Source organism: Acinetobacter sp. 226, assembly GCF_048147925.1.
In the GTDB taxonomy this organism is placed as follows: Bacteria; Pseudomonadota; Gammaproteobacteria; order Pseudomonadales; family Moraxellaceae; genus Acinetobacter; species Acinetobacter pecorum.
On the sequence record NZ_JAYWYX010000023.1, the window covers coordinates 1 to 57671 of the forward strand.

Genomic DNA, 57671 nt, shown 5'->3' on the forward strand with positions numbered 1-57671 from the left:
TATGACAATTTTATATACTCCATAAACCCTTTAAATTAATTAGGTGGTTTATGTCGCACTTCAAGTTTTACTCTGCCAAGTTTTAAGTAAAGATTTGAGTGTGGTGAGAACTTCTCTATTGAGGGACTATAAAGAAGAAGAAATTAGAAATAAGCTTCATAGAATGGCAAATGGGGGAGTTGAATTAACACCATATAATTTTAGTTTTAATTATTCTTTGAACAAAGAAAAATCTAAAAAATTAGATTTCAAAGTAGTGCCTAACTCACTGCCACCTACAAATATTCATGTTGTTATCGGTGGAAATGGAGTAGGAAAGACAACTTTTTTAAATACTATCTTAAGAGAATACTTCGAAGGAAATAGTGAGTATTCAATAACATACCGTTCTAATTTAGACGTATTATTGAATTTAGTAGTAGTTTCATATAGTCCCTTTGATAGATTGTTTAAAGATATTGATCAGCATAAGATTCATTCAAAGTATTATTCTTATATAGGTTTAAGAGAAGATCCAACGGTCCATAAAACAGAAAATTATAAGAATATTACTAGTACTAACAAGGATTTTATTATTGCGCTATTAAAGTGTAAATTTTCAGAGATTCTGAGGAAAAAGTGGTTGAATTTGATAGAGATTCTTGAAATTGATGGTTATTTTGCTAATAGAAACTTATCAAAACTTATGGATGATGTTGATACATCTATTCTGAAGAAAGAGAATTTTAATATTAATAATTTAACTGCTTCTGAAGTAGAGGACATCTTAGAAAAAAACCAGAAATTGATAAAAAAATTTAATGATTTTAGTAGTGGTCATAAAATTATTTTGTTGAGTTTAACAAAGCTAGTTGTTGAAGTAATCGAGAAATCATTAGTAATTTATGATGAGCCAGAGACATATTTACATCCTCCTCTAATTTCTGCCTATATTCGTGCTTTGTCATGGTTAATGATAGATAGAAATGCAGTAGCGGTTATTGCAACACATTCTCCTGTGATTTTACAAGAAGTTCCAAAAAAATCAGTCTGGATTATTTCAAGAGAGGGTGATGAGTTTGGAGCTGATCGTCCTCCCATTGAAACATTTGGTGAAAGTGTTAGCACTTTGACTAAAGAGGTTTTTAATCTCAGAAGCAAGAAAAGTGGTTTCTATACATTACTTGAAGATATTACAAAAAAAGTCTTTGATGAACATTCAAATTTAAACTTAAGTCAGCTCTATGATTTGGTAGTTGAGAAATTTAATGGTGAAGTAGGAGATGAGGCACAAAGCATAATAATTTCACTTATTAATAAAATTAAAAAAGAGAAAGTTTAATGTTCAAGAAGCCATTACCTGATTTTACTATTCAAGACACTTATCCTGTATGTATCAACTATATTGACGATGCAGGTATTAAGCAATATATGGCTGATATGCAAGACCATGTTTATTCTCAAAGTGAAAAATATTTAGACTTAATTCATCAATCTAAATTAGAAGAATTAGATATACTAACTATATTTAATATACCTAGAGATGCTAATGGTAAAAGAAATAAAACTCATGAAAATAATTGGTTTGTAAAATTATATAAATATTATTTCAGTAAAAATGAACAAAAATATGTAGATGCTAATCAATTTTATAACCGCATAAAACTTGATGGGGTTGTTAATAATAATAGTAAAAGGTGTTGCTATTGTAATAATAACAAAATTGAGGTTGTGGATCATTTTCTACCGGAAAGTAAATATATCTTCTTAGCAGTAAATCCAATCAATTTAGTTCCTGCATGTGAAGAGTGCAATGACAATAAACTTGCTTATAGTCCTAGCAGGACAGAACCGGTTTTAGTGCACCCATATTTTGATGTTATAGATAATATTAGTTGGTTAGATGTAAAAATTGCTGAAAGAGTGGAACTTAAGGATGAAAAAAAATATATCTATGTGTTCGAATATTTCGTCAAAGACTTAGCTGAATGTCCTATAGATATTCAGCGAATTAAAAAAACTTTTGAAAAACTTAAGATTAACGACAATATCACTTTTGATGCACAAAATTTTTTTAATACAGAGTTAATTTACGATTTAAATGATCCTGAGGAGCTTGGTGAGTTAACTGATCAAGCTTTAGCTTTGCATTTTAGTAAAAGATCTCAAAAGTTGATTGTACAGGGCTATGGTGTAAATCATTGGAAAGTAGCTTTATATAAAATGTTATCTAATTTTTCAAATTTTTCATATTTTAAAGAAAACCCGCTTTAAAGCGGGTTTTTTTTCAAAACTGATTAAATTAGCCAATCAATTTCTTCATCAATTCATTTACTTGAGCAGGGTTCGCTTTACCCTTAGACGCTTTCATCACTTGACCAACTAGACCGTTGAAAGCTTTCTCTTTACCAGATTTATACTCTTCAACCATTTTCTCATTCGCAGCAAGCACGTCTTTAATAATCGCTTCAATTGCACCTGTATCAGTTTCCTGTTTCAAGCCTTTTTCAGCAATAATCTCGTCTGCAGTTTTGCCTTCTTCCCACATAAAGCCGAACACTTGTTTTGCAATCTTGCCGCTAATGGTGTTGTCGACAATACGCGCGATCATGCCGCCAAGTTTTTCACTCGACACAGGAGAGTCAGCAAGGTCTAAGCCGGCTTTATTTAAAGCACCAGAGAATTCGCCCATTACCCAGTTTGCCGCAATCTTACCTTGTGCAGCACCGCCAGCAGCTTTAACAACATCTTCATAAAACTCTGACATTTCACGAGTCAATGTAAGAACGTGAGCATCGTACTCAGTCACACCAAAGTCCGCCACGAAACGTGCACGGCGTGCAGCAGGAAGCTCAGGCATGGTTGCTTTAATGGCTTCGATTTGCTCATCAGCAATCACCACAGGCAACAAGTCTGGGTCAGGGAAGTAGCGGTAATCGTTCGCTTCTTCTTTAGAACGCATTGAACGCGTTTCCATCTTTACAGGGTCGAACAGACGCGTTTCCTGATCAATGGTGCCATCCCAGTCCAGAATTTCCATCTGACGCTCAATTTCAACATTGATCGCCTGTTCAATGAAACGGAATGAGTTCAGGTTTTTCAATTCACAACGTGTACCGAAGGGTTGACCCGGACGACGTAAAGACACGTTACAGTCACAACGGAACGAACCTTCCGCCATGTTACCGTCGGAAATACCTAACCAGCGCACAAATGTGTGAATCGCCTTGATATAAGCAACCGCTTCTTCAACCGAACGCATATCTGGTTCAGAAACAATTTCAAGTAGTGGCGTACCGGCACGGTTTAAATCGATACCAGACATGCCTTCAAACTGGTCATGAATCGATTTACCCGCATCTTCTTCGAGATGCGCACGGGTTACGCCAATGCGTTTAACCGTGCCATCTTCAAGCTGGATGTCGATATGACCCAAGCCCACAATCGGGTTGTCCATCTGGCTAATCTGGTAGCCTTTTGGAGAGTCCGGATAGAAGTAGTTTTTACGTGCAAACACAGACGCCTGGTCGATGTAAGCATCGATACCCAGACCAAAGCGAATCGCAAGATCAACCACTTCTTTGTTCAATACCGGCAATACGCCCGGCATGGCTAAATCAACCAGGCTGGCTTGGGTGTTTGGATCATTACCGAATACAGTCGATGAGCCCGAGAAAATTTTGGTATTGGTGGCAAGCTGAGTGTGAATCTCGATACCAATAACGACTTCCCAACCATCAATCAGGTTGGATTTTGGTTTAGCCGATTTTTGAGCTTGAGCCATTATGCGTTCTCCTCAGCAATTGCAGCGCGTTTTGTATGCCAATCGGTGGCCTGTTGATACTGGTGTACCACAGACAACAATTGCGATTCTGACCAGTAATTCCCAATCAGCTGTAAACCAACTGGCAAGTTGTTCTGGTCAAAACCGACAGGCGCGTTAATCGCAGGAAGACCTGCCAGGTTTACCGCAAGCGTATAAATATCGCCCAGGTACATTTCAACTGGCGTTAAATCCGCACCAATTTTATAGGCAGTCGTTGGCGCAGAAGGTGCTGCGATGACATCGACAGATTCAAATGCTTTGAGGAAATCTTGCTGGATCAGGCGGCGTACTTTCTGTGCTTTTACATAGTAAGCATCGTAATAACCTGCAGACAGGGCATACGTACCAATCAGGATACGGCGTTGCACTTCTGCACCAAATCCTTCTGAACGTGAACGCTTGTACAGGTCCATCAGGTCCACCGGGTTTTCTGCACGGTAGCCATAACGCACGCCGTCATAACGTGACAGATTCGAAGAGGCTTCAGCAGGCGCGATCAGATAGTAAGTCGGCACATAGCTTTCTGTCATATCGAGATCAATCTCAACCAGAATTGCGCCCATGTCTTCCAGTTTTTTTAAGGATTCTTCAACCCGTGCTTTTACGTCTGCATCCAGACCTTCCACATTGAAGTATTGCTTTGGAATACCGATGCGCAAACCTTTTACAGATGTAGCATTCAGATTTGCCACATAGTCATCAACGTCTTTGTCCATTGAGGTTGAATCTTTGGCATCATGACCTGCCATTACGTTCATCAGGTAAGCACAGTCTTCTGCCGAACGCGCCATCGGACCGCCTTGATCCAGTGATGATGCATAAGCAATCATACCGAAACGCGATACACGGCCATAGGTCGGTTTAAGGCCGGTGAGGCCACAGAATGACGCAGGTTGGCGAATAGAACCACCAGTATCAGTACCAGTTGCAAATGGTGCTAAATCCGCTGCCACAGCTGCTGCAGAGCCACCAGAAGAACCGCCAGGGACATGACCCAAGTTCCAAGGGTTAGCCGTTGCGCCGTAATATGAGTTCTCAGAGGTCGAACCCATCGCGAATTCGTCCATGTTCACTTTACCTAAAGTGACCAGGCCCGCAGCTTTGCCTTTCGCTACTACGGTTGCATCGTAAGGAGAGATAAAATTGTCCAGCATTTTAGAACCGGCAGTGGTCTTGATGCCCTGGGTACAGAAAATGTCTTTGTGGGCAACTGGCACACCAGTCAGGGCAGAGGCATTGCCAGCTTTGATTGCAGCATCGGCAGCATCAGCTTCAGCCAACGCCTGTTCAGCAGTTACTGTCACATAAGCCTTGACCTGTGCATCAATTTTTGCAATGCGCTTTAAGTAGTGTTCAGTCAATTCGCGAGATGAAAACTGGGCATTTGCCAGACCTTCACTAAGTTCACGAATGGATAAGCGGTGTAAATCTGTCATGAGAAATAATTCTTTACGTTTAATTTAATAAAAAGAATGAACTGGGTAGTAATTACTCAATCACGCGCGGTACGAGGTACAAGCCATCCTGAACAGCTGGTGCAACTGCTTGGTATTGTTCACGATGATTGGTTTCGGTAACCACATCATCACGTAGCGGCTGAGGGTGGTCGAAAGGGCTTTTCAGGGGTTCAACACCATCGGTATTGATGCCTTTCAGGGTTTCCATCATGCCTAAAATTTTATTTAAACTTTGAGCATATTCAGCAGATTGCGTATCATTGAGAGATAACCGTGCAAGGTTGGCAATAGCTGAAACTGTTTCTGCACTTAAATCTGCAGAATGCTGTGCATCCGATGTAGACATAATATTACCTAATCAGTATTAAAAAAATTCAAATTATCATGCGTTATGATAAGCGATTGACTTGTCCAAATCATCACATTTAGTTAAAGTGGCCACCTTGCGTCCATATAAAGTTTAACTGAGAACGTCCCCGTGATTCTAAAACGACTAATAGGCTTGTTTTCGCCCGATCTTGCCATTGATTTAGGTACAGCAAATACACTTATTTATGCGCCAGGACGAGGCATTATATTAAATGAACCGACGGTTGTAGCCATCCGTCATAGTGGTTCACATAAAATTGTTGCGGCAGTCGGTCTTGAAGCGAAGCAAATGCTAGGTCGTACCCCAGCCAATATCTCGGCGATCCGTCCGATGAAAGACGGTGTGATTGCGGATTTTGAAGTCACTGAGACCATGCTGAATCAGTTCATTCGCAAAGTACATGAAAACCGTTTATTTACTCCGGCACCGCGTGTCGTGGTCTGTGTGCCATGTAAATCGACCCTGGTTGAGCGCCGTGCCATTCGTGAAGCCGTGTTTAATGCGGGCGCACGTGATGTGCGTTTAATCGAAGAGCCAATGGCAGCAGCGATTGGTGCAGGGATGCCAGTCGAGCAGGCTTGTGGTTCGATGGTGGTTGATGTGGGCGGTGGTACCACTGAAATTGCAATTATCTCGCTGCAGGGTTGTGTTTATGCCGATTCTTTACGTATTGGCGGTGATGTATTTGATGAGCAGATCATTAACTATGTGCGTAAAGCGCATGGCTGTGTGATCGGCGAAACCACGGCTGAAGTGATCAAAAAAGAAGTGGGTATGGCGTTGCCAGATGAAGGCGCTAAACCGCTTGAAATTGAAGTTCGTGGCCGTAACCTCGCAGAAGGTGTGCCTCGCGCAATCGTGGTTAATTCTGACGAAGTTACCCAAGCCATTTCTGATCCATTGCAAAATATCGTTGCTGCGGTGAAATCGGCACTAGAACACACGCCTCCTGAGCTTTCTTCGGACATTGCCGAACGCGGTATCGTGTTAACCGGTGGTGGTGCATTGCTGCGTAACCTGGACAAGCTGCTGGCTAAAGAAACCGGTTTGCCTGTTGTGGTTGCAGAAGATCCACTGTCTTGTGTGACACGCGGTGGCGGCAAGGTCCTCGAATTTTTCGACAACCCAAATCATGACATGTTATTCGTAGGCTAAGAAAAGGATCCGGCGGGTGCAAGCACATCTGTTTTCTCGACAACCGCCATCTTTTCGCTCTTTTATCATTGCATTGGTGACATGCCTGGTGGTGCTTTTCTTTGATTGGCGCATGCCACATGTTGTTCAACCTGCAAGGGATGTCTTGTACGCTGCTTATAATCCTATTTATGCGGTGGCCAGTTATCCGGTATTGTCGCGAGAGTGGTTAAATCAACAAACCAAGTCTGAAGCTCAGTTGCGCCGGGAAAATACCGCGATGCAGGCCGAGCTGTTACAGGCACAGGTACGCTTACAAAAAATCTCTGAACTTTCTGCCGAAAATACCCGTTTGCGCGGTCTATTGGACACACCGCTAATCATTGATGGACGTATCGAAATTGCGGAAGTGATTGGCACCGATGCCGATCCATTGCGGCATATTATCGTGATCAACCGGGGTGCTAAAAGCCAGCTAAAAGTCGGGCAAACGGTACTGGACGACAAGGGTATCATGGGACAGATTATCAATGTCTATCCTCATAGTAGCCGGGTCATGCTGCTGTCTGATAAAGAGCATTCACTGTCAGTGCGTCTGGAACGTACGGGCATGCGTGCCATTGTCTCGGGCACAGGTGATCTGGGACGTTTGAAAATGGAATATGTGCCGACCAGTGCCAATATCAAGGTCGGTGAAAAAGTCTATAGTTCGGGCTTGGGACAACATTTTCCGGCAGGTTATCTGGTGGGGCAGGTGTCTAAAGTACAACGGCATAATTCCGGAGAGTTTGCCCAGATTGATGTCACACCTGCCGCCCAGCTGGCCGGTGGACATCACGTGGTGGTGTTATTTTCCGATTCATTAGCGATGGAGCAACCGCATGTCAATCGCTAGGATGAAGTCTAGAAAGCATCGTGATCCTTTAATGGCTATTGTCATTTCGGTGATTGTAGCTTCCATTTTAATGGTCTATCCACTTTCCTATAATCTCTCGGGCTGGCGTCCGCTGTTCATGCTGATGATCATGCTATTCTGGGTGCTGTGCCAGCCAACCTGGTGCGGAATCTGGTTTGCCTTCGGCACCGGTATTTTTATGGATTTGCTGCTAGATGCCCCCTTGGGTCTGAATGCACTCAGCTTTATCATTATCGCCTTTTTAGCCCGTTTTCTGACCCGCGAACGCCGTATCCTGACCTTCAATAATCTCTGGGTGATTATGGGGCTGGCGATTGTGGCGTATTTGCTGATAATCTTTTTTGCCCAGATTATGGCCGGGATGCAATTTTCTTTTGCACGGCACTGGATTCCGATGCTCACCAGTATTCTGGTCTGGCCAGTAATTTATTATATGCTGAAAAAATGGCGCATATAGTTCTAGCTTCCAGCTCACCACGACGTCGCGAGTTGTTACAGCAACTCGGGCTACAATTTGATATTTATAGTCCAGAAATTGACGAATCGGTACAAGAGGGCGAGACAGTCGCTGCTTATGTCGAGCGTCTGGCACGAGCCAAAGCGGATGCCGTGGCCGAACGCTATCCGGATGCCATCATTATTGCTGCGGATACCAGTTTAGGGGTCGATCAGGAGATTCTGGGCAAACCTGAATCTAAAGAACATGCGATTGAAATATGGACAAAAATCTCTGGTCGATGGCATGATGTGTATAGTGGCGTCTGTGTTCGTACAAAGTGTGAAAAATACAGTATAGTGGTGCGTACACAGGTCGAATTTCAAATCCTGAGCGCTGCAGATATGGAAAGTTACTGGGCGACAGGTGAGCCTTTGGGTAAAGCCGGGGCTTATGCAATTCAAGGAATTGCTGCACGTTATATTCCAAAAATACAGGGCAGTTATTCCAATGTGGTGGGCTTGCCCTTATATGAAACAGTACAGTTATTACAGACGGTTAAGGCACTAAATTAACTGCTGAAAAAGAATTCTTATAATGTTTTGAGTGTATTTATGTCTGACGAGTTGTTGATTAACGTCACACCGATGGAATGTCGGGTCGCGTTAATTGAAAACGGCACGGTCAATGAACTGTTTGTCGAGCGTACCGCCAAGCGTGGTCTGGTAGGAAATGTCTATAAAGGAAAAGTGGTGCGGGTTTTACCCGGGATGCAGGCCGCTTTCGTAGATATCGGACTCTCGCGTACTGCATTTTTGCATATCAATGATATGGTCTGGCCACGCAATCAGCCAACCCCGAATGTTTTTGAGCTACTGCAACCGGGACAGACCCTCACTGTTCAGGTCATGAAGGATATGCTCGGTACCAAAGGCGCACGCCTGTCTACTGACCTGTCTATTCCTTCACGCTATTTGGTCTTGATGCCATATGGCAATCATATTGGGGTATCGCAACGGATTGAATCCGAAGAAGAGCGTAATCGTTTGCGTTCTATCATTGAGCGGATTCAGGTGGAGCACAAGCTGCCGGGCTCAGTGATTGTGCGTACTGCGGCAGAAGGGATTGAAGAAGAAGCCATCGCGCAGGATATGGCTTATCTGGCCAAACTCTGGGAATACATCCAGCGCAAGCAAAAGATTATTGCGGTACCTTCTTTGATTTTTGAAGAATTGCCTTTACCGCAACGCGTCATTCGGGATCTGGCTAATGAAGAAACGGCCAAAATTTATGTAGATTCACGAGAGATTCATGCCAAGTTGCAGGAATTTGTCGAAGAATTCGTTCCGAACATGAAAGACCGTTTGCTGCATTATCCGGGGGAGCGGCCTATTTTTGACTTGTATAATGTCGAAGAAGATCTGCAGAAGGCATTGCAAACTCGTGTCGCATTGAAGTCTGGCGGTTATCTGATGATTGACCAGACTGAAGCCATGGCTACGATTGATGTCAATACCGGCTCTTATGTTGGTGGCCGTTCGCTGGAAGACACTGTCTTTAAAACCAATATGGAAGCAACGCAGGTTATCGCACGTCAGTTACGTTTGCGTAATCTCGGTGGCATTATCATCATTGATTTTATTGACATGCAGGAAGCGCAGCATCGTGAAGAAGTGATGAAACAGTTTGAACGTATGCTGGAACGTGACCATGCCAAAACCAAGATTACTCAGGTGTCAGAACTGGGCCTGGTGGAAATGACCCGGAAACGGACCCGTGAATCGCTGGAGCATCTGCTGTGTGAGTCTTGTCCGACTTGTCAGGGGAGGGGGTATGTCAAAACAGCCGAGTCAGTATGTTACGAAATATTCAGGGAAATTCTACGCTATGCCCGTGCTTATGAGTCACAGAGTGGCTTTACTGTTGTCGCGCATCCAGCTGTTATTGATCGCTTGTTAACAGTGGAAGCGCCGGCTGTTGCTGATCTGGAGCATTTTATTAATCGCGTGATTAAGTTCCAGGTGGAAAATCTCTATACGCAAGAGCAATACGATATCATTCTCAGCTGAAATTGTAACAGAATATCGTTAAACACTTGTTACATCTGAAATTTTACAATGGGGCCTTTATTTACAATACTAGATGCATGAATTAGCCAAAGCCGTTTCTCCCAGTTTCAGGCTTAGCAAAAGGAGTGTGTGATGAATATGAGTAAAGCAGTAATCAATAAAGGCCTAAAACACGTATTAGAACCAAAGACTGTACATGCAGGCTATATCGTAGATGAACGCGGTAATGAAGTTCAGATTACCGCGAGTATGATTCGTAATGCCTGTCATCAATTACTGCAACAGTGCCGTACCATTAAAAGCTGATGACCTTGGTTTCGGGTTTCTAAGCGGGCAAAAATCATTTGAAGAGATTTTCTTCTACCTAGGAAAATCCTCCAAAAATTCTAAAAAAATCAAAAAGATTTAAAAAATAAAGAAAAGGGACCAATCTGGTCCCTTTATTCTTTGGCAAGGACTGGCAAAAATTATCATTCCCTTTGTCAGCCTGGCTATTTTATTTATTCATCTGCGGTTAGCTCACCGCCTGTAACTTTGGGGCGGGTTCGCCCTGTATAATGAATTCAAATCGTTGAATTTCTTCTTCAAGATGCGTCAGCAAATTCTGCATTTTCGGCAAGGCATTCCGACATGCGGTCAAGCCAACTTCCAGTTTGTCTAAATAGCTGGTCATGGTGATATTGAGAGCTTGGCCATCGAGCACAATGGAGGCAGGATACAGCGCTTCAAGGCGTGCACCATTCCAGTAAAGTGGTTCTTGCGGTCCTGGCACATTGGAAATAATCACGTTAAAAGCCTGACGTGTCGGCATTAAACCGGATGCAATATTTAGACCTGCTGCACCATAAACAAAGGCACTATAGTTTAGAATCTGATTGGCATTCATACGTTTAAAGCGTTCTTTGGCACTGAGTACACTGCGACGTACGATCTTGAGCCGTTCCAGCGGGTCTTCTTCATGGGTACCAAGATTGGCCAGAATCATGGTAATACGGTTGGATATATCGGAATCATCACTGCGCAGCGAAGCCGGAACCATAGCAATTAAAGGTTTTTTCGGCAGGGCATCTTGTGATAATAAATATTCACGTAATGCCCCAGAGCAAATGGCGAGGACAATGTCATTAATGGTCACGCCTAATGTCTTGGAAATATGGCGTAAACGTGAAAACTCAAAAGACTGGGCGGCAAAACGACGAGAAGCACTGACGCGTTGATTCAGAATACAGCTTGGCGCCTGAAAGCTGGACACATAATCTGGATTACGCCCCATATCTTTCATGACGGTTTGCGACAGCTCATAAGCGACTCGCGGCACGCATTCCAATTGTCCTTTAATGGCTTGCAAGACATTTTTAAAGCCATTCACTTTGGGTGCTTTCAGGCGTTTGGCACGTGGCCCTTCTACACACCACGGCGGTACAATACTCTTGGCATGGGGGTCAAATGAAAGTGATTTTTCTACCAGACGCATGCCGGCAATTCCATCCACCATGGCATGATGGATCTTGAAATACATGGCAAAACGGTTACCTTCAATACCTTCAATGATATGGCAGGTCCATAAAGGTTTGGCGCGATCAATCAGGGCACTATGTTCTTGTGAAATATAGGTGAGCAGTTCACGGATACGGCCCGGTTTTGGCAGCGCAATATGACGAAAATGATGATCTAAATCAAACTCTTGGTCTTCATCCCAAAATAATCCGTTTAAATAGTTGTTAAAAGGTGGAATAGGGGTAGATTTTGAATTTTGAATATCCCTCACCAGATTCTGAATAAAAGAAGTGGGTGCATTATCGGGAATCTGGAATAAAAATAGCCCACCTACATGCATAGGCTGCTGTCGTTTTTCTAAAGTCAAGAAAATAAGATCAATCGGGTGTAATGGACGCATAGCGTAAATTGCCTCACTGCAGTTTCTTCAGCTGCTCTGATCCGAACAACCTTGTTAGAATTATTAATATAGACATTACAAAGTATAGCGGTTTTGTCGTGGAAAGGTACTGATTTTTCTGTAGATGTTTCGTTTACAAAAAAACCACCGATGAGTCGGTGGTTATGCTAGATCACTTTTTCAAGTTGCCGGCATGCAGCCCGCATTCTTTGTGGGTGGCCTCTTCCCACCACCAGCGACCTTCACGTTCATGCTGATTTGGCAGGACAGGGCGGGTACAGGGTTCACAGCCAATTGAAACGAAACCTTTTTCATGCAGGGCATTATAAGGCACTTCCATCATGCGGATATAACTCCAGACATCAGCACTGGACCAGTTTGCCAGAGGATTGTATTTGATTAGCTGCTTTCCGGGACCGGAAAAACCTGGATCTGCCTGAACTACAGGAATTTCATTGCGTGTGCCCGGGCTTTGGTCTTTACGCTGACCGGTAATCCATCCGTCCAACGTGGCCAGCTTTTTACGTAGTGGCTGAACTTTGCGGATTCCACAACATTCCTGGTGACCATCCCGGTAAAAACTGAACAGGCCTTTTTCAGTAGTCAGTTGCTGGATAGCCTCAGTTTCCGGGAAACAGATCTCAATATCAATATTATAATGCTGACGAACCTTTTCAATAAACTGATAGGTTTCTGCATGTAAACGGCCAGTATCCAGACTGAATACCCGGAACGGTTTACCCAGATGAGAGGCCATATCAATCAATACCACATCTTCGGCACCAGAAAATGAAATCGCGATTTCACCTTGCTGGCTCAGGGCAAGTGCCAAAATTTCATTAGGTGATTTGTCTGCATATTCGGAAGCAAGTGCATCGATACGATCAATAGTAGGAATAATGGTCATGAGAGTCCTGGCGATATAGGCTTGGAAAAGACATGGCCTATATAAATTAATTTCACCTCTATTTTAGTAGAATTGATTAACCAGACTTATCACTAAAAAATAAATAGTTATGAAAAAAATAGATTTAAAAAAGTACGGTGCAAAATCTGTTTCTTCAGCTATCATAATGCAAATTTTTTCAATACAACTCAGAGGGGATGTTCATGGAAGTCGTATGTCTAGATTTAGAAGGCGTGTTGGTTCCAGAAATCTGGATTAACTTTGCAAAAAAAACCGGTATTAAAGAGCTTGAAGCGACGACTCGTGACATTCCTGACTATGATGTACTGATGACTCAACGTCTGAATATTTTAAAACAGCACGGTTTAGGCTTGAACGATATTCAGGAAGTGATTGCAGAAATGGGTCCTTTTCCAGGAGCAAAAGAATTTGTGAAATGGGTGAGCACACATTTTCAATTGATTATTCTTTCAGATACCTTCTATGAATTTGCACATCCACTGATGAAACAACTGGATTGGCCAACTATTTTCTGCCATAAACTGGAAACAGATGAAGCAGGAATGATCTCTGCTTATAAACTTCGTCAGCCGGACCAAAAACGTCAAGCCGTAAAAGCATTACATGGCTTGAACTTCCGTGTGATTGCAGCAGGAGATTCTTATAACGATACCACGATGCTAGGTGAAGCAGATCATGGTTTCTTATTTGACGCACCTGAAAACGTTATTGCCGAATTTCCGCAATTCCCGCCAATTCGTGGTTATGATGCCTTGAAAGAAGCGATTCGTAATGCATCTGTCCGTGATATTCCAGCTTAAGACTTAAGATTTTAAGTTAACCGAAATAAAGAAAAAGCGCTTATAGCGCTCTTTCTTTATCGAATCCAGTAATTAAAAGCGATAGCCGATCTTCATGCCATAACCTAGAGCATGGTTATCTTCAAATTCACCTACTACATTGCCTCCAGTTTGTGCGTGTGCATCACCAAGCCAGAAATACTTCACACCGGCTTGAATGAAATAGTTTTCAGCAGGGCTATACTGACCACCCACGCCTACACTCCAGTAACCTTCAGTTGGTCCAAGTGTAGTGACCGGGTTGCCGGCACCAGAATCATAGCCAACAGCAGCAGTACCTGACCATTTATTGTTGAATTTATGACCTAAACCAACAGTTGCTGACCACTGGTCATCTGAGTAGTCAATTAGATTCTGACGCGTGCCATTAGGGTTCTTGATAATTGAGATATCCCCTAATAGTGTTGGTTTAACTGCAAATTCACTCCAATGTACCCAGCGCATATTAACAAAGGCTAAAGTATTTTGAGCTATCCCTGTCTGTAAGTCGATATTTACAGATTGAGGAGTAGTTGCATTTACTGCATCTGTACGATGAGATTCAATACCATTTGGGAGATGCGGTAACATTCCGCTTGGCACTGTGATTTTTGATGATTGTATAGCAGTTGCATTGTGGCTAATTTCAGAGCGATAAGCCACAGAAGCTTTTAATGCGATTTCAGGAATTTGATAGGCAAAACCAGCGAGCCAACCCCATGCTTCTTTTTGTTCGACTTTGATGTTGTAGCCTGTATTGCCATATGCAGCACCACGTAAATGGATATCTGCTTCTACGGTTTGCCAGACTGGACCAGCAAAAAAGTTCCAGTTTTTATTAGGTTGGTAGCCGATCAATGCTGTTAAGTTATTTGTATCTACCTCTACAGAAGTACCTTCAACTCCATCTGTGAAAACGCTTGCAGCTGTTGAGTAGATGGCATCTGCACCATAAGGCTGATCATATAGGAGACCGACAGATATTTGATCTGTTGCTTGGACTTTGATTGCTGCAGATGGAAAATAATAATCTTCACCCATGTCATCGACATTATTTTTTAATACATCCTTACCTTTTACCGTTGGATCTAAAACAGAAATACCTGCTTCTGCATAATTACCAGGTTGTAAAAAAGCATGAATTGACTGACCAGAACGATCTAGGCCAGCTGCTTGAACTGCTGAGAGGGAGAAAGTGCTAAGTAAAATAGCTGAAGAAATTTTAGTGAGCTTCATGGTACGGTCCCTGATGCCATCTGTAACAAAAATGTGCAGGAAAAGTAACATAAATTTAAAAAGAGTAAATACTCAGGTTCGCATGAGAAATGAACTAGAGCGGTTAAATATAGGGATTGCTTAGAGTATTTATACTAGAATTTTAAGATTAAATAGATGAAAAATAACAAAATAAAAAAGATAAAAATTTCTATAGAAATGAAAGTGAGTAAAATATTGATTGGCGGTAAAATAAACAAATGCTATGCAAATGTATAAAATTAGGATTCAAACATAAAAAACCACCCGAAAGTGGTTTTTTATTTTATGAGAACTTAGAACCGGTAACCCATTTTCAAGCCATAAGCAATTGCGTCATTGTCTTTAAAGCTACCTACATTTGGATTTGCTACAGTCAGAGCATCAGCATCGCCCAGCCAGAAATATTTCATTCCGCCTGCAATGAAATAGTTTGGAGCAGGAGAGAACTGAACCCCTACACCCACATTCCAGTAACCTTCTGTTGGACCAAGTGTTGTAACAGGATTACCTGCACCAGAGTCCCAGCCTACAGAGACATTACCTGCCCATTTTGCATTGAATTTACGGCCTACGCCCGCTGTAGCAGACCATTGATCTTCATTATATTCAACAAGATTCCCACCCTCTAACGAGGTCAAGAGAGCTTTAGTTGGAGCTAATGCTGGTAAAGCAGGAAGAGCATTTCCCGCAGCAGCAAGTTGATCTAAAGCTTGGCCGAATTGAGTTGGTCGAATTGCGAATCCATCCCAATTTACCCATCGAACATTTAAGAAGGCAACCGTGTCAGCCATGATCCCTGATTGTAGGTCTAGGTTAACAGATTGAGGAGTAGTAACATCAGTTTTGCCAGGAGCATAAGCAAATAATTGAGTAGGTAATACTCCAGGAATGCCGAAGCCTGGTACTACTGTATTAACATTCTCTCTTGAAGCAAGTTGGTGTTCGATTTCTGAACGGTAAGTCAAAGATGCTTTCAAGGCAATTTCAGGAATTTGGTAAGCCAGACCTGCTAACCAGCCTGTACCACCATCTTTTTTCATGGTGGCATCATATCCAGTTAATAATCCATAAGCGGTACCACGTAAAGATACATTACCTTTAGCTTCTTGATAAACTGGGCCTGCATAAATATTCCAGTTTTCAGTTGGCTGGAAACCAAACACGAAACTTAAATTTTCTGTCGTCACTTCAGCCCGGGTGCCATCATTACCTGTAGGATTAAAGGCAACAGAGCGGTCTTTATAGTCTGCTTCAGCACCAAATGGCTGATCAAAAATAAGACCAAAAGAAAAGTTGTCTGTTAACTGGAGCTTCAACGCAGCTGATACAGAATGATAATCACCCGCCATATCACCTGTTGCCTTATTGGTACCTACACCTAGTGTAGGTGAGTTTAGGGATGGTGCGTTAGAAGTGGTACCAGATACAGAAGGATCTAATACAGTAATACCCGCTTCAAAGTAATTACCTGGCTGTAAAAACGCTGCGATAGATTGCCCCGAACGATCCATTGCAGCAGCAAATGCACCTGTCATAGGTACAGTCGCGAGAATCATTGCAGTAGTTAATGTCTTTAATTTCATTTACGTCTTTCCTTGAGGTACAAATTTATATCTAGCGTTGTTGTTTGCACTTAAATTTAATTCTTTGGAGAGTTTGGTTACTAAACCGCAATCATTTGTTACTCCATGTGCCAAAAATACCACAAATAAAATAAGAGTAAATGCTCTAGTTTGAATAGACAGTTCAAAAAAACATCAAAATAGAGTAAAAGTACTAATTAGTGGCTTTAATTTAAAATTTAAGTGATTGAAATTATTATTTTTAATTACAGATAAATTGATTCTTAAAAAAATTAAATTTAATGAAAGATTGCACAACTAATTTGTTAATTAATTCGCATATTTCTACCCTTGTGTTCCGCTCAGTTTGAGCGAGAACGACAAAATTCTGTTACATGAGCGTTACATATACGCACCTCCAAAATGTATGAAGAAGAGTGTTTAAGATAGATAAAGTAGCTCATTAGGGTGAAATTTATATAATATATTTATTAGAATCAAAGGAATACTTGGACTAATTAATTGATTTTTTCAGGGGTAACAGTGCGATAGGGTACCTTAAATCTTCTACCATGAAAGCCAGTTTCAATTTGTTACTACATTAGATGCGTGAATACAGAGAGGGATATGTGCAGCTTAGACTGAACCGTGTATTGTGTAGAAATACACGATTGCACTAGGCAAACACACGTTGCAGATTGCAGAAAGTCTTGCCCATATAATGATGGTTAGAAGTTAGATATTTAATCCTTGAAATAAGGAGACGAAATGGCCTGATTCAGAAGTCAGGTTTTAAGCCTGTAACAGGTTAAAAGAATAATATAAAAACTAAATAAAATAAATACTTAGTGCATAATATCGGATAAGTCCTGATATCAGGTCATGATGCTGACTAGAAATTCAAAAGAATTAAAAGCAATGTGACCGGGTAGGCGAACGATATCGCCACCTTTTTCTGATGACTTAAGCAGATATTTATCTCAGACAGTCATGCATATTTTTAGAAAAGGCTCAGCTGACAGGAGGGTCAATTGTTGAAACTGAATATTTTTTGCAGATTTTATCTACATAGCAGTCTGGCGATACTTCCCATTTTAGCTCTATTGACAGGCTGTCAGAATACAGCCCCTTTGATCAAACCAGAGCCTGTCTTGCCAGCACACTATCCATTTCAGCAGGGCGGTACATATCATGCTTTGCCGTGGTCTGATTATGTCGGTGATCCTACTTTAGTGAGAATTGCCCGTCTTGCCCTGACCTATAATTATGACCTGAAAATTGCAGCACTCCGGATTCGTGAAGCCCAGGCTGCCTACGGTATTCAGCGTTCAGAATTGTGGCCGAGTATATTGGGAAGCAGTAGTTATGAACGCAGCAGGGTACCAGCAGATTTATCTCCTGTGGGCCGTGCTGTAACCACAGAACAGTATACGGTAGGTGTGGGAATAAGCCAGTGGGAACTGGATTTGTGGGGACGTATACGCAGCCTGAATGAAGCAGCATTACAGCAGTTTTTTGCTTCTGAATATAATCAGTTGGCGGTACGAAACAGTATTATTCAGCAGTCGATTCAGACCTATCTGACCCTGGCTGAACTAGAAAAACGGATTTATTATGCCGAAGGTTCTGTGCAAAATTATGAAAAATCTGTACGTATCTTTAAACGGCGTTACGAGGTTGGGGCAGGTTCAAAAGTAGAATATATGCAGGCACAAACCTTGCTCAGTAATGGCCGGGCGTTGCTAACCCAGCTGCAAAATGTCCAGGATATGACAGCCAATTATTTGATCCAGTTGATAGGCCAGCCTGTAGAAGTCCCAAGATTAGGCCTGGATCAGCTGAATTTTAAGCCAACTATATTACAGACTGGACTTCCGTCGGAGTTACTGCTGAACCGGCCAGATATTCGGGCTGCTGAAGCTTTACTGTATTCCCAGCATGCCAATATCCAGGCTGCCCGTGCTGCGTTTTTTCCGCGTATTGCGCTCACGGGTAGTTTTGGAACAGCCAGTACAGAACTGGAGGGTCTGTTCAAATCCGGTAGTTCAGTATGGTCGATTGCTCCCAGTATCACTTTGCCCATATTTACCGCAGGTCAGTTAAAAAATAATGTCATCTTGGCGGAGGTGAGACAGGATATTGCTGTGGCTGACTATGAAAAAACTGTACAGAATGCCTTCCGGGAAGTGGCTGATGCTTTGGTTGATCAGCGCTATTTAAGCCAGCAACTGCAAATACAGGATCAGGGACTGGCTGCTTTTCGGGAAACAGCACGACTGGCACAGTTACGCTATGATAATGGTGCTGTGGGTTATCTCGATGTGCTAGATGCACAGCGAAGTTTGCTGACGGCAGAACAGCAGTGGATTGAAACCCAAAGTGCCTTAATGCAGTCTTATATTTCCCTGTATTTTGCACTGGGCGGTGATAGCAGACTGGTACAGCCAGGTTAAATTTATTTGTTGAATACACTTATTATAAATTGAACAAAATAAAAGAATTAATGTTTTGATTTTACTAAAAATTATAAAAAGGGTGAGTGATAGCCCGATTGAATATGTTGAGTAATCAGATCCATGAATATAAAAAAAATATCTATTGTGGGAGCAGTCGTTGTCGCCATCTTGGTGGGCTACCTGATCTGGAAAAACATGAATCAGCCTGATACCGATGGGTTGGTCAGTGGGAATGGACGGATTGAGGCGACTGAAGTCAATATTTCCAGTAAGTTCGCTGGCCAGTTAGAAGAAATTCTGGTGCGGGAAGGAGATTTTGTCGAGCCGGGGCAGATTCTGGCGCGAATAAAAGTTTCTACCCTTGAAGCTCAACTGCGCGAAATTCAAGCCCAACAGCGTCAGGCTGAAGATGGTATTGCGACCGCTGAAGCGCAACTGGCAATGCGTAAAAGTGAAAAATCAGCCGCCGAAGCGATGGTGCTGCAACGTGAAACAGAACTTATTGCAGCAAAAAACCGTCTGGCACGGACGGAAATTCTAGCCAAGGAAGGCGCATCTTCCAGGCAGCAGCTGGATGATGAGAGGGCAGATGCCAAGCGTGTAGCAGCAGTACTCAGCGCAGCCCAGGCGCAAGTGGACAGCGCTGAAGGAGCTATCGTGGCCGCACGCAGCCAGGTTTCGAGTGCACAATCTCAGGTCGATGCTATCAAAGCAACCATTGAACGGATCAATTTCGATATTGAGGATGCCCAGCTTAAGGCACCCTTGAAGGCGCGGGTGCAGTTCCTGGTCGCACAACCAGGCGAAATGATTGCTGCGGGAGGACGGGTCATGAACCTGATTGATCTGTCCGATGTCTATATGACGTTTTTCCTGCCGGAAACCGTGGCTGGCCGTATCGCAATCGGTACTGAAGTCCGGATTGTGCTGGATGTGGCCAAAAATCTGGTAATTCCTGCTCGGGTGTCTTTTGTTGCCGACACGGCCCAGTTCACTCCAAAAACCGTAGAGACTGAAAGTGAACGCCAGAAATTAATGTTCCGTGTCAAGGCGAAAATTGATCCTGAATTGCTGAGAAAACATATCCAGCAAGTCAAAACCGGTCTTCCGGGCGTGGCCTATATCAAACTTGATTCCAATCTGCCCTGGCCGGCGTTCTTAAGAAATCAGGTTAAATCATGATGCCGCAATTTGTTGCCGGAGCGGCAGTTGCCGAAATCCAGCAGGTCAGCCTGAAATATGGCAAGACCCAGGCTTTACAGGACATTTCCCTGTCGCTTCCTGCGGGCTGCATGATTGGACTGATCGGACCGGATGGCGTGGGGAAATCCAGTTTGCTGGCTTTACTGGCCGGTGCCAAGGTCGTTCAGGCGGGCCGCCTGATCGTGCTTGGTGGAGATATTGCTGACCCGAAACATCGCAGAAAAGTTTGTCCGCATATTGCCTACATGCCTCAAGGTCTGGGCAGCAACCTGTCCAAAAACCTATCTGTTGAGGAAAACCTGCAGTTTGTTGCCCGATTGTTTGGGCATAGTCGTACAGAAAGTCGTAAACGCATTGATGATCTGACTAAAAGTACAGGACTATTTGAATTTCTCGATCGGCCGGCAGGAAAATTGTCCGGAGGCATGAAACAGAAACTCGGATTGTGCTGCTCCCTGATTCATGATCCGGATTTTCTGATTCTGGATGAGCCCACCACGGGAGTCGATCCCTTGGCACGGGCACAGTTCTGGGAGCTGATTAACCGTATCCGCCAGGTTCGTCCCCAGATGAGTGTGATTGTCGCTACTGCCTACATGGATGAAGCCCAAGGTTTCGACTGGCTGGCGATGATGGATGAAGGCAAAATCCTGAAAACCGGAACTCCGCAAGAACTGTTGACGCAGACGGAGAGTAACAGTCTGGAAGATGCTTATATCAAGCTATTACCGGAAGAAAAGAAACAGGGCTATACCCCTGTAGTGATTCCACCTTTACCAGATTACGATTCGGATGGCTATGCGCTGGAAGCGAAGGATCTGACAGTCAGGTTTGGTGATTTTACCGCTGTAGATCACGTCAATTTCCAGATTCGGCAGGGTGAAATCTTCGGTTTTCTGGGATCGAATGGCTGTGGTAAAACCACCACCATGAAAGTACTGACCGGATTGCTCGAAGCTTCGGAAGGGCAAGCCTGGCTATTTGGCCAGCCAGTGGAAGGCAGTAATATTGAGACCCGCCGCCGTGTTGGTTATATGTCACAGTCATTCTCTCTTTATAGTGAACTTACTATTACCCAAAATCTGGTACTTCACGCAAAATTGTTTCATGTGCCGGCTGAACAGATTGACACACGGGTACAGCAGATGTTGCAGCGTTTTGACTTGGCTGAAGTGAAAAACAAGCTGCCTGATGACTTGCCGCTGGGTATTCGTCAGCGTCTGTCTCTTGCTGTGGCACTGGTACATAACCCGGAAATCCTGATTCTGGATGAACCGACTTCGGGGGTAGACCCGATTGCTCGTGACAATTTCTGGCGTTTTTTAATCTCCTTGTCTCGTAAGGACGGGGTTACCATCTTTATTTCAACGCATTTTATGAATGAAGCACAGCGCTGTGACCGAATTTCCCTGATGCATGCCGGCCGGGTTCTGGACAGTGCTGCACCCGCACAGTTGATCAAAAATAGGCAGGCTGCCACTCTGGAAGAAGCATTTATTGGCTACCTAATGGATGCTGGAGCAGCCAGCCAGACGCCACCTGAACAGGAGCTAGAAGGCAGTATTTCCAATGACCAGACAGTGAAAGAAGAAACCAGGATATCCAGCCGATTTAGCCTGCAACGGATGCTTAGCTATGCTTGGCGTGAATCGTTGGAGCTGGCACGTGATCCGATACGTGCCACCATGGCGCTGGTCGGGTCGATTATCCTGCTGTTTGTGATGGGGTATGGAATCACCATGGACGTAGATAATCTGACCTTTGCAGTACTGGATCGTGACCAGAGTGGTCTTAGCCAGAATTACAGCATGAGCATTGCGGGTTCACGTTATTTTGTTGAAAAGCCACCGCTGCAAAATTATGAGGATCTGGATCAACGCATGCGAAGTGGCGATATCTCTTTGGCCATCGAGATTCCACCTGATTTTGCCCGGGATGTTAATCGCGGAGAAGAGGTTAAGATTGGCGCCTGGATTGATGGTGCCATGCCACAGCGTGCTGAAACAGTGAAGGGCTATGTACAGGGAATTCATACTCACTGGTTGATGCAGCAGGAACTAGAGCGAAGTGGATATAAAACCTCGAGTACCGTAAATATAGAAACCCGATTCCGCTACAATCCCGACATCAAGAGCCTGCCTGCAATCGCGCCGGCTGTATTTCCCATATTAATTTTATTGATCCCTGCCATGCTGACAGCACTGTCTGTGGTGCGGGAAAAAGAGCTCGGTTCAATTGTGAATCTGTATGTGACTCCGGTGACCCGCAGTGAATTTTTGATTGGCAAGCAAATTCCTTATGTAGTTCTGGCCATGCTGAACTATTTCCTGATGTGCCTGATCATTGTGGCGATATTCGATGTGCCGATCAAGGGCAGTTTCATGACGCTGACCCTGGCATCCTTCCTGTTTATTATTTTTTCTACCGGCTTGGGACTGCTGGCATCTTCATTGACCAAAAGCCAGATTGCCTCGATGTTTCTGGTGTTGATCGGTACGCTTATACCTGCGGTACAGTTCGCCGGTATTATCAATCCTGTTTCCTCTCTGGAAGGTTTTGGTCGCTGGTTTGGTGAAATCTATCCTACTACGCATATGGTGAATATCAGCCGCGGGGTATTTAACAAGGCATTGAGCTTTAATGCACTGCATCAGGATTTTTGGGTGATTCTGCTGTCAGTCCCTGTGATTATGGGTGCAGCAATTCTTGCCCTGAAGAAACAGGAGTCCTAGCATGGTCAGCCAGAAAATAAAGAATATCTATCTGCTCGGTTGCAAGGAACTGTGGAGTCTATGGCGTGATCCGGTCATGCTGATTCTGATTGTCTATACTTTTACCGTCGCCGTCTATACGGCTGCAACCGCTATGCCTGACAGTCTGAATATGGCACCCATCGCAATTGTGGATGAAGATCATTCAACCTTGTCGGAGCGGATAAGCTCGGCTTTTTATCCTCCCTACTTTCTGCCCCAGACGACTGAACTGAATCATATGGATGCCGGAATGGATGCCGGAGAATTTACCTTCGCCCTGAATATTCCGGTCAATTTTCAGGAAGATATACTGGCAGGGAGAGAGGCAACGATTCAGGTCAATGTTGATGCCACTCGGATGACTCAGGCCATGGTCGGGGCGGGTTATATTCAGCAGATTATACTGTCCGAAGTCAATGAATACGTTTTGCGTCACCGTGAAATAAGCACCCTGCCAGTAGAACTGGAAATGCGGGCACGTTTTAACCCTGTGCTTGACCAGAAATGGTTTGGGAGTGTGATGCAAATCATCAATAACGTGGCAATGCTGTCCATTATTCTAACTGGTGCAGCTTTAATCCGTGAACGTGAACACGGTACGATAGAACATCTGATGGTCATGCCGGTCACCGTATTTGAAATTATGATGTCCAAAGTCTGGTCGATGAGCCTGGTGGTTTTGCTTGCAGCATTTTTAGGTTTGAAACTGGTGGTACAGATCATCTTGAAGGTACCGATAGAGGGGAATCTGTGGCTGTTCTTTTTCGGAGCATTATTGACCTTATTCGCGACTACTTCGATGGGCATTTATTTGGCGACCATGTCCAAGTCAATGCCGCAATTTGGCCTTTTGATGATGTTGACTCTGATCCCGATGCAAATGCTGTCTGGTGGAATGACGCCACGTGAAAGTATGCCTGAAGTACTGCAAAATGTGATGCTGATTGCTCCGACCACACACTTTGTCGAACTTGCTCAGGCCATTTTGTATAGAAATGCCGGGCTGAGTGTGGTCTGGCCGGCATTTCTCTGGCTCATTGGCATTGGCACGGTATTTTTCTATGTAGCATGGAAACGCTTTAAGGACACTATTCATACCATGGCTTAGCCATACATCGAATATATCATATCTTGAAAAAGTATCTGGGGGCTATGGGCAAGCGGATATTGTATAGGGAGGGCAGACCAGTGGACTTGTCTTGCTTAATTGTACTCTAAACCAATAGCACTGACTCTGGGCGTACTTGATAGAGCAGTGTCGGGGAAGGCCATTCTATAAAAATAACGGGCCAATCTAAAAAAATGAAAATAAATGGTACGCCCTGCGGGACTCGAACCCACGTCGGTCGCTTAGGAGGCAACTGCTCTATCCAGTTAAGCTAAGGGCGCAAAAGAAGGCTAATGTACTGCAAAAAACACAAAAAAAAAGTTATTGCCGAAGCAATAACTTTAAAAATCAGGAATAAGAAGATTTTTCCGTTATTTTTTTGAATGCAGCAGTTTAAATACGATATACATCACCACGATCCAGACAGGAATCATATAGACAGATTCCTGAAAGCCTTGTGTCCACATGATGTACAGGATGGTGGCGATAAAGGCCAATACTAGTATATTGCTTGCAGGGGACCAGAGCGCCGGGAATTTGGTTACGATGCCCTGTTTCTTCATAGTCTGGATAAACTTGAGATGGGTCAGACTGATCATGGCCCAGTTAAGTACAAGTGCACCGACTACAATATAAATTAGGTGGCTTAAGGCATCTTCAGGTACGAAGTAATTAAGCAGTACACAGCCAAAAATCAGTACAGCAGAGAATAATACGGCAGGAATCGGCGTACCTTGTTTATTCACTTTCATGAATACTTTAGGTGCGTTTCCTTGCTGAGCCAGACCATACAACATACGGCTGTTGGCATACATACCACTGTTATACACAGACAGCGCTGCAGTCAGGATAATAAAGTTAAGCAGATGTGCCGCCCAGTCGATACCCAGCTGGCTGAAAATCATCACGAACGGGCTTTTGTCCAGACCACCGAGCTCCAGCTGGTTCCAAGGCACCAAAGACAACAGAATGGTCAGTGCACCGACATAGAAAATAAGAATACGGAACACGACCTGATTAATGGCTTTCGGAATGGTTTTTTCCGGATTTTCAGCTTCTGCTGCAGCCATACCGATCAGTTCGATACCACCAAAAGCAAACATCAGGAAGGCCAGCATATAGAACAGACCTTCAAAACCATTCGGGAAGAAACCACCCGCGGTCCAGAGGTTGCTAAAAGAGGCACCTGAAGAAGCATCAGCTGTCAGGATCAGATACAAGCCAAAGACAATCATCGAGATAACCGCAGTTACTTTAATGATAGATAGCCAGAATTCCGATTCACCGTAGAATTTCACATTGCCGAGGTTGACCAGTGTAATCACGATAAAGAAAAACAGTACCGATGCCCAGGCTGGAATATGAGGCCACCAGTAGTTGATATATTTCGCAACAGCGGTGAGTTCGGTCATGGCCACCAGGATATACAAAATCCAGTAGTTCCAGCCCGCAAGGAAACCGGGGAATTTGCCCCAGTATTTATAAGCAAAATGGCTGAATGAACCTGCGACAGGTTCATGAACAATCATCTCACCCAATTGACGCATGATTAAAAATGCAATCAAGCCACCAATGGCATAGCCCAAAATAATGGAAGGACCCGCAGATTGGATCACCTGTGCGGAACCTAAGAATAAGCCTGTGCCAATTGCGCCGCCCATGGCGATCAATTGAATATGACGGTTCTTTAAGCCACGCTGAAGTTGTGAAGACTCGTTATTCAAAGTGTTCAGCCCGACAATGGAAAATAAGTATGAAGATTGTAAAGGATGGAAGTTAAGAAACCTAGTACAAGCATTTGAATGAAATATTATTATGGTGTTTATAATAAAAAATTATAAAAAACGAATTCGAGAAACCATATATGAATCAATATATTAATTTTATTTTAATTATAACTGATGAGTTTTCTGTTTTTTTGCCCCGATACAAATGCCGGTTTTTTATACTTAGGTCGGAACACTGCACTCACTTGGCCTGAAACTGATTATACTCTTGGTACAAATATTCAATAAGCACTACCACAACAAAGACAATTCAAAGGATGAAATAAGTCATGAGTTCTGCAGTCCAAATCAAGATTCCTGCGACCTATATGCGTGGAGGAACCAGCAAAGGTATTTTCTTTAAGCTGGATGATCTGCCTGCACAAGCACAACAGGCTGGCCGGATTCGTGATCAGCTTTTGCTACGTGTGATTGGTAGCCCAGACCCTTATGGGAAGCAGATCGATGGCATGGGGGGCGCCAGTTCCAGTACCAGTAAAACGGTCATCCTGTCGAAAAGCCAGCAAGCCGATCATGATGTCGATTATTTATTTGGTCAGGTTTCAATTGAGCGTCCTTATATCGACTGGAGCGGCAACTGTGGCAATCTGACTGCGGCAGTTGGGGCATTCGCCATTTCCAACGGGCTGGTCGATGCCGAACGTATTCCTGAAAACGGGTTGTGTAAGGTACGCATCTGGCAGGCCAATATTCAGAAAACCATTATTGCGCATGTGCCGATACAGAGTGGACAGGTACAGGAATTGGGTGATTTCGAACTGGATGGCGTCACCTTTCCTGCAGCCGAAGTGCAGATCGAGTTTCTGGACCCTGCCGATGATGATGCAGAAGGCGGTTCCATGTTTCCGACAGGCAATCTGGTCGATACATTGGAAGTCCCCAATATTGGCAGTTTCGAAGTGACGATGATTAATGCCGGTATTCCAACCGTATTTTTGAATGCTGGAGATCTCGGTTATAAGGGCACCGAACTTCAGGATCAGATTAATAATGATGTAGCAGCCCTGGCAAAATTTGAAACGATTCGTGCCTATGCTGCGAAGAAAATGGGGCTGATTCAGGATATTGCAGAAGCAGTTACCCGACAACATACCCCGAAAATTGCATTTATTGCCCCATCTAAAACTTATACTTCGTCCAGTGGCAAGACGGTCACCGAATCGGATACCGATATTCTGGTTCGTGCCTTGTCTATGGGTAAACTCCATCATGCCATGATGGGCACGGCTGCTGTGGCCATTGGTACGGCAGCTGCCATTCCCGGTACATTGGTAAACCGGGTCGCAGGCGGAGTAGAGCGTGAAGCGGTGCATTTCGGTCATCCTTCGGGGACTTTGAGAGTGGGTGCTCAAGCAAGTTTTGAAAATGGTGAGTGGAAAGTGAAGAAAGCGATTATGAGCCGCAGTGCCCGCGTATTGATGGAAGGCTGGGTGCGCGTACCAGAAGATGTGCTCGTTTAAAAGCCGTGCATACTTTTAGACTGAATAAAACCACCGGTTCTACGGTGGTTTTTTATGGTTTAAAATCTCTGACTTGCTTATTTGATGTTGAATGGCAAATTTCAGTAGAACAATTCGATTTATGGCTGAAAATTCAAGGCATTTCTAGGTACAATGCCTGATCAGCGTACAGGCATTTATTCGCTTGTCATTTTATTCTTCTGGACTACGTATTCGAGGCGAATGTGTCATCTATCACTGACGTATCAACCCATGCACTCACACAAGCACAACATCGCATTCAACAGGACTTATTGACCGCTCTGGAAGCCTTTGCCATTCCGGAACCTTTAAGGTCGGCAGTCCATCATGCTGTGATGCTAGGTGGCAAGCGGGTACGTCCAGCGCTATGCTATGCCACCGCTGCATTAAAATCCAACCAGAATAGTGCTGCAGTGCGCCGTGCAGCGGTTGCGATCGAGTTTATTCACTGCTATTCACTGGCCCATGATGATCTGCCGTGTATGGACAATGATTTGTTGCGCCGTGGCCAGCCAACCTGTCATGTGGCTTATGGAGAAGATACCGCGCTTTTGGCAGGTGATATCCTGCAGTCTATGGCTTTCGAAATCTTGGGTAGCCGTCTGTTTGATCAGGGGCCAGCGGTAGAGCCTTCCATTGTATTGAAACAGATGCAGATTCTGGCGACAGCCTCTTCGAAAATGGTGAATGGTCAGGTTTTAGATTTACAGTCTGAAGGCAAAAAAATCGATCAGCAGGCACTGGAAACCATCCATCGCAATAAAACCGGTGCTTTGATTAGTGCTGCGATCATGATGGCGGCGGTGACAATCTTTGAAGGTACCGATCTGGCCATTCCTAAATTACGTGAGTTTGGACAGGCGATTGGTCTGGCCTTCCAGGTACAGGATGATATTCTGGATATTATTTCCGATACCGAAGTCTTGGGGAAAACTGCAGGTAAAGATGAACAGGTTGAAAAATCAACCTATCCGGCATTGATGGGTCTGGAGCAGGCCAAAGCCTATGCCCAGCAATTACACGATCAAGCCCTAACGGCGCTTGCCCATTTTGAAGGTCAGGCGGAAGAGTTGATGCAAATTACCCGGTTCCTGCTCATGCGAAAAAGCTGATTGGAACATATTTTTCTTCTCAGGTATAAGAACATTCCATAAAAAAGAGGACTTGAAGTCCTCTTTTCTAGTTGTTACAGAATTATTTGCTTTCGTTGTACAGGCGTTCAGCTTCTTCAAAACGGTCAGTCACTTCTGCTGTTGGCGCTTTGCCCATCAGGCTCACCACCACAATCGCCAGCATTGAACAGATAAAGCCAGGAACGATTTCATACAGGCCAGTGTCTGCAAACAGGTTTTTCCAGAAAATAACCACGACTGCACCTATGATCATCCCTGCTAAAGCACCATTTAAGGTCATGCGTTTCCAGAACAGTGACAGGATAATCAGCGGACCAAAGGCGGCACCAAAACCTGCCCATGCATAAGCCACCAGACCAAGTACTTTGGATTCAGGATTACCTGCCATCCAGATTGCCAGCAAGGCAATTAGCAGTACCATCAAACGGCCAACCCAGACCAGTTCTTTTTGCGAGGCATTTTTTCGCAGGAAAGACTTATAGAAATCTTCAGTCAGGGTACTTGAGCAGACCAAGAGCTGACAGCTTAAAGTACTCATTACTGCGGCAAGAATGGCAGCAAGCACCACACCTGCAATCCATGGGTTAAACAGGATTTTGGTCAGTTCCATAAATACTGTTTCAGGATTGGCATTCACTGCAGCTGCCAGTTCTGGATGCTGCTGGAAATAGGCGATCCCGAAGAAGCCGGCTGCCACCGCACCACCCAGACATAGAATCATCCAGGTCATGCCAATGCGGCGTGCATTTGGAATCGACTTGACCGAATCTGCTGCCATGAAGCGCACCAGAATATGCGGCTGGCCAAAGTAACCCAGACCCCAGGCGAGCAGGGAAATAATCGCAACAAAGCTCAGATCACCCAGAATATTCATTGCTTGAGGACGAGCAGCTTCCAGTGCCAAAGTCACCTGGGACATATCTGAAAATGCCATCAAGGTCACGATTGGCGTCAGCAACAGGGCGAAAATCATCAGACCTGCCTGAATGGTATCGGTCCAGCTCACCGCCAGGAAGCCACCAATAAACACATAGCTGATGGTGGCAATGGCACTGATCCAAAGCGCAGTGCTGTAAGACAGGCCAAACATGCTTTCGAACAGACGAGCGCCTGCAACCATGCCGGAAGCACAGTAAATCGCAAAGAAAATCAGAATGACGAATGCAGAAACTACACGCAGGATTTTTTTCTGGTCATTGAAGCGATTCGAGAAATAATCCGGCAGGGTCAGGGCATTATGCTGGACTTCGGTATGTACGCGTAAACGGCCAGCGACCAGCAGCCAGTTGAGCCAGGCACCAATAATCAGACCGATGGCAATCCACATTTCAGACAGGCCGGAAAGATAAATTGCACCGGGCAGACCCATCAGTAGCCAGCCACTCATGTCGGAAGCCCCTGCAGAAAGTGCAGTTACGAAACTCCCTAAACGTCGGCCCCCTAAGATGTAATCGGAAAAGTTGCTTGTTGCACGATAAGCGATCAGGCCAATCACCACCATGGCGACAATATAAAAAAGAAAGGTAATTAAGGTTGGATTTAGGGAGCTCATACGGTATCCATTTTTAAGTTGGACAGTAGATCGAAATAAGGACTGTGACAGATGCGAGAAACTTTAATCCGAAAGTCAGGCAACATCGAATCCAGGAGATTTCAAAAATAAACGCGAAATTTAACCATAAATTCACAATCTTTGCTGAGATTTTCTTATTTTCAAGAGAAATAGGCAACCAATTGGCTGCCTATTATGAAGCATTTATTAAATCTAGTTATGACGTCCCATCACACCACGAATGGTATTCAGCACATCAGCAGGCAGTACCACAGTCTTGGCATTTGGCGATTTGGCCATATCTTGCATGGCTTTAATATACTGTTCACCCAGTAAATAGGCGACCGGAATTTCATTATCACCAATGGCGGAAGTCACCATGTCAATTGCACGTTGTGAAGATTCAGCCAGTACCACTTGCGCTTCGGCATCACGACGAGAGGCTTCCAGACGGCCGTCCGCTTCCAGAATTGCGGCCTGTTTTTCACCGTCAGCTTTAGTCACTGTTGCACGACGCTGACGTTCAGCAGCGGCCTGTTCTTCCATCGCGGTCTGCATGGTGATAGAAGGTTTAATATCCTGAATTTCTACAGTTTTTAAGGTAATACCCCAGTCCGAGATGTCATCGGAAATACTGGATTTTAAGCGTGCCTTGATATGGTCACGTGAAGACAAGGCATCATCCAGATCCATTTCACCGACAATCGAACGCAGTGAGGTCTGTACCAGGTTCTGAATCGCCCAAGAATAGTTTTCAATCCCGTACACGGCTTTTTCCGGTGTGGTCAGGTTGATATAGGCCACGGCATTCATCAGCAGAACCGCGTTATCACGGGTAATCACTTCCTGTGAAGGAATATCCAGAACGATATCTTTGGTTGTGACTTTATAGGCAACTTCATCTACATAGGGAATGACAAAATTCAGGCCAGGATTTAGCGTGGTATGGTATTTGCCCAGACGCTGTACGATCCATTTGTAGCCTTGCGGCACAATCCGCACCCCTTTAAAAATGGTAATTGCCACAAAGGCCAGAAACGCGATAACAATGATAGAACCACCAGACATAGCTTATTCACCTTATTGATTTTGATAATGTGTGCTGTGAGGTTGTACGACCAGGTCGTTTCCAAGAATATCCACGACGCGAACACGGTCACCGACCTGAACTGGGTCCAGAGTTCGGCATTCCCATTCATCAGAGCCTAAAACTGGCATTGGAAAGCGTACCCGGATTTGCCCATGATCCAGATTGATCTGAATCACCATACCAATCTGGCCAATCGTCGCCTCACGCGACAGACCCGCTTTAGTCTTGTCGGTGGAAAGCGGTTTGATAAACTTGAACCAGAGCAGCGTACACAGTACAGAAAGTATGATCCAGGTCAGGATCTGGGTGGTCAGTCCCATCATCGGGAACATCCAGTACAGGACACCAACCATGACGGCACCAATCCCGAACCAAAGGGCAGCAAATGCGGGCAGCAGTAATTCTGACAGGATCAGAAGGATGCCTAATACAAACCAGTGCCAAGGTTCAAGAACTAATTCCATATCGTGACCTATATCGCTAAGTATTTAATTAATCATCATCTTTATATGATTGATCTTCAATGTAGCAGATGCGGCCGCAGATGAATATAAAAAAATCGTGCATCAAAATTTAGCCTGACGCGGCGGTTTAAGTGCTGCAGGAGACTGCTTGAAATCAGTAATTGCTTTTTCAATGGCACGAATTTTCAGCTGGGCTGCTTTTTCACCTTCCAGAATGGTCGCATTGCTGGCTTTCAGGTCTAAAGTACCGATATGGCCGACTTTGGGCTGGATCACCACATTGGCCTGACTCAGTTCCTCATGAATGCTTTGCTGTCCCATAATATTCAGGGTCTGATCCAGTACACCCCACATGTTCAGGGCTTTATTGCCATCTGGACGGGCAGAAATATCCACAGCAATCACAATATCAGCTCCCATATCTTTGGCGGTCTTGACCGGAATCGGACTGACCAGGCCGCCGTCGACATATTTGGTGCCGCCAATCACGGCAGGCACAAACACATTCGGAATACTGCAGGACGCGCGAACTGCCTGGCCGGCATTGCCTTTAATAAAATCTGCCTTGCGGCCATTGTCCAGACGAGTGGCAACAGCAGCAAAGCGAATCGGGAACTGCTCAATCGGTTTGTTCGCTACATTCTTGTTGACGAAATCCTGCAATTTTTGTCCGGCAATAATCCCTTGCCGATTCAAGGTTAAATCGCGGATATCCGACTCTTTAAAATTCAGGGCAATCTGCTGTAACTGATAAGGGGATTTGCCGCTAGCATACAGGCTGCCGACAAAACTGCCGGCACTGGTACCGGTAACGATTTTCGGTTTAATGCCATGTGATTCGAGCACTTTAATCACCCCAATATGGGCAAAACCTTTGGCACCGCCACCACCGAGAGCAAGTGCGACGACGGGTTCGCGGGCTTTGATAGGCGTGGTAGTGGTGGGTGTTTTAGTGGCTTTGTCACAGGCTGCAAGACTTAAACCAAGACAGCCAATCAAGGCATAATGGGCTAACTTCATTATAAAACTGGTGATTAAATCAACAAAATTCAGGCTATCACATCAAAAAAAGCCGTATTTGCCTAGTCTTTTTTCAAAAGCTTTTGTAACGGCTTGGCTACCCACTCTGGATTTTTGGCCGAGAATTTTCCTTCATAATACTGATAAATCTTTTCCAGATCATATTCATAGTCACCGGTCAGATGGTATATACCCAAGATGTGAATAGTCTTGATGTCATAGTCAAAGGAAAACATCACAATCGGCAAATGCGCCGCTTTGGCAATATGATAAAAACCACTGCGGATTTTTTCAGGACCCTTGCGTGAGCCTTCTGGTGCCATACCGACCCAGATTTGAGATGATTTTTCAATAATCTCGACAATCTGTCGGGTATGACCTTGTGGACTATCCCGCACGACTGGAACGACCCCAATCCATTCCAGAACCGGCTTGAGGGGAGTGCGAAATAGGCTATCTTTACCAAAAATCGTAATCTGAATACCGAGACCGAGCAGGGCGTTAAAACCGAGCCAGGCATCAATATTTGAAGTATGCGGAGAAATAATGGCCACAGCTTTGGGCAAATCGGGAAATTCTCCTTCCAGACGCCAGCCCTGAGCCAAGAAAAGTTGCCTGAAAAAAGTCCGGCTCAGTTTGCTGCCACGAGCCGGGACATGCGGCGGTAACCGGGGGAAACGTGTCTGGGTCATTACTTCTGTCTCTTCCTGAAACTAATTTTTCTTTATTTTTGATTATATTAGACTGTTGTAAAATCCGGATCATTGGCAAAATGTATGGCATCTTAAATGCCGTTAATGCATTTTCACCTTAAGGACTTGGCCTGCATATGCGGAATATCTATATCTTACTGTTTTCGCTGTATTGGGCACAGGGGCTTCCGGTCGGATTTATGACGCATGCCTTGCCGGTCATTCTGCGGGCTGAAGGGGTATCACTGGCGCATATCGGGGGCTTTGGCCTGCTGATGATACCGTGGTCGATCAAAATATTCTGGGCGCCTTTAGTTGATCGGCATGGATCGAGTGCCAAAGGTCATTACCGTAGCTGGATTATTCCCTTGCAATGGCTGTCAGTTACTGTCTTGATTGGACTTTCTTTTCTACCCATTCAGGCTTTGAACCAGCCGCTATATTTACTGCTGTTTTTTATCATGCTTTTGCTGATGAATGGTATTGGCGCCACGCAGGATATTGCGACCGATGCACTGGCAGTCAATATTCTGAAAAATGAGCAGCAACACTGGGGCAATACCTTTCAGGTGATTGGTTCGCGTCTGGGATTCATTGTCGGAGGCGGGGCCATATTATGGCTGCTCGATTTGCTGCAATGGCAAAGTACTTTTCTGTTGCTGGCTGCGCTGGTTTTTCTTAATACTTTACCCATTTTACTTTTTAGAGAACCTCAGCATTCAAAAATTATCACGCCAGCTGATAAAGGACCTGCACTCAGCAATATAAAAACCTATTTTCAATACTTTTGGTCAGATTTAACCTTGGCGAGGTGGCTTCTGGTTTTACTGACCTTTAAAATCGCCGATAGTTTATCCGGGCCTTTATTAAAACCGTTAATGGTAGATCTCGGGCTGAGCTTTAGCCAGATTGGCCTTTATGTCACCATGTTAGGTGCATTTGCGGCACTGATTGGGGCCGGATTGGCTGGCTGGTGTCTGAAATACTGGTCACATAGCCGGAGTTTACTGATTTTCTCTGTTCTGAAAGTCATGACTTTAATGGCTTACGCCTGGCTGGCTGCCCAGTATGAAATCCAAAATAAAGTAGAAAACTGGATCATTTATCTGATTAATGCCGCCGAAGATATGATCTCTGCCATGCTTTTGGTGGTCATGCTGACCTTGGTCATGCAATACAGTCGCAAGCATCTGGCCGGTACTGATTTTACCTTTCAGGTAGCGCTGATGGCCACAGTGAGTGGTGGGTTATATAGTCTGAGTGGGATATTCGGAGATTATTGGGGGTATGCACAGTATTTAACATATATTGTATGGATCAGTGTGTTTTTATTATGGCCTATCGTATTTTGGGGTAGAACACAACAAGACTCCTGATCATTGCAACGCATCAATTAAAGCCGTATTAAAAACAATCAAATTATTTTAAAAGTGTCGTTAATACATATTTTAGCTAAAAGTATGAGATAAAAATGATTTCAAACTGAGTCTAAAATTGTTAAATTTCTGATGTTTTTATACGGCTTATTATGTAGGTATAGTAAAAAATCATAAATCCAGTAAAATCATGTAACATGATAAGGATGGTTTTTAACTATGCACATTGTTCGTGAGTGATCTCGCGAGATAATAAAATAAGTCAATTTATAATTATAGATATTCCACATGCTTTAGATTTTAGTGGGAATCAGTGAGCTTTCAAAGCCAATGAACGTTTGTTCAATATGGAGAATTTAATGAATCAAGTTTTAACACGAAAGTTTTTAGTTAAGGGATTAGCAGTCGCAGTAACAACCTTGATGATGGGGACGGTTGCACATGCTGAAACACAAGAGCAAAAAGAAATTAAGCAGCTGCGTCAAGAAGTTGAAGCACTAAAAGCATTAGTAACACAGCAGCAACAAGTTCAGCAAAATCAAGCCGTGCAGATTGAACAAGTTAAAGCAGCACCACAACCATCAGCACCGAAAGCACTAAGTACAAAATCAGATACTGAAGTGAAGCTATATGGTTTCGTTCGTGGTGATGCTAACTATATCATTGAAGGTTCAGCAGGCGACTTCTCTGACGTTGCTAAAACCAATGGTCAAACCAGAGACAAGTTAGTTGCAACCGCAAAAACAACACGATTGGGTTTAGATTTTAAAACCAGTGTTAACGGTGCAGAGGTTGGCGGTAAACTTGAAAGTGATTTTGCAGGTACTAACGATTCATTCCGTATACGTCAAGCATATTTAACCTATGAAAATTGGTTGATTGGTCAAACCCAATCTAACTTCTTGTCAAATCATGCACCGTTTATGATTGACTTCAGCACCAACGTCGGTGGTGGTACTACCCGTCTACCAATGGTTCGTTATGGTTTTGATTTGACACCAGCAACGCAATTGTTCTTGGCGGCAGAAAAGCCAAACTCAAGTGCTGCACAGACTGAATTAAATGCCCAAGGCCAAAGAGTAAGTGTTGAACACATCAAATCAAGCGTACCAACATTGACCGCTAAATTGGCACACAACTTTGATGACAAAAAAGGTAATGCGTCTGCGCGTGCTTTAGTTGAAGTTTACAAAGATGAAGACATCAATAAGCGTAAAGCAGGTTGGGGTCTAGCAGCAGGTACAACGTATCAAGTAATTGATCCTTTAAAAGCGACGCTAGATGTCAGCTATACCAAAGGTGTAAACGGTATTTTGTATGGTACCAATGCCAATGCTGCATTCGTAGATGATGAAGGTAACCGTAATATTGAACAAAATGAAATTTGGGCGGTACAAACGGGCTTAACGTACAGCATTTTATCTAACTTAAAAACATCACTTGGTTATGGTGCATTGTTTGCTGATAAAGACTCAGACTATGCAGACCTCAATCCTACTGCAAACAAAGAGGTACAACAAGCTTGGTTAAACTTGGTGTATTCACCAGTTAAACCGCTTGAGTTTGGTGTTGAGTATGTCAACGGTGAGCGTAAAACCTTTAATAATGAAAAATTCAAAGATAACCGTATTGGTTTAATGAGCAAATATAGCTTCTAATTGATGATGTGAAGCTAAATAAAAAAAATCCCACCATTTGGTGGGATTTTTTTATCAATACCTTGGGAGAAGGTTGTTTTTAATTAAAGCATAGGGATTTTTGTACAGGCTTAAAATACAAATTCTAATCGAGAGTTTTATTTTCCTATCAAAAAGCGGTACGTCAGCATCACTTTTTATGCTTAAAACAACAAAACTTAGCAATTTTAGGTTTAATCTACCCAGTTTCGGGCTGTTACCATGACTGAAAGTTTCAACATTTTGATTTGAACATTATGATGATCCAAGCCGTTTTATTTGACCTTGACAATACCTTGACCCACCGTGATCTGACTGCACAGACCTATAGCCGTTATCTGGCAGAATATTATGCTCCAGCATTGGCACAGGTCGATTCAGATAAAATTATCGAGATTGTAAGACGCATTGATAATGGCGGTTATCCTAAAAAGGAACTGCTGACGCATGGCAGTATTGGTGCTTCGGCTGCCCATGCCTTATTGCAGGAACTCAGCTGGTTAAATCCTCCGAGCATAGAGGAACTGGCCCAGTTCTGGTTTAGCCAGTTTGGCCGTTTCGCTGTGGAAATGCCACAAGCAACACAAGTATTAACGCAGCTGAAAGATCAGGGTTATCAGCTAGCCATTGTTTCCAATGGCGGACATGACACCCGTTTGAATACGATTCGGGGTTTGGGTATTGAACCTTATTTTGATGAAATTATCAGTTCAGGACTGGTGGGCTTTAACAAACCACAGCCGGAAATATTCCAGATCACCGCAGAGCGTTTAGGCGTGCAATCTGCACAATGCCTGTATATTGGAGATCATCCGGTCAATGATGTACAGGGAGCAAAAAACGCAGGGATGAATGCCTTATGGATGCAGGGCTTTCATGCCGATGCCGAACATATTCAGCATAAAATTCAGCATCTGCCGGAAATTTTTGCCCATTTGCAGTTATTAAATCGCGCTTAAGTTACTCTCAAACAGTCAAGTGTTTCGGACCATTGCGTAGAGTCGCAGCGCGGGCATTGCTGGTCGGCACTCGAAAGAGTTTGTACCTGTCCACAGTAAATACAGGCATATAACTGTTTGGCCTTGGCCTGTTTGACAATAGAACAGCTCTTAGGAAAAAGAGGAAGACCGGGCCTTACTTCATCATCGCTAAATAATAACACACTGAATTTACCGTCAGTTTCCAGTAAACCTGTACGGACCTGACCGAGATGCTCAACACCTTGCTGGCGCATTTCGGCAAAGAATTCATCATGCGACATTTTACCTTTTTTAATCTCTTCAACGACCAACAGTCCATCTTCTACAATATAAATGGGTTTACCTTCCAGTAAGTCTTCAAACCACTGATATTTCATCATGAGCCAAGTGGTCAGACGATACATGATAATAATGACCGACATCACCAGAACCGCCTGAATCAGGGGAATATCTTCGGTAAACATCGGGTCACCGGCAATCGAACCCAAGCTCAAAATGATAGCGACTTCGAAGATGGAAAGTTGCCGTACCCCGCGTTTTCCGGTCAGGCGCAGAAACAGGATAATCATCGTGTACATCAGGGCACAACGCAGCAAAATTTCTGCGGTAAACGCCCAGGTGGTGTCATGTATAAATATCGTGGCCCAGTCCATTTAGATTCTTGATCCTCATTTTGCTCTTTGGCTCGAGTCTAGCAATATCAGTATTTTATTTGCTGCTGTGATTGTGTAAGTTTATGAATAAAAATAGATTCTATTTAAAAAAGAAGCTTGAGCTTAATAATCCAGCTATTGAATATAATAAAAATAAGATAGATATTTCATGTAAAAAATGCATAAAAAATCAGCAAATCAACTTTGAAGAAGATCACATTCTTTTTTGGCTATTTTTAAATCTATAAAAGTATTATCCATTTGAAATTTATCAATATAAATTCAGAATAACTTATTTTGAATATCTAAGAGTGTTTAGAAATTTGTAAGCAAATCACTTCATTTCTATAAAAATCTGTAGTTTGTAGCCTGAAAAAATAGAGTGATTACACTACTTTAATAAACTGTTTTTAAATTAGAAATTTGATTTTGATTTCCACCAAGGGACGTATTGTGAAAAAAATATTCACACTTTTAACGGTTATGGGTTTAAGTACAGCGGTCTGGGCAGATGCGGATTGGGATTATACTCAGCCTGAGCAATGGTCGACTTTGAGCCAGAAATATTCGGCCTGTAATGGTCTGAACCAGGCACCAATCAATATTGAGCGAACAGTGAAAGCAGAACTGGAACCGCTCAAGTTTAGCTATAACACCATGATCCATGCGATCGAAAATAAAGGTCATACTGTTCAGGTGGATTTTGCACAAGGTGGTGAATTGCAACTGGATGGCGATACCTTTGTGCTAAAACAGTTTCATTTGCATAGCCCGAGTGAAAACCTGATTAAAGGCAAAAGCTATCCACTAGAAATCCACTTTGTCCATGCCAATGCCAAAGATGAGCTGGCTGTCGTGGGGATGATGTTTGAACAGGGACAGGAAAGCCAGATGCTCAAACATATGTGGAACCGCTTACCGAAAAAGCAGGGCGAGAAAGTGATTTTGAAAACCCCACAAGCGGTGAATCAGATGTTGCCTAAGAATCTGGATTATTATCGCTTTAGCGGCTCGCTGACCACACCGCCGTGTTCGGAAGGCGTACGCTGGCTAATTCTGAAAGATATTCAGCAGGCTTCTGCCAAGCAGATTTCGGAATTTGCCAAATTGATGGGACATCCGAACAACCGTCCGGTGCAGTCATTGAATGGCCGTGTAGTGCTGGAATAATCAATATGAGAGCGAAAAAGCAGATTTTGGTCTGCTTTTTTTAATTCTGATACAAATTTCGAAAGGGCATACTGAAAAGGACTTTGTGACGAAAGCTGAAAGATTTAAGATAGATATTATTTCTTCTTTGACCTTCTCCTGCCATGCTCTTTGACTTGAAAACCATGATTCAGCCATTCACAGCGCTTTCGCCACAGCAGAAGAAGCTGGATCATCTGATTGATAAAATCGAGCAACAGAAACAGGAATTACACCAATGGCAACAGGCTGAAGAAGATCTGCAGCAATATACCCATAAAACATTTATGCCAGTCTACCATGAGTTGTATGGTGTACTGTTCAAGCAGCTGGAACAGCTCTGGAAGCACCTGCAGGAAACTACATTTTCCAAGGCAGAACTGGTGGTACTGGATGAAAAGATTCAGTACCTTGCAAATTATCTAAAAGACTCTCAGGCCATGTCGGTGCAACAAGCTCATAAAGTGAATGAAATCTTCACTTACTATCAGCAACGTGCCGAACATGCCCAATTCAGAAAAAGCCAAAAGAAAATTAATGAACTGGAAACATTCTTTAAGAGTGAGAATCCCTCAGATTTTGCAGATGTAGAAGTATTTGAAGAATGGGAATCAGATCATTTTCAGCAGGCACGTGAGCAAGCCAGGTTAAAACGCCAGCAGGAAAAACAGGCACAGGTTACAGCGATGGCAGAGCAGTCATTGAAAACCGTATATTTAAAAATTGCTGCCATCATTCACCCTGACCGTGAAGTGAATGATGTCAAAAAAATCAAGAAAACTGAATTATTGCAACGTGCCAATGAGGCTTATGCAGAGCAGGATCTGTTTACGTTACTGAAAATGCAACTGCAGATTGAACAAGATCAGGAAGTTTCACAAAAAGGTTTAAGCGCAGAGCAACTCAAGTTTTATCAACTGGCTTTGGATGCACAGAGCCAGAAATTACAAGAGCAGATTGATGCCTTGATTCATAGATTGGTCTGGTCATCGAAAACCAGAATTGCGGTGAAAAAGGGGAAAGGGAAAGTTCAAATTGCTGATCTGTATAAGCAGATTGACGAAGATACTTCAGCCATCAAACAGCAGATTAAAGTAGAAAAAGAACGCCTGATGTATATCAAAAAGGTGAGTGGCTTGGAGATGTTTTTAAGGCATGGGATGCTTTAACTTAATTAGAATTGCCTCTCCCTTGCGCAGCAGTGCTGCTCATCACTTGCGCTTCGTTTTAAAGCAGTGCTTTAAAACTTGCTCAGGAGAGGGGAAATCCATTACAGAATAACTTTAAGCTAGAATTTCAATATTGGAATTAAATAACAATAATTAAAGTCACAATGAAAGTTTCTTCTCCCTTTGGGATGAGAAGCACTGCTTCGCAAGGGGGAGAGGGAAAATAACAATGAAAATAGATCCTCAATTATTAGAATTCGCCAAATCAATGCGCCACACCGCCACCGATGCAGAACACTTCATGTGGCAACTGCTACGTGCCAAGCGTTTTATGAATCTTAAATTGTGATCCAACCGTATATTGTAGATTTTTACTGTCATGAAATTGGTTTAGTGATTGAGTTGGATGGTAGTCAACATGGATTGGAGGATGCTATTGCATATGATGGTGAACGAACCAAGTTTTTAGAGGCTTTGGGTTTAACTGTGGTTCGGTATTGGAATCATGATGTGTTGGGGCGGACGGATGTGGTGTTGGAGGATTTGTGGCAGAGGTATTTTGAATTGAAAAATACCTCTCCCTAACCCTCTCCTAAAAGGAGAGGGAACTGCATTGTGAAATTCATATAGCTATTAAATCAAATGATGCTCCCTCTCCCTATGGGTAAGGGCTGGGGTGAGGGTTTATTAAAAAATGATTATGATTCAATCTTAGATGATTGAAGATAAAAGAAATATTAAGATGAGTTCAGCAAAAAAATATCAAGTTTTTATTAGTTCTATATATACAGATTTGCTTGATGAGCGTCAGGCAGCAGTTGAAGCCATCTTACAAGCTGGACATATACCCGCAGGGATGGAGCTATTTACGAGTTCTAATCAGAGTCAGTGGGACATAATCAAAAGATGGATTGATGAATCTGATATTTATATGCTGATTTTGGGTGGTAGATATGGATTTATTGAGACAAAAAGTGGAAAAAGTTACACACATTTAGAATATGAATATGCACTTTCGATAAAAAAGCCTTTGTTCGTTATTGTTATAAAAGATCAAGCATTAAACCAAAAAACTGTTGCACAAGTTGAAAATCAAAACCCTGAAAATTTAAGAAAAAAGTACTAAGTTCAATGTGTGAATTCTTTGTTGATACAAAGGACATTCAGTTAGCTGTTCATAAGTGTCTTGGTAAAATTATTTATGATAATGAATTAATAGGTTGGGTTCGGGGAAATCAGCAAAATGAAGGTTTAGCTGTGGAATTAGTTCATCTTAATGAAGAAAATCGAAAGCTTAGAGAAGAGAATGAAAATTTTAAGCGTAATCTGCAAGTACGCCTACCAAAATTAACTTTAGAATTGAATGATGGTAAGCCTTTAATTTTAAAATATCAAGAATATAAAGAGCTATATTATATAAACAGAGAGCCTATTGATTAGTCTGCTATTGATGATGATTTAAAAGAGTTTTTATCTACTGAAAGCATTGAAAAATATAATCATGATTTATCCGAAATAACGGATGAAAAGATACTTGAATTTAATAGATTGATAAATTTAAAGACCATACTAGAAAACGGTTTAAAAGAGATTAACTTTAGAGTTTCAAATGATGGTACGTTGAAAGCTAACCAAGTGTATATTTCAATAAAGTTTCCTGATTTTATTTACGTTGAAGAAAAAGGTGAAGAAAAAGAAAGACTGAAAATAATTGAAGATCTGAATAAAAAGAGCTTAGAAATTATACCAACGCCTTTATGGAACCCGCTTAGTCAAGCGAAAGCTGACCTTAAAAAGAAAAAATTAGATGCTGTTAATCCATATAAAGGTATTTATGGTTTATCAAATTCATTATTAGGTCATAACTCAGAAAATCTTGCTTCAATAATGAGAGTAGATCCTATGAGGGGAATAACTGTTCCTAAAATTCCTAATGCTCAAGGTGATTATGATTATTTAGATAATCAAGGAAGAATAATCATTAAGATGGGCAATTTATTACATACCTTAGGTCGTTCTTATAATGATTATTATTTATTTCCTTTAGAGAAAGGGAAAGGAAATATAATTATAAATTTACATTGTGAAGAATACGCAAATGAAGAGCTTATAGAAATTCCAATTATTGTCGAATAAAAAATAAATCCCCTCAATTGAGGGGATTTTTTTGAATCAAACTTCAGTATTAAAGCGCTGCAATCTGCTCCATATTCGCCTTAATCTTCGTTAACTGGTCAGCAAACTCAGCAAGTTTCACTTTCTCGCCTTCAACCACAGCAGCAGGTGCTTTCGCCACAAAACCTTCATTTGCAAGCTTCGTTGCAATTTGGTCATGTTGCTTTTGAACCTTGTCCAAGTCTTTTTGTAGACGACCTAATTCCGCTTTAGGGTCAATTAAACCCTTCATTGGAACGTATACAGATACGTGACCAACGACAGAAGAAGAAGACAATGGTGGTTGTTCGCCATCCGCCAAGAAGGTAATGCTTTCAACTTTGGCCAATGCTTTGAACAACAGTTCAATACGTGCAATCTGCGCTTTTTCAGCATCAGTTGTATTTTGCAGCAGAACAGGCAACAAACGCGCATTACCTAGACCCATCTCACCACGGATGTTACGCACCGCACCAATCAAACCTTGCAGCCATTGCATATCTGCTTCAGCCTGGTCATTCATCAATGCTTGCTCAGCAACAGGGTACGGCGCCAACATAATGGTTTCGCCCATAATACCGAGTTTCGGCGCAAGTGTTTGCCAGATTTCTTCAGTCAGATAAGGCATCAACGGATGTGCCAAACGTAAAGACGCTTCCATCACCGAAAGAAGAACACGACGTACTTCAGCTTTACGCTCTTCAGACACATTTTCATCGTTCAGAACCGGTTTGGTTAATTCAACATACCAGTCACAGTATTCATTCCAGATGAATTCGTAAATCGCTTGCGCAGCCAGATCTAAACGGTAGGTTGCAAATGCGGTTTGCACCGCTTGTTCCGCTTTTTGCAGACGGCTTACGATCCATTGTTCAGGCAATTCCCAAAGGTCTTGACGTGCTTCTGAACCAATAGTTTGACCTTCGACATTCATCATCACGAAACGCGTTGCGTTCCAGATTTTGTTGGCAAAGTTACGGTAGCCTTCAACACGTTTCATGTCGAACTTGATGTCACGACCGGTGTTGGCAAGCGCACAGAAGGTGAAACGAACTGCATCGGTACCGTAAGACTGAATCCCTTCAGGGAATTCTTTACGGGTTGATTTTTCAATCTTCGATGCCTGTTTCGGGTTCATCAAACCTGTAGTACGTTTTTGTACTAATGTTTCTAAATCCACACCGTCAATCAAGTCTAATGGGTCAAGCACGTTACCCTTCGATTTAGACATCTTCTGACCTTCGCCATCACGTACCAGACCGTGAACGTACACAGTCTTGAACGGCACTTGAGGCGTCCCATCTTCATTTTTCATGAAGTGCATGGTCAGCATGATCATGCGGGCAACCCAGAAGAAGATGATGTCAAAACCTGTCACCAGTACATCTGTCGGGTGGAAGGTATTCAAGAAGTAGTTGGCTTTGTCTTTTGCTTCGTCGCCAGTCCAGCCTAAAGTCGAGAATGTCCAGAGACCTGAAGAGAACCATGTGTCCAGTACATCTTCATCCTGATTCAACTCAATATCGGCAGGAATATTGTTTTTCGCACGAACTTCTTCCTCGTTACGACCTACATAAACGTTGCCTTCCGCATCGTACCAGGCCGGAATGCGGTGACCCCACCACAATTGACGCGAGATACACCAGTCCTGGATATTATTCATCCACGCCATGTACATGTTGCTGTACTGCTCAGGCACGAACTTGATACGGCCATCTTGAACCGCTTCAATCGCAGGTTTCGCAAGCGGGGCAATTTTTACATACCATTGGTCAGTCAGTAATGGCTCAACAATCACGCCTGAACGGTCACCGCGAGGTGGCTTTAATGTATAAGGTTGGATCTGGTCTAACCAGCCTTCAGCTTCAGCCTGTTCAACGATCTTCTTACGTGCTTCAAAGCGTTCTAAACCAATGTAATCTGCAGGCGCAGGAATGGTTTTAGAAATCTGCTCACCCGCTTTCGCAATATATTCAAACTCAGCCAGTACTTCAGCATTTTTGTTGAAGATATTGATCAGTGGCAGGCTACAGCGTTTACCCACTTCATAGTCATTAAAGTCGTGTGCAGGCGTGATTTTTACACAACCGGTACCGAATTCTTTGTCGACGTATTCATCTTTAACGATTGGAACCGCACGACCAGTAATTGGCAGGATGATGTTTTTACCCACCAGATCCGTATAACGCTCATCATCAAGCGCAACAGCAACAGCGGTATCGCCTAACAATGTTTCAGGACGTGTTGTCGCCACAACGATATAATCTTTACCATCGTGTGTACGCACTGACTTGTCTTCAAAGAAATATTTGAAGTGCCATAACGAACTTTGTTCTTCTTTATCTGACTCTACTTCCAGATCAGAAAGCGCAGTTTGCAGTTTAGGATCCCAGTTCACCAGACGCTTGCCGCGGTAGATCAGGCCTTCTTCATGCAGTTTGACAAATACTTCTTTTACCGCATTTGATAAGCCGTCATCCATCGTGAAGCGTTCACGTGACCAGTCTACAGAAGAACCTAGGCGACGGATTTGACGGGTAATGTTACCGCCAGACTGTTCCTTCCATTCCCAGACTTTTTCGATGAATTTTTCACGACCCAAGTCATGACGGCTGATACCTTCAGCACCCAACTGACGCTCAACCACCATTTGCGTTGCGATACCGGCATGGTCCGTACCTGGCTGCCAAAGCGTATTTTTACCAGACATACGGTTATAACGGGTCAACGCATCCATGATGGCATTGTTGAAACCATGACCCATGTGCAGGCTGCCAGTGACGTTTGGCGGCGGAATCATGATACAGAATGATTCGCCTTTTTGAGACGGCTTGAAGTAACCGCGCTCTTCCCAGGTTTGGTACCATTTTTTCTCGATCTCGGTCGGATCGTAGGTTGTCGCGATATTTTGCGCTGAGTCAGTCATAGTCTAAACAGATCAAAAGTGAATGAAAAATTGCATCTATTGTAGCAAAAAAAATAGTACATGCGGCAGCTTAACCAAACGCAAACTTTAGCCAATTGGCATGTATAACAACTCAACGTATGATAGAACCATAAAAAACGCGACTCATCGCAGCATATCAAAAAAAGGATAATAAGATGAGCTATAACATTTCCCTCAAGCTTCGGCCCGAAACCCATCAGCGCTTTAAAGAGATCCATTCCAGATTAAATGCCGGCGAGCAAAACAGTCTCGCCAGACCCTTAGGTGAAAATCTGGCCGATATGGCCTGTGAAATTATTGACCAGATTTTTGGTGAGATTGTGCAACTTGCCAATTCGCCGAACAGTGAGTCTGAAAAAGTGATTCAGCAGATCATTCATACTACCCGTAAATATATGCCCTGGTCGGTCTCCTTATTTGACAATGAACGGCTCATGCCGATGGTGAATTACCTGCATCAAATGACGTATGAGCAGGCCGGTGATGCTTTTGTCCGTTATCCGGTGGAAAAGATGCTGGTGATGGAGCTGCTCGGCTGTATGGACCAGATGAAAAATGGTAATCACCAGTATGTAACACCGGCCTTAAAAGCCTTTACCCAGGTCATTGATCAGGGCGTGACACATTTGATCCGTCAACCGAAAAAAATGTTGAAATTTAATGTGGTCGTCGATAAAACCTTGAATGGGGTGATTCATTTAACCACCCAGTTAGGCTATAAACGTTTTGATAAACTCAGTCACATCTATGATGCTGATACCATGAGTTATTATTTTGAACATTTACTGGCATTTCTGGAAGACGAAATGCCTCAGCGCATCCATTAAAACAAGGGAAACAGGATTTCATGGCGAAAGTTGAAGACTTAAAGGGAAAAGTGGTCTGGATTACCGGAGCATCTTCAGGAATTGGCAAGGCGATTGCACAACAATGTGCTGCACTGGGCGCACAGGTGGTATTGACTGCACGCCGGCATGAAGAGCTGGAAAAGGTACGTCAGCTTTTAAACAATCCTGAACAGCATATTTCTATCACGGCTGATATCACGGATGAAAGCCAGGTTCGTCATGCCTATGATCAGGTTTTGCAGCAAAAAGGCCGGATTGACTGGCTGATTAACAATGCCGGACTCAGCCAGCGTGCCCTGATTCAGGACACCACCATGCAGACTGAACGTGCCATTATGGAAGTGGATTATTTCTCACAGGTATTTTTGACTAAAACCGTACTCCCCACTTTTCTGGAACAAAAATCCGGTCGTATTGTCTTTATTTCCAGTGTGGCAGGTTTGCTTGGTACCCAGTATCGTGCATCCTATTCGGCGGCAAAAGCTGCAATTCACATGTGGGCCAACAGCTTGCGTGCGGAAGTCGCTGCGCAAGGCGTGCAGGTTTCGGTGGTTTTCCCGGGCTTTGTCAAAACCAATGTATCCCTGAACGCCTTAAACGGTGAAGGAAAACCGCAAGGACATCCAGATGAAGCGATTGAAAATGGTCTATCCGCAGAAGATTTTGCGGCTCAGACTGTACAGGCTTTGCAGAACGGCGAAGAATATATCGTGATTGGCGGCAAGAAAGAAAAACTGGGCGTACTGGTTTCACGTATTTCACCAAAAGTTCTGTACAAGATGATCCGTAAAACCAAAGTAAAATAAATCATCCAGAGTAAAAAAGGGCAGGAGCGCCCTTTTTTATGTCTCTTAAAACCTCAATAAAAATAACAATACTTAAAAATGCAATTCATTTCTGGAGGGATTGCACGTATAGGGAAAGCAGCCGATAACATGGATATGCAGAAAATTACCTTTTCACGCTGGTACTTAAGTCAAAAGCCGGTATGTTAATTAAAAATAACAGCCAACTGGAATAAGCTCAGTCGATGAAAACACCGGTGCCAGACTACCTCAAGCATGTTTTAACTTCCTGCCGTGACAATGATAAAGGTGCCCTGGCAGATTATATTCCTGAGCTGGCAGCAGTAGACCCGGATAAGTTTGCTTTGGCACTCTCGACCGTAGATGGCACGATCTATTCAACCGGTGATGACGAGGTTGAGTTTACCATGCAGTCCATGTCCAAGCCCTTTGCCTATGCTCTGGCTTTGCAGAAAGTCGGCTTGACCAAGGTCATGGAAAAAGTAGGCGTGGAGCCTTCAGGCGAGGCCTTTAACCAGATTTCACTGGAGAAGGATTCCAATATTCCGAAAAATCCGATGATCAATTCGGGTGCAATTACTACCCATTCCCTGATTCCCTATAAACGAACAGTATCCCGTGCGGAACAGTTACGCCGTTTTTTAAGTGGTCTGGCGGGGCGTGAGCTGAGTTTTGATACCGAAGTATATACCTCTGAACTGAAAACAGCATTTCGTAACAGATCTTTGGGTTATATGCTACGTACAGTGGGGGTGCTGGAAGAAGATCCAGAAGCGATTGTAAATGGTTATATCAAACAGTGTTCAATCAAGGTGACGGTCAAGGACCTGGCGATGATCACCGCGGTACTTGCCAATGGCGGGATTCAGCCACAAACCGGTAAAAAATTGCTGGACCGTTCTGTGGTGCGGCAAGTCCTGAGTGTGATGCTCACTTGCGGGATGTATGATGCTGCCGGTGACTGGCTGACCACGGTGGGTATTCCGGCTAAAAGTGGGGTCGCAGGCGGTATTATCGGCGTTTTGCCGGGACAGGTGGGTATAGCTGTATTTTCTCCACGTATTGATGAGCATGGACATAGTGCGCGCGGCGTCGAAATTTTTGAACGTATGTCCCGGGAAATGGGACTGCATTTGATGGAAGGAACCCCCTCGGCACAAACCATTTTGCAAAGCCGTTATCTCACCGGTAAGAGGGACCATGTGGTGGTGTACGAACTGCGTGGCGTATTACAGTTTACCGAATCGGAAATGCTGCTACGTATATTGCAAGATGAACCGGAAGGCAAAAAACGGATTGTATTGGATCTGACCAATTTGACCTTAATTCATAATGTCGGTGCCCGGATGTTATTTGAAGGCGTGGCCCGTTTGAAGCAGGATGGCCATCCAGTCGTGGTGGTTGACTCTGAAGGGATTTTGAGTGAAGCACAGATGAAGGGCAATAAAAGGGTGGTGGTCAAAGAAAAACTGGACAAGTATCTAGAAAAGTTTCAATAAATATTTTTCTGTCATCTTGATTGAAAGCAAGGTTTATCCTCCTCGCCAGGAAATTAAAAAGCCCCGAGAATTCGAGGCTTTTTATTGGGTGTTATTTACTTAATATGCTCTGCAATATCGCTAAAGATGACACCTAAGCCGTGTGCGCCGGCATCCGGATAGCCCAAGCTACGGTCACCGACAGTTCCGGCACGTCCCATACGTGCCACGATATCTTTGGTCGATTCCGCACCTTTTACCGCAGCGGCTGCACCCAGCACAAAGTTTTCTTTAAATGTTTTGTCGGTATTGGCAGACCATGAATCTGCACAAGGAACCAAAGCATCAATCAGGGTTTTGTCACCCACCACAGCGCCACGACCAAATGAACGCTCACCAGTAGTTTGAATGCCTTTTACCGCAGCTTGAAGCATCTCGGCAAAATCTGCCACAGTTAATGTGGATTTGCCTTGAATGGCTTTACTCGCTGCACGAAACGCTGAACCCCAGATTGGACCCGACGCACCGCCACAATGCTCCATGATAATCATCGAGCTATTCAGTAGGAATTCATCCATGTGCTGTGCTTGAATCAGGCTTTGCCATTCGCGTTTCAGCTGTTTAAACCCTTTAGCCACACTCATGCCAAAATCACCATCGCCTGCATGGGCATCCAGCTCGCAGAATGGCACTTCATTTTTGATAATGCAGGCAGCCATTACGTCAACGACATAACGCATATTTTCTATCGTGAACTGTTCATTTTGAATTTCAGCATGTTCAGGCTGAGTTTCGACTTCCGTATTTATTACATCTTCTGCTGCGGCATTTTTTGTTGAGAAGATTAAAGGCTGTGCTGCTGAGCCATCCATTTTAAGAGCAGGCGTGTTGGCTTCCGCATCTAAGTAGCTTTTTAGCTCATCATCGACTACCAGAAGAGACACCGATGCACCATTCATGTCGATACTGGTCATGTAGTTGCCGACAAAAGTGCGATAAATCTTGATGCCTTTGCGCGCCAGATGTTCGCAAACATCATTGTTAAACACATACAGTTCTTGCATTGGTGTTGAACCAAAGCCGTTGACTAGAACAGCAACTTCAGTCAGATCAGGACGGTCCAGAAACAGATCATCGATAATACGTTGTGCCAGTTCTTTAGATGGCAGAATTTTTTCACGGCGGATACCCGGTTCGCCGTGGATGCCGATGCCGTATTCCATTTCATCATTCGCTAGGGTAAAGGTGGGTGTACCTTTGGCAGGAACAGTACATGAGCTATAGGCGAAACCAAGACTAATCACGTTATCCGCTGCTTTTTGAGCCACAGCTTTGACTTCCGCAAGCTCTAAACCTTTTGACGCTGCTGCACCTGCAATTTTATGCACGAAGATGGTACCAGCAACACCACGACGACCAACCGTATAGAGGCTGTCTTTAACGGCAATATCATCTGCCACTTTGACGTAATCTACTTTAATGCCATCTTCCGCAGCCAATGCAGCACCATTCTGGAAATTCATCATATCGCCAGAATAGTTTTTGATGATCATCAAAACGCCTTTGTCTGTTGCCACATGTTGCAGGGCTTTGTAGACCTGAATTTGAGAAGGTGATGCAAATACGTCACCGCATACGGCCGCGTCTAACATGCCTGTACCGACAAAGCCTGCATGTGCAGGCTCATGACCAGAACCACCGCCACTGATCAGTGCCACGTTATTGTGTTTTTGTTTACGTGAAATGATTTTGTGCGATTCGGTAAATTGCAGTTCTGGATGGGCAAGTACAAAGCCTTTGCACATTTCGACAACCAGGTTTTCAGGGTTGTTGATGAGTTTTTTCATTGTTGCACCAATGGGTTAAATGGGAGAGGTAAATTTTTGTTAAGTATGCGGAATTGTGGCTGGTTTGTCTGACTAAAATATGTAAAAACGGGTGGGGGTGGGGAAGAATGGACAGTAGACTAACTTTGATCTATAAAATCTATATAAATGAATCTCCCTAAATGCCTCTTTGAGAAAGAGGGACTTCACGCGAATTTGATGATGGTTTTTGGATTCGTGTTGTTCCTCCCTTTGCAAAAGGGAGGTTAGGGGGGATTTATAAAAACAAATTAGTAGAATAAAAAATGAAACCCTACAATAAAAATCTAAAACAAGCCTCGCGTGATTTACGCAATCATATGACCGAGGCAGAAAAACTATTATGGTCGCGAATTCGCAATAAGCAAATTTTAGATTTGCAGTTCTATCGACAAAAGCCGATTTTGAATTACATCGTGGATTTTTACTGTCCTGCTGCCAATTTGGTGATTGAGTGTGATGGCAGCCAGCACTTTACAAATGAAGGCTTAGAAGCGGATCGAGTTCGAGATGAGGCTTTGGTGCAGTTGGGTTTAAAGGTGTTTAGATTTGATAATGGGCAGGTGATGACGCGGTTGGATGATGTGGTGGAAGTGGTTTATCAATCTTGTTTGAATGAGCTTTCTAAAGAACTTCCCTAACTAAAGAATCCCCCTCCTTGCGAAGCGATGCTTCTCACCTTTGATAAAGGGAGACTTGCCATGAATTAAATCGCGGTTTTGGATTCGTGATGTTCCTCCCTTTTTTAAAGGGAGGTTAGGAGGGATTAATAATTATAAATCTGGACTGCTCCCAGTTGCTAAATGTGCAATGTTAGATATTGAATATTTGTATCTTACATTTGTAAGAGATTTATCTTCAATTGGTTTAGCCTCAAACTTAAAAGAATTAGGCTTCAAGTACATCTGGAAATATTTGATTTTACGTCCTTGCAATGTTTCCATTACTTGTTCAATTTCTTCATTTGGAGTTTTCAATCCAAAATAAATTGCTTTGACTGCTCTATAATCATAAGAATTAATGCCTTGATTTTCTGTGATGATTCTTAATTCTTGTTCATATTCCCATCTCTTTGATTTATACCCCAGCATTTTTTTAACTAGATGGCCAGGATCGGCTTGGTTAAAAGCTTGAGAAAAATCTAAATTTTGAATTTTATCTGAATATTGAATATCAAAGAATCGATGTTGAGGATTTTGTTTTGCCAAGAGTTGATCTAAATCATATTCGATACAAAAGCCGTTATGACTATTGGAATAGTGAGCCCATAACAGTTCATCGTCATAACGTTTGCTCAAAGAAAAAATACCTAATTTGGTATCTTTCATATTAATGATGTTTTGAAAACTTTGTTCAATTAAGGCTAAATTATCTGAATGTTGATAAAAGATCTTTTTTAGATTTCCTATTTGTTGTTGATAATTATCAATTGAAATCAATCCTTCACAAGGATCGTTGAGTTGACTTGTGCTAGAAGCCCAAAAGGTATCATTTTTTAAAGACTTTAAATCTCTTTCAAAAGAACCACCACGATATTTATAAACTAGCATATTATTTATATTTTGAATGACTTACCTAAATATATCTTATGGTTATATAAATTAAAATCCCTCCCAACCTCCCTTTAAAAAAGGGAGGAGCTGTCACGTAATCAATTTGATCCGTGAAATCCCCCTCTTTGAAAAAGAGGGGTTAGGGGATATTAAAAGATTCAAACTAAAAATCCCCTCAACCGAGGGGATTTTTAGTTCCCCCTTTATCAAAGGGGGTTAGGGGGATTCAGTGATTTTTAAACCACAGAATCATCCAAATTCGGTGCTAACCAACGTTTCGCTTCATCCAAAGTCCAACCTTTACGCTTCGCATAATCTTCTAACTGATCGCCAGAGATTTTACCTACGTTAAAGTATTCGGTTTCAGGGTTTGCATAATAGAAACCGCTCACTGATGAAGGTGGCCACATTGCAAAGCTTGAAGTCAGGTAAGTACCCATCTTCTCTGTCGTACCTAACCAGTTGAACAATGGTGCTTTTTCAGAATGTTCAGGACAAGCAGGGTAGCCCGGTGCAGGACGAATACCCACATACTTCTCTTTGATCAACTCATCATTGGTTAATTGTTCATCTGCCTGGTAGCCCCAGAACTCTTTACGAATACGTTGATGCAAGTGCTCAGCAAAAGCTTCAGCAAAACGGTCACCCAAAGCTTGAACCATAATCGCGTTATAGTCATCGCCTTTGGCTTTGTATTCTTGCGAAAGTTCTTCCGCACCAAAAATTGAAACTGTAAAGCCACCCAGGTAATCCTGCGCCACATCTTTCGGTGCAATAAAGTCAGCCAGAGAGTAGTTCGCTTTACCGGTCACTTTGTCAGACTGCTGACGAAGGTGCTCGAAGCTATGCGTCACATTGCCATTTTCATCAGCAACAGCAACCGTATCTGCCGCCACACGATTCGCAGGATAAATGCTAAACGTCGCACGCGCATCGAAACGTTTATTCTCGATGATGTCTTTCAACATTGCTTGTGCTTGTTCATACAAATCACGTGCAGCTTCACCCACCACTTCATCTTCAAGGATTTTCGGGAATTTGCCCGCCAGGCTCCAAGAAATAAAGAATGGCGTCCAGTCAAAATATTCCACCAAGGTTTCTAAAGGATAGTTGGTGAATGTTTGTGAGCCAATGAAATTTGGTTTAACTGGCGCATTCTTCGCAAAGTCGATTTTGAAACCATTTTCAATTGACTCAGCATAAGAAAGCTTCGCAGCTTTCGGCTGCTTATTGGCAAGACGGATACGGATTTTTTCATAATCCGCGGCATAGTCTGCTGCCAGTTTTGGTTTCATCTCGGCAGAAAGCAATTGCGTTGCCACACCCACCGCACGAGAAGCATCAGCCGTGTAGTACACGCCATCATTATGATACTGCGGTGAGATTTTCACAGCGGTGTGCGCTTTAGAGGTCGTCGCACCCCCAATCATCAGTGGAATGTTAAAGCCTTTACGCTGCATTTCTTTAGCAACAAAGACCATTTCATCCAATGACGGTGTGATCAGACCAGACAAACCGATGATATCGACTTTTTCATCAATTGCAGTTTGTAGAATTTTCTCACATGGCACCATCACGCCAAGGTCAACGATGTCATAGCCATTACAGCCTAATACCACGCCCACGATGTTTTTACCGATATCGTGTACATCGCCTTTCACCGTAGCCAAGAGGATTTTACCTTTGGCTTCAGCCTGGGTTTTTTCAGCTTCAATGAACGGGTTTAACCACGCGACGGCCTGTTTCATGACACGTGCCGATTTCACCACTTGTGGCAGGAACATTTTGCCGGCACCAAACAGGTCGCCGACCACGTTCATACCCGCCATGAGCGGACCTTCGATCACATCCAGCGGACGCGTCGATTTTAAACGGGCTTCTTCCGTATCCTGATCGATATAAGTGGTGATGCCTTTTACCAGTGCATACTCAAGACGTTTTTCAACGGACTCGGCTCGCCATTCAAGGTTTTCTTCCGCTTTTTGCTGACCGCCTTGACCCCGGTATTTTTCTGCAATGGTCAATAATTTTTCAGTTGCTTCCTGACCGCTTTCGCCCTGGTTGTGGTTCAAGACTACATCTTCAACGGCATCTTTAAGCTCTTTGTCGATGTCATCATAAATCGCCAGCTGGCCGGCGTTCACGATCCCCATGGTCAAGCCTTTCTGGATCGCGTGATACAGGAACACTGCATGGATCGCTTCACGTACAGGCTCGTTACCACGGAATGAGAATGATACGTTTGAAATACCGCCTGAAATCATCGCATTTGGCAGATTTTCTTTAATCCAGCCGGTTGCTTCAATGAAGTCCACGCCATAGTTGTTGTGTTCTTCAATACCCGTTGCCACCGCAAATACGTTCGGGTCAAAGATAATATCTTCAGAAGGAAAGCCCACTTCGTTCACAAGTACATCGTATGAACGCTTACAGATTGCTTTTTTACGTTCTGCTGTGTCGGCCTGACCATTTTCATCAAATGCCATCACGATCACCGCAGCACCGTACTGACGGCAAAGGCGTGCACGCTCTACAAACTCGTCATAACCTTCTTTTAAGGAAATCGAGTTCACAACGGCTTTACCTTGAACGCATTTCAAACCTGCTTCAATAATCTCCCATTTAGAAGAATCGAGCATGATTGGCACACGTGAAATATCAGGTTCAGATGCGATCAGGTTCAGAAAGTGCACCATCGCACCTTGTGAATCCAGCATGCCTTCATCCATGTTGATGTCGATAATCTGCGCACCGGCTTCCACCTGTTGACGTGCCACGTCCAACGCTTCTGTGAAGTTTTCTTCTTTAATTAAACGAAGGAATTTTTTAGAACCCGTGACGTTGGTACGTTCACCGACGTTCACAAATAACGAATCTTTAGTGATGTTAAATGGTTCTAAACCACTTAAACGGCATGCAGGCTCAATTTCAGGAATCTGGCGAGGGGCAATACCTTCAACCGCCTGCGCAATCGCGCGGATATGATCTGGCGTAGTACCACAGCAACCACCGGTAATATTGATTAAACCACTTTCAGCAAATTCTTTAATGAATGCCGCAGTTTCTTCGGGGGTTTCATCATAACCACCAAACGCATTTGGCAAACCTGCGTTAGGATGCGCAGAAACGAAGGTGTCGGCAACGTCAGACACGGTTTTTACGTGTGGACGCATGGCATCTGCACCAAGTGCACAGTTAAAGCCGATTGAAATCGGTTCTGCATGACGCATTGAGTTCCAGAACGCTTCAGCGGTTTGACCTGTTAATGTACGGCCTGATGCATCGGTAATCGTGCCTGAGATCATGATTGGCAGTTCATAACCCAGTTCCTTGAACACTTCTTTTACTGCAAAGATGGCAGCTTTAGCATTGAGTGTATCGAATACAGTTTCGATCAGGATGATATCAACACCACCTTCAATTAAGGCTTTGGTCGATTCGATATAATCAACTTTCAGGGCATCAAAGGTGATGTTACGAAATGCTGGGTCATTTACGTTGGGCGAAATAGAAGTAGTACGTGATGTTGGCCCGATGACTCCGGCTACAAAACGCGGTTTTTCCGGCGTTGAATATTTAGCACAGGCTTCTTTGGCAAGACGCGCAGCAGTGCGATTAATCTCAGGAACCAGATCTTCCATATGATAGTCAGACATAGAAACACGCGTACCGTTAAAGGTATTGGTTTCAATAATGTCTGCGCCGGCTTCAAGATATGCTTCGTGAATGCCTTGGATAATCTGCGGTTGGGTCAGGACTAAAAGGTCATTGTTGCCTTTGAGGTCAAAGGCCCAATCGGCAAAACGTTCACCACGATAATCGGCTTCTTCCAGTTTATGGCGTTGGATCATGGTACCCATCGCACCATCGATAATTAAAATTCTTTTGGCAAGAAGTTCTTTTAAGGTGGTTAATGTCGACATTCAAACGTTCTCAGCAGTCTTTTAAAACGGCTGTAATCTTAGCAGATTAGTGAACTGATTTCTGCTGACATTGCTCAGAATGATGGATAAGTATGATATGAAAATTTGATAAGTCAGTAGATAAACATAAAATTCTGAAATCCGGACCAGAAAATATAGTTAACCTGGCTCTGATTTGACCGGTTTAGGGCAGGGGCAGAAACACAAAATTGAACTGAGGCATCTATTCATAAAAATGTCATATTCATTCCTTATGCTATGCAACTGAAACTTTATTCAGCCTGCTGACAGAAAGGGCTTCGATGGTTTTGGTAGCAAAATGTGTGTACTTTTTGCGCAGAAACAAGCTGGAATGCTATCTCAAGTGAATGATTTATAAAATCAAAATTTAGTTTTTAGTCGGAATTAAACAGGACGAATGACAGCAAGAAAATCCAAATAATTGCATCATATGACAACAGTTTGTCATATAATTGTCACAATTTAACTGAACAATATGAGGATCATTGAATCCTCTATTCCTGCTTGCATGAATCCTAATCCAACTCCCGTAGATTCAGCACACAAGTCGGCTTCGAAAAAGTCGACCAATGTTCATGTGCCAACACCGAAATTTTTTATGCCGGTGTTCTTGACTCTTATTATCACTACGCTGATTTATATCGGCTTCCAATTGTCTTCAGATTTAGCACATGTACCGGCCTTAAGCCTGTATTCAGTTATTTTGTTAGCAACTGCACTTTTTATCGCATTGAGCTTTGAATTCGTCAATGGCTTCCACGATACAGCCAATGCTGTTGCTACCGTCATTTATACCAATGCACTCTCAGCTCCCGTCGCAGTGATGTGGGCCGGCTTCTGTAATTTCCTTGGGGTTATGGTGGCCAGTGGCGCGGTTGCTTACGGTATTATTGCGTTATTGCCGGTTGAGCTGATTATGAATGTCGGCTCTGGTGCAGGCTTTGCCATGGTCTTTGCCATGCTGATAGCGGCCATTCTCTGGAACCTTGGAACCTGGTTCCTTGGTATTCCTGCATCCAGTTCGCATACCCTGATCGGTTCGATTCTGGGTGTTGGCATCATGAATTACATTCTGAATGCCGGCAGTGGCGCTTCAGGTATAGACCTGGAGCAGGTGATTAAAGTTGGTAAGGCGCTATTATTTTCGCCTCTCATCGGTTTTGCATTTGCAGCGGTGCTGTTCCTGCTGGTGAAAAAAATCTTCAAGCGTCAAATGGAACTGTTTCAGCCACCTGAAGGCAACAAGCCACCACCTCCATTGATTCGTGCCATGCTGATTTTTACCTGTACAGGTGTGAGTTTTGCACACGGTTCAAATGACGGTCAAAAAGGCATGGGTTTGATCATGCTGATTCTGATTGGGTGCGTACCTCTGGCGTACTCATTGAACAAGAATCTGGATGCCCAGCATATTCAATCTTTTGGCCAGTTGTCGGCACAAACAGCCGATGTGATCTATCCAAATCATCAGGATATTCCGGATGAGCAAGCCCGTGCTGTTATCACCAAGTATATCCAGACCAAGGAAATTACCCCTGAAGTCATTCCGGCACTGGCAAGTTTGACCGATCATCTGGGTGAGAAAGTAGCTAGCTATAGCAACATTAAAGATGTGCCTGAAGCTCAAGTTTCTGAATTCCGTAACG

The 57671-nt window shown here is 43.4% G+C and carries 46 protein-coding genes, 1 tRNA gene and 2 pseudogenes (1 of these 49 running past the window's edge); 30 read left to right on the top strand and 19 right to left on the bottom strand.

Annotated elements, in window-relative coordinates; genetic code table 11:
- The first annotated feature begins 43 nt into the window (after positions 1–43).
- Both VXP95_RS11515 and VXP95_RS11520 read left to right on the top strand, forming a co-directional pair.
- Positions 44–1321 carry an AAA family ATPase gene (locus tag VXP95_RS11515; protein WP_416712061.1) on the top strand — a complete coding sequence of 426 codons (1278 nt, stop codon included), beginning with the start codon at positions 44–46 and terminating at the stop codon, positions 1319–1321.
- Positions 1321–2253, top strand: a complete 933-nt coding sequence (locus VXP95_RS11520; RefSeq protein ID WP_416712063.1) for an HNH endonuclease — start codon at positions 1321–1323, stop codon at positions 2251–2253. The genes VXP95_RS11515 and VXP95_RS11520 overlap by 1 nt, the downstream gene beginning before the upstream one ends.
- A 28-nt stretch (positions 2254–2281) precedes the next feature.
- On the opposite strand, the gene gatB is transcribed toward VXP95_RS11520, so the two are convergent.
- From gatB to gatC, 3 genes are read right to left on the bottom strand one after another with little or no spacing between them, the layout of a single operon-like run.
- A complete protein-coding gene (gene gatB / locus VXP95_RS11525; RefSeq protein ID WP_416712064.1) occupies positions 2282–3763 on the bottom strand; it encodes an Asp-tRNA(Asn)/Glu-tRNA(Gln) amidotransferase subunit GatB in 1482 nt (493 codons plus the stop codon).
- On the bottom strand, positions 3763–5241 hold the full coding sequence (gene gatA, locus VXP95_RS11530; protein ID WP_416681748.1) for an Asp-tRNA(Asn)/Glu-tRNA(Gln) amidotransferase subunit GatA: 1479 nt from the start codon (positions 5239–5241) through the stop codon (positions 3763–3765). Before gatA ends, gatB begins: the two co-directional genes overlap by 1 nt.
- 52 nt (positions 5242–5293) lie before the next feature.
- Positions 5294–5608, bottom strand: a complete 315-nt coding sequence (gene gatC / locus VXP95_RS11535; RefSeq protein ID WP_064095715.1) for an Asp-tRNA(Asn)/Glu-tRNA(Gln) amidotransferase subunit GatC — start codon at positions 5606–5608, stop codon at positions 5294–5296.
- 132 nt (positions 5609–5740) lie between these two features.
- Here gatC and VXP95_RS11540 point away from each other — a divergent pair, with 132 nt between their 5' ends.
- The 6 genes from VXP95_RS11540 (at position 5741) to VXP95_RS11565 (ending at position 10493) form a co-directional block, all read left to right on the top strand.
- The gene (locus VXP95_RS11540) at positions 5741–6787 is read left to right on the top strand and encodes a rod shape-determining protein (protein WP_064095714.1); all 1047 of its coding nucleotides are present in this window, start codon (positions 5741–5743) and stop codon (positions 6785–6787) included.
- A gap of 16 nt (positions 6788–6803) precedes the next feature.
- A complete protein-coding gene (gene mreC, locus VXP95_RS11545) occupies positions 6804–7661 on the top strand; it encodes a rod shape-determining protein MreC (RefSeq protein WP_064101592.1) in 858 nt (285 codons plus the stop codon).
- The gene (gene mreD, locus VXP95_RS11550) at positions 7648–8139 is read left to right on the top strand and encodes a rod shape-determining protein MreD (protein WP_064101591.1); all 492 of its coding nucleotides are present in this window, start codon (positions 7648–7650) and stop codon (positions 8137–8139) included. Before mreC ends, mreD begins: the two co-directional genes overlap by 14 nt.
- Entirely contained in the window at positions 8127–8693 is a 567-nt protein-coding gene (locus VXP95_RS11555) for a Maf-like protein (RefSeq protein WP_144724652.1), read from the top strand. Before mreD ends, VXP95_RS11555 begins: the two co-directional genes overlap by 13 nt.
- A 39-nt stretch (positions 8694–8732) precedes the next feature.
- Entirely contained in the window at positions 8733–10187 is a 1455-nt protein-coding gene (gene rng, locus VXP95_RS11560) for a ribonuclease G (RefSeq protein ID WP_064095710.1), read from the top strand.
- A 132-nt stretch (positions 10188–10319) separates the two neighbouring features.
- Positions 10320–10493, top strand: a complete 174-nt coding sequence (locus tag VXP95_RS11565; protein ID WP_005096185.1) for a PA1571 family protein — start codon at positions 10320–10322, stop codon at positions 10491–10493.
- 208 nt (positions 10494–10701) lie between these two features.
- Here VXP95_RS11565 and VXP95_RS11570 read toward each other — a convergent pair whose 3' ends face one another.
- Complete coding sequence (locus tag VXP95_RS11570; RefSeq protein ID WP_416712065.1) at positions 10702–12084, bottom strand: WS/DGAT/MGAT family O-acyltransferase; 1383 nt, start codon at positions 12082–12084, stop codon at positions 10702–10704.
- Between the two features lie 172 nt (positions 12085–12256).
- On the bottom strand, positions 12257–12991 hold the full coding sequence (locus VXP95_RS11575; protein WP_064101588.1) for a phosphoadenylyl-sulfate reductase: 735 nt from the start codon (positions 12989–12991) through the stop codon (positions 12257–12259).
- Positions 12992–13194: 203 nt separating this feature from the next.
- Between VXP95_RS11575 and thrH the strand changes: the two genes are divergently transcribed.
- On the top strand, positions 13195–13812 hold the full coding sequence (gene thrH, locus VXP95_RS11580) for a bifunctional phosphoserine phosphatase/homoserine phosphotransferase ThrH (protein ID WP_004646225.1): 618 nt from the start codon (positions 13195–13197) through the stop codon (positions 13810–13812).
- Positions 13813–13884: 72 nt separating this feature from the next.
- Here the strand turns inward: thrH and VXP95_RS11585 are convergent, their stop codons facing one another.
- Together VXP95_RS11585 and VXP95_RS11590 are read right to left on the bottom strand one after the other, a co-directional pair.
- The gene (locus tag VXP95_RS11585; protein ID WP_416681743.1) at positions 13885–15066 is read right to left on the bottom strand and encodes an OmpP1/FadL family transporter; all 1182 of its coding nucleotides are present in this window, start codon (positions 15064–15066) and stop codon (positions 13885–13887) included.
- 314 nt (positions 15067–15380) lie between these two features.
- Complete coding sequence (locus tag VXP95_RS11590) at positions 15381–16670, bottom strand: OmpP1/FadL family transporter (protein WP_416681741.1); 1290 nt, start codon at positions 16668–16670, stop codon at positions 15381–15383.
- Positions 16671–17752: 1082 nt separating this feature from the next.
- On the opposite strand from VXP95_RS11590, the gene VXP95_RS11595 reads away from it, so the two are divergent.
- The 4 genes from VXP95_RS11595 to VXP95_RS11610 all read left to right on the top strand — a co-directional run bounded on the left by VXP95_RS11595 (position 17753) and on the right by VXP95_RS11610 (position 24169).
- Positions 17753–19102, top strand: a complete 1350-nt coding sequence (locus VXP95_RS11595; RefSeq protein WP_416712086.1) for an efflux transporter outer membrane subunit — start codon at positions 17753–17755, stop codon at positions 19100–19102.
- 123 nt (positions 19103–19225) lie between these two features.
- Positions 19226–20287 carry an HlyD family secretion protein gene (locus VXP95_RS11600; protein ID WP_416705149.1) on the top strand — a complete coding sequence of 354 codons (1062 nt, stop codon included), beginning with the start codon at positions 19226–19228 and terminating at the stop codon, positions 20285–20287.
- Positions 20284–23040, top strand: a complete 2757-nt coding sequence (rbbA, locus tag VXP95_RS11605) for a ribosome-associated ATPase/putative transporter RbbA (protein ID WP_416712066.1) — start codon at positions 20284–20286, stop codon at positions 23038–23040. Before VXP95_RS11600 ends, rbbA begins: the two co-directional genes overlap by 4 nt.
- 1 nt (position 23041) lies before the next feature.
- A complete protein-coding gene (locus tag VXP95_RS11610) occupies positions 23042–24169 on the top strand; it encodes an ABC transporter permease (protein WP_064095703.1) in 1128 nt (375 codons plus the stop codon).
- Positions 24170–24374: 205 nt separating this feature from the next.
- Here VXP95_RS11610 and VXP95_RS11615 read toward each other — a convergent pair.
- Together VXP95_RS11615 and VXP95_RS11620 are read right to left on the bottom strand one after the other, a co-directional pair.
- A tRNA-Arg gene (locus VXP95_RS11615) sits at positions 24375–24450 on the bottom strand.
- Between the two features lie 90 nt (positions 24451–24540).
- Positions 24541–25893 (bottom strand): amino acid permease, encoded by a 1353-nt coding sequence (locus VXP95_RS11620; RefSeq protein ID WP_064095702.1) that lies wholly within the window; start codon positions 25891–25893, stop codon positions 24541–24543.
- A gap of 332 nt (positions 25894–26225) precedes the next feature.
- Here VXP95_RS11620 and prpF point away from each other — a divergent pair, with 332 nt between their 5' ends.
- Both prpF and VXP95_RS11630 read left to right on the top strand, forming a co-directional pair.
- A complete protein-coding gene (gene prpF, locus VXP95_RS11625) occupies positions 26226–27416 on the top strand; it encodes a 2-methylaconitate cis-trans isomerase PrpF (RefSeq protein ID WP_064095701.1) in 1191 nt (396 codons plus the stop codon).
- Positions 27417–27640: 224 nt separating this feature from the next.
- On the top strand, positions 27641–28549 hold the full coding sequence (locus VXP95_RS11630; protein WP_416705153.1) for a polyprenyl synthetase family protein: 909 nt from the start codon (positions 27641–27643) through the stop codon (positions 28547–28549).
- An 82-nt stretch (positions 28550–28631) separates the two neighbouring features.
- On the opposite strand, the gene putP is transcribed toward VXP95_RS11630, so the two are convergent.
- From putP to VXP95_RS11645, 3 genes are all read right to left on the bottom strand, one after another.
- On the bottom strand, positions 28632–30122 hold the full coding sequence (putP, locus tag VXP95_RS11635) for a sodium/proline symporter PutP (RefSeq protein ID WP_416712067.1): 1491 nt from the start codon (positions 30120–30122) through the stop codon (positions 28632–28634).
- Between the two features lie 213 nt (positions 30123–30335).
- The gene (locus VXP95_RS11640; RefSeq protein WP_416705155.1) at positions 30336–31190 is read right to left on the bottom strand and encodes an SPFH domain-containing protein; all 855 of its coding nucleotides are present in this window, start codon (positions 31188–31190) and stop codon (positions 30336–30338) included.
- A gap of 12 nt (positions 31191–31202) precedes the next feature.
- Positions 31203–31676 carry an NfeD family protein gene (locus VXP95_RS11645; protein WP_064095698.1) on the bottom strand — a complete coding sequence of 158 codons (474 nt, stop codon included), beginning with the start codon at positions 31674–31676 and terminating at the stop codon, positions 31203–31205.
- Between the two features lie 374 nt (positions 31677–32050).
- Here VXP95_RS11645 and VXP95_RS11650 point away from each other — a divergent pair, with 374 nt between their 5' ends.
- Positions 32051–32113 carry a hypothetical protein gene (locus VXP95_RS11650; protein WP_404793942.1) on the top strand — a complete coding sequence of 21 codons (63 nt, stop codon included), beginning with the start codon at positions 32051–32053 and terminating at the stop codon, positions 32111–32113.
- A gap of 1 nt (position 32114) precedes the next feature.
- On the opposite strand, the pseudogene VXP95_RS11655 reads toward VXP95_RS11650, so the two are convergent.
- Together VXP95_RS11655 and VXP95_RS11660 are read right to left on the bottom strand one after the other, a co-directional pair.
- Positions 32115–32696, bottom strand: a pseudogene (locus VXP95_RS11655) (patatin-like phospholipase family protein); the annotation flags it as partial.
- Positions 32697–32758: 62 nt separating this feature from the next.
- The gene (locus VXP95_RS11660; RefSeq protein WP_144725472.1) at positions 32759–33388 is read right to left on the bottom strand and encodes a 1-acyl-sn-glycerol-3-phosphate acyltransferase; all 630 of its coding nucleotides are present in this window, start codon (positions 33386–33388) and stop codon (positions 32759–32761) included.
- 137 nt (positions 33389–33525) lie between these two features.
- Between VXP95_RS11660 and VXP95_RS11665 the strand changes: the two genes are divergently transcribed.
- From VXP95_RS11665 to VXP95_RS11675, 3 genes are all read left to right on the top strand, one after another.
- Positions 33526–34764, top strand: a complete 1239-nt coding sequence (locus VXP95_RS11665) for an MFS transporter (RefSeq protein ID WP_416712069.1) — start codon at positions 33526–33528, stop codon at positions 34762–34764.
- A gap of 359 nt (positions 34765–35123) precedes the next feature.
- Positions 35124–36422, top strand: a complete 1299-nt coding sequence (locus VXP95_RS11670) for a DcaP family trimeric outer membrane transporter (protein ID WP_416712071.1) — start codon at positions 35124–35126, stop codon at positions 36420–36422.
- Between the two features lie 275 nt (positions 36423–36697).
- Positions 36698–37399, top strand: a complete 702-nt coding sequence (locus VXP95_RS11675; protein WP_416712073.1) for an HAD family hydrolase — start codon at positions 36698–36700, stop codon at positions 37397–37399.
- On the opposite strand, the gene VXP95_RS11680 is transcribed toward VXP95_RS11675, so the two are convergent.
- A complete protein-coding gene (locus tag VXP95_RS11680; RefSeq protein WP_416705159.1) occupies positions 37396–38073 on the bottom strand; it encodes a DUF421 domain-containing protein in 678 nt (225 codons plus the stop codon). The two genes, VXP95_RS11675 and VXP95_RS11680, sit on opposite strands and share 4 nt — an antisense overlap.
- Positions 38074–38556: 483 nt before the next feature.
- Here VXP95_RS11680 and VXP95_RS11685 point away from each other — a divergent pair, with 483 nt between their 5' ends.
- The 6 genes and pseudogenes from VXP95_RS11685 (at position 38557) to VXP95_RS11710 (ending at position 42566) form a co-directional block, all read left to right on the top strand.
- On the top strand, positions 38557–39243 hold the full coding sequence (locus tag VXP95_RS11685) for a carbonic anhydrase (RefSeq protein ID WP_064101579.1): 687 nt from the start codon (positions 38557–38559) through the stop codon (positions 39241–39243).
- Positions 39244–39386: 143 nt separating this feature from the next.
- Positions 39387–40430, top strand: coding sequence for a molecular chaperone DnaJ (locus VXP95_RS11690; protein ID WP_416712074.1), 1044 nt, complete (start codon positions 39387–39389; stop codon positions 40428–40430).
- A gap of 229 nt (positions 40431–40659) precedes the next feature.
- A pseudogene (locus VXP95_RS11695) lies at positions 40660–41015 on the top strand (endonuclease domain-containing protein).
- 130 nt (positions 41016–41145) lie between these two features.
- Entirely contained in the window at positions 41146–41556 is a 411-nt protein-coding gene (locus VXP95_RS11700; protein ID WP_416679840.1) for a DUF4062 domain-containing protein, read from the top strand.
- 5 nt (positions 41557–41561) lie between these two features.
- Positions 41562–41870 (top strand): hypothetical protein, encoded by a 309-nt coding sequence (locus VXP95_RS11705; protein WP_416705161.1) that lies wholly within the window; start codon positions 41562–41564, stop codon positions 41868–41870.
- Between the two features lie 180 nt (positions 41871–42050).
- Complete coding sequence (locus tag VXP95_RS11710; RefSeq protein ID WP_416679841.1) at positions 42051–42566, top strand: hypothetical protein; 516 nt, start codon at positions 42051–42053, stop codon at positions 42564–42566.
- A 49-nt stretch (positions 42567–42615) separates the two neighbouring features.
- On the opposite strand, the gene VXP95_RS11715 is transcribed toward VXP95_RS11710, so the two are convergent.
- Entirely contained in the window at positions 42616–45510 is a 2895-nt protein-coding gene (locus VXP95_RS11715) for a valine--tRNA ligase (RefSeq protein ID WP_416712076.1), read from the bottom strand.
- Positions 45511–45686: 176 nt separating this feature from the next.
- On the opposite strand from VXP95_RS11715, the gene VXP95_RS11720 reads away from it, so the two are divergent.
- The 3 genes from VXP95_RS11720 to VXP95_RS11730 all read left to right on the top strand — a co-directional run bounded on the left by VXP95_RS11720 (position 45687) and on the right by VXP95_RS11730 (position 48684).
- Positions 45687–46358: a hypothetical protein gene (locus tag VXP95_RS11720; RefSeq protein ID WP_191113037.1), complete on the top strand. Its 672-nt coding sequence runs from the start codon at positions 45687–45689 to the stop codon at positions 46356–46358.
- A 20-nt stretch (positions 46359–46378) separates the two neighbouring features.
- A complete protein-coding gene (locus VXP95_RS11725) occupies positions 46379–47185 on the top strand; it encodes an SDR family oxidoreductase (RefSeq protein WP_416712078.1) in 807 nt (268 codons plus the stop codon).
- 224 nt (positions 47186–47409) lie between these two features.
- Positions 47410–48684 (top strand): glutaminase, encoded by a 1275-nt coding sequence (locus tag VXP95_RS11730; RefSeq protein ID WP_191113038.1) that lies wholly within the window; start codon positions 47410–47412, stop codon positions 48682–48684.
- Between the two features lie 95 nt (positions 48685–48779).
- Here the strand turns inward: VXP95_RS11730 and dhaK are convergent, their stop codons facing one another.
- Entirely contained in the window at positions 48780–50510 is a 1731-nt protein-coding gene (dhaK, locus tag VXP95_RS11735; RefSeq protein WP_416712080.1) for a dihydroxyacetone kinase subunit DhaK, read from the bottom strand.
- Positions 50511–50794: 284 nt separating this feature from the next.
- Here dhaK and VXP95_RS11740 point away from each other — a divergent pair, with 284 nt between their 5' ends.
- Positions 50795–51169 carry an endonuclease domain-containing protein gene (locus VXP95_RS11740; protein ID WP_416705164.1) on the top strand — a complete coding sequence of 125 codons (375 nt, stop codon included), beginning with the start codon at positions 50795–50797 and terminating at the stop codon, positions 51167–51169.
- 132 nt (positions 51170–51301) lie between these two features.
- On the opposite strand, the gene VXP95_RS11745 is transcribed toward VXP95_RS11740, so the two are convergent.
- On the bottom strand, positions 51302–52078 hold the full coding sequence (locus VXP95_RS11745) for a DUF2971 domain-containing protein (protein WP_416712081.1): 777 nt from the start codon (positions 52076–52078) through the stop codon (positions 51302–51304).
- 239 nt (positions 52079–52317) lie between these two features.
- On the bottom strand, positions 52318–56004 hold the full coding sequence (gene metH / locus VXP95_RS11750; RefSeq protein WP_416712083.1) for a methionine synthase: 3687 nt from the start codon (positions 56002–56004) through the stop codon (positions 52318–52320).
- Positions 56005–56533: 529 nt separating this feature from the next.
- Between metH and VXP95_RS11755 the strand changes: the two genes are divergently transcribed.
- A protein-coding gene (locus VXP95_RS11755; protein WP_416712084.1) for an inorganic phosphate transporter crosses the window boundary here: on the top strand, positions 56534–57671 show its 5' portion. Its footprint extends 482 nt past the window's final position; the window shows 1138 of its 1620 coding nt (coding positions 1–1138); its start codon is at positions 56534–56536; the stop codon falls past the right edge of the window.

Excerpts from the sequence above, each read along its gene's own strand:
- VXP95_RS11685 (WP_064101579.1), top strand. The coding sequence starts at position 38,557 with ATGGGTTTAAGTACAGCGGTCTGGGCAGATGCGGATTGGGATTATACT.
- VXP95_RS11730 (WP_191113038.1), top strand. The coding sequence starts at position 47,410 with ATGAAAACACCGGTGCCAGACTACCTCAAGCATGTTTTAACTTCCTGC.
- putP (WP_416712067.1), bottom strand. The coding sequence starts at position 30,122 with ATGAGCTCCCTAAATCCAACCTTAATTACCTTTCTTTTTTATATTGTC.
- rbbA (WP_416712066.1), top strand. The coding sequence starts at position 20,284 with ATGATGCCGCAATTTGTTGCCGGAGCGGCAGTTGCCGAAATCCAGCAG.
- VXP95_RS11555 (WP_144724652.1), top strand. The coding sequence starts at position 8,127 with ATGGCGCATATAGTTCTAGCTTCCAGCTCACCACGACGTCGCGAGTTG.
- VXP95_RS11740 (WP_416705164.1), top strand. The coding sequence starts at position 50,795 with ATGAAACCCTACAATAAAAATCTAAAACAAGCCTCGCGTGATTTACGC.
- VXP95_RS11690 (WP_416712074.1), top strand. The coding sequence starts at position 39,387 with ATGCTCTTTGACTTGAAAACCATGATTCAGCCATTCACAGCGCTTTCG.
- VXP95_RS11675 (WP_416712073.1), top strand. The coding sequence starts at position 36,698 with ATGATGATCCAAGCCGTTTTATTTGACCTTGACAATACCTTGACCCAC.
- VXP95_RS11640 (WP_416705155.1), bottom strand. The coding sequence starts at position 31,190 with ATGTCTGGTGGTTCTATCATTGTTATCGCGTTTCTGGCCTTTGTGGCA.
- prpF (WP_064095701.1), top strand. The coding sequence starts at position 26,226 with ATGAGTTCTGCAGTCCAAATCAAGATTCCTGCGACCTATATGCGTGGA.
- gatB (WP_416712064.1), bottom strand. The coding sequence starts at position 3,763 with ATGGCTCAAGCTCAAAAATCGGCTAAACCAAAATCCAACCTGATTGAT.
- VXP95_RS11520 (WP_416712063.1), top strand. The coding sequence starts at position 1,321 with ATGTTCAAGAAGCCATTACCTGATTTTACTATTCAAGACACTTATCCT.
- VXP95_RS11645 (WP_064095698.1), bottom strand. The coding sequence starts at position 31,676 with ATGGAATTAGTTCTTGAACCTTGGCACTGGTTTGTATTAGGCATCCTT.
- dhaK (WP_416712080.1), bottom strand. The coding sequence starts at position 50,510 with ATGAAAAAACTCATCAACAACCCTGAAAACCTGGTTGTCGAAATGTGC.
- VXP95_RS11720 (WP_191113037.1), top strand. The coding sequence starts at position 45,687 with ATGAGCTATAACATTTCCCTCAAGCTTCGGCCCGAAACCCATCAGCGC.
- thrH (WP_004646225.1), top strand. The coding sequence starts at position 13,195 with ATGGAAGTCGTATGTCTAGATTTAGAAGGCGTGTTGGTTCCAGAAATC.
- VXP95_RS11590 (WP_416681741.1), bottom strand. The coding sequence starts at position 16,670 with ATGAAATTAAAGACATTAACTACTGCAATGATTCTCGCGACTGTACCT.
- VXP95_RS11610 (WP_064095703.1), top strand. The coding sequence starts at position 23,042 with ATGGTCAGCCAGAAAATAAAGAATATCTATCTGCTCGGTTGCAAGGAA.
- VXP95_RS11700 (WP_416679840.1), top strand. The coding sequence starts at position 41,146 with ATGATTGAAGATAAAAGAAATATTAAGATGAGTTCAGCAAAAAAATAT.
- gatC (WP_064095715.1), bottom strand. The coding sequence starts at position 5,608 with ATGTCTACATCGGATGCACAGCATTCTGCAGATTTAAGTGCAGAAACA.
- gatA (WP_416681748.1), bottom strand. The coding sequence starts at position 5,241 with ATGACAGATTTACACCGCTTATCCATTCGTGAACTTAGTGAAGGTCTG.
- VXP95_RS11660 (WP_144725472.1), bottom strand. The coding sequence starts at position 33,388 with ATGACCCAGACACGTTTCCCCCGGTTACCGCCGCATGTCCCGGCTCGT.
- VXP95_RS11600 (WP_416705149.1), top strand. The coding sequence starts at position 19,226 with ATGAATATAAAAAAAATATCTATTGTGGGAGCAGTCGTTGTCGCCATC.
- rng (WP_064095710.1), top strand. The coding sequence starts at position 8,733 with ATGTCTGACGAGTTGTTGATTAACGTCACACCGATGGAATGTCGGGTC.
- VXP95_RS11670 (WP_416712071.1), top strand. The coding sequence starts at position 35,124 with ATGAATCAAGTTTTAACACGAAAGTTTTTAGTTAAGGGATTAGCAGTC.
- VXP95_RS11715 (WP_416712076.1), bottom strand. The coding sequence starts at position 45,510 with ATGACTGACTCAGCGCAAAATATCGCGACAACCTACGATCCGACCGAG.
- VXP95_RS11585 (WP_416681743.1), bottom strand. The coding sequence starts at position 15,066 with ATGAAGCTCACTAAAATTTCTTCAGCTATTTTACTTAGCACTTTCTCC.
- mreD (WP_064101591.1), top strand. The coding sequence starts at position 7,648 with ATGTCAATCGCTAGGATGAAGTCTAGAAAGCATCGTGATCCTTTAATG.
- VXP95_RS11570 (WP_416712065.1), bottom strand. The coding sequence starts at position 12,084 with ATGCGTCCATTACACCCGATTGATCTTATTTTCTTGACTTTAGAAAAA.
- VXP95_RS11745 (WP_416712081.1), bottom strand. The coding sequence starts at position 52,078 with ATGCTAGTTTATAAATATCGTGGTGGTTCTTTTGAAAGAGATTTAAAG.
- VXP95_RS11680 (WP_416705159.1), bottom strand. The coding sequence starts at position 38,073 with ATGGACTGGGCCACGATATTTATACATGACACCACCTGGGCGTTTACC.
- VXP95_RS11665 (WP_416712069.1), top strand. The coding sequence starts at position 33,526 with ATGCGGAATATCTATATCTTACTGTTTTCGCTGTATTGGGCACAGGGG.
- metH (WP_416712083.1), bottom strand. The coding sequence starts at position 56,004 with ATGTCGACATTAACCACCTTAAAAGAACTTCTTGCCAAAAGAATTTTA.
- VXP95_RS11725 (WP_416712078.1), top strand. The coding sequence starts at position 46,379 with ATGGCGAAAGTTGAAGACTTAAAGGGAAAAGTGGTCTGGATTACCGGA.
- VXP95_RS11565 (WP_005096185.1), top strand. The coding sequence starts at position 10,320 with ATGAATATGAGTAAAGCAGTAATCAATAAAGGCCTAAAACACGTATTA.
- VXP95_RS11575 (WP_064101588.1), bottom strand. The coding sequence starts at position 12,991 with ATGACCATTATTCCTACTATTGATCGTATCGATGCACTTGCTTCCGAA.
- VXP95_RS11705 (WP_416705161.1), top strand. The coding sequence starts at position 41,562 with ATGTGTGAATTCTTTGTTGATACAAAGGACATTCAGTTAGCTGTTCAT.